We start from the raw sequence: 57,671 nt of genomic DNA on the forward strand, positions 1-57,671 counted from the left end.
CCTTCAAGGGCGCGGCGCGGCGCTTGGAGCTGGTGCAGCAGGGCGCTACCTCGGTGGTGTACAAAGACTTTGCCCACGCGCCCAGCAAGCTGCGCGCCACGGCCACGGCTTTCAAGCGGCAGTTTCCCCAGCGCAAGCTGGTGGCATGCCTGGAGTTGCACACATTCAGCTCGCTCAACCCGGCCTTTTTGCCACAGTATGCGCACTGCTTCGACGCGCCCGACGTGGCGGTGGTGTACTTCAACCCCCACGTGCTGGAGCACAAGCGCTTGCCCCCGCTGGCCGCCGAAGCCGTAGCCACCGCGTTTGCCCGGCCCGACCTAAAAGTGTTCACCGATAGCCGGGCGCTGGCCGAGTTTCTGCACGCCCAACAGTGGGCCGATACGAATCTGCTGCTGATGACCTCGGGCACGTTTGATGGCTTAGATTTGAGCGAGTTAGCTGCCGAAGTCACGGCCTAGCTCAAGGCGCTCGGCCAAGCGGCTTGCGTGGTGGCCAAATACTTTTCTACTTCTGCCAAGCCATGCCGCCCCACACGCTCACCCAATTCGTCAAAACCGGCCTGCTACTGCTCGCCATTGTAGCGGCGGCAGTGGTGGCGGCGGCGCGCTACCGCCACCTGCCGCCCAACCTGCGGGCGCTGGCGTGGCTCACGTGGTTTGAGCTACCGCTGGAAGTGGTGGCCACCGGCCTGGGCTGGCTGCATTATAACAACTTGTTTATCATGCCCTTCTACACGGTGGGCGAACTGTGGCTGCTCAGTCTGGTGTATGGCCGCACGGTGCAGGCCACCACGCTTAGCCGGGCCATGCCGTGGCTGGTGGCGGCCTTTGCAACTTACGTGCTGGTTGATAACGTACTAGCGCCCGACCTGACGTGGTTTAAGCCCGTGCAGCAGGTCACGCAAAGCCTGCTGATACTGAGCATGGTGGGGCTTTATTTTCGTGAGCTGCTGCACGAGCTGCGCGTGCCACACCTGGAGCGGGAGCCCCTGTTTTGGGTGTCGGTGGGGCTGGCGCTGTATTTTTTGGGCTACATCCTCATTGCCCTCTTCAGCAACTACATGCTGCAACACTACTCCCTGCAATTCAACAAGAATATCTGGAGCATTCACTTCGTGCTGAGCCTGGTGCTGCATAGCTCCTACGCGTGGGCGCTGCGCTTGCAGCCCGCCAGGGCCACCGCGGGCCAGCCGGCCGCGTGGGTTTCGCGCACCGGCGACTACTTTAAGCGCTTGGTTGAACGGATTTCGGCGCGCTCAGCACCTAAAAATTTCTGAAAAAAAGCCCGCTATTCAACGGGCTTTTTTACGGACTTAGGGCGGCCGCTGTCGTTGGCGAGCAGCACGGCCAAGGCGGTGAGGGTTAGGCGCAGGGCCCACTTGGCGGCGCGGCTCATTTGGTGGGTTTGAGGGTGGGCACGTCGGGCAGGGCGGTGGCAAATACCTCGTTGGCGGGCAGGATTTTCATGGTGCAGCTGCTGCCGCCCGAGTTATCGTCGCAGGTGGTACCGATGATGTGGCCATCCTCAAAATCGAAGTAGCAGCTGGGGCAGCCCACGCCCGAAATAACGTAGCGACTGGCGCTGGGCGTGAGGTAGTAGGTGCTGTCGTCGGTGGCGCGCAGGGGCAGCGCAATAGCCCGGTAGCTGCCGTTGTTGTGGCCCAGGCCGATGAGGTAATACACGGGGCTAACCGCGTCGCTACCAGGCGCTTTGCGCACCTGAATGCGGTCGATAACGGTGCCGTCGTGAAACTGCCGGATGAGGGCCGCCGCCATCACCGACTGCGCCAGCTTGTACTTCACCGTACCGTTGCCATCGAGATGCATTACCTGGTGGCTGGCCGCCGAGCCCGACAGCGCCGCACCGGGTACATCGCTCATGCGCTGGGCGCGGTTGGCCGGGTTGCTGTCTTCCTTCGTGCGGATGGTTTCGCACGAGCTGAGCAGCAGCAAGCCGCTAAGCACGCCCAGCAAAAGCAAGCCAAATAAGCGAGGCAATGTACGCATAGTATTGATTAGTAGTTAATTATCAAATAAGCGAACTAGAAATGGAGCGTCGTAATTTTTTCTTTCCTCGCAGCCTGGCTAAATACGTTGCTGACGAGCAGAAGGATTACCGCGCTCCACTTGGCACAGAATGGGCGGCGGGGCTAGCGCGGCTTGTAGTACTTGAGGGCCTCTGGCAGCTGCGCCTGAATATCGGCAATGCGGGTGGCGTCGGCGGGGTGGTCGGACAGAAATTCGGGGGTATTGCTCTGGCTTTGGGCGGCCATGCGCTCCCAGAACGGCACGGCACCGCTGGGGTTGTAGCCCGCCATGGCCATAAAAATCAGGCCTAGATGGTCGGCCTCGCTTTCCTGGCGGCGGCTGAATTTGAGCAGGCCCACCTGCGTGCCCATGCCCACGGCCTGCTGAAACAGGTTTTTAGTGGCGGTCGGGTTTTGCGAGAGCGCCGTAGACAGCGCCGCGCCGCCCACCTGGGCCGCCAGCTGGTCGCTCATGCGCTCGGCCCCGTGCTTGGCCACGGCGTGCGAAATTTCGTGGGCCATTACCACGGCCAGGCCGGTTTCGTCCTTGGTAAGGGGCAAGATGCCCGAGTACACGGCCACCTTGCCGCCGGGCATGCACCAGGCGTTCACCGTTTTGGGGTCGTCGATGAGGTTAAATTCCCACTGGTAGCCCTCTAGCTGTGCCGACTGGCCCTGCTGCTTGAAATACAGCTCCACGGCCTGCGAAATGCGCTGGCCCACGCGCCGCACCTCGGCCACCTCGGCGGCATTGGTCGAGAGCTTGGCTTCGCCCAGGGTTTGCTTGTACTGGGTGATAGCCAGCGTGTTCATCTCGCTATCCGACACCAGGCTGAGTTGGCGGCGGCCCGTGATGGGCACCGTGGTGCAGCCGGCGGCGAGCAGGCAGCTGGCCAGGACGATTTTTTTAAACATGAGAAAGTAGTAGTAAGGGTTGGAGGTAGAGTAGGATAAGCCAGCTGGCGAGTAGCCAAAAGCAAGCCATTCTGGGCACTGGCCGGCAGGGGCTATACGCAACCGGGCGGGGGGAATGTTTACTTTGTGGAGGCAGGGGCCGCGCCGCGGGCCAGCCGCCGGCCCCGCCCCTGCCCTCCTCCCCCGTTTTTAGCTATCCCCGTCCACATGAAAATTATCTGCATCGGCCGCAACTACGCCGACCACATTGCCGAGCTGCAAAACGAAACGCCCAGCGCCCCCGTCATTTTTCTGAAGCCCGAAACCGCGCTGGTGCAGCGCGGCCAGCCGTTTTTCGTGCCTGATTTCTCCAAAGACGTGCACCACGAGCTGGAGTTGGTGCTGCGCATCTGTAAAAACGGCCGCCACGTGGAGGAGCAGTTTGCCCATACCTATTTCGACGCCATTGGCCTGGGCATCGACTTCACGGCCCGCGACCTGCAAAGCGAGCTCAAGAAAAAAGGCCTGCCCTGGGAGCTGGCCAAGGCCTTCGACGGCTCGGCCCCGGTGTCGCCCACGTTCAAGCCCGTGGCCGATTTCCCCGATTTTGCCAACATCAACTTCAAGCTGGAAGTGAACGGCGAGGTGCGCCAGCAGGGCAACTCGGGCCTCATGCTGCACCCGTTTGCCAAGATTATCGCCTTCGCATCGCAGTACTTCACCCTCAAGCAGGGCGACCTTATTTTCACGGGCACGCCCGCCGGCGTGGGCCCCGTGCAGCCCGGCGACGAGCTGATAGGCTACCTGGAGGGCGAAAAAATTCTGGCAGTACCCGTGCGCTAGCATGTGTAGCGTGGACTCTGCGAGTCCGCGCGTTGAACGACCTACGCGCGGACTCGCAGAGTCCACGCTACCTCCCAGCCCTGCTATCCAATTTACGTTATTTTGTTGATTATCAATTTAGTGCGCCGGCTATCCTTGCCGGCGCTCGGTGGCTTGCTGTTGCTGGCTACCGCCGGCCACGGCCAGGACGATGGCCAGGACGACACCACCGCCCGCCGGGCCAGCGGCCCCATCAGGCCGGCCGCGGCGGCCGGCCAGGTGGCAGTGCCACCCGGCTACTTCCTGTTTCCGATTGCGCCGGGGCAGCCGGGCTTTTTGGCGGCCAGCATGGGCGAGTTGCGGCCCAACCACTTCCACGGCGGCCTCGACATCAAGACGGGCAGCGTGGTGAACCGGCCCGTGTTCGCGGCGGCCGACGGCTACATCTCGCGCCTCAAGCAGTCGTCGTTTGGCTACGGCAACGTGCTGTATATCACCCATCCCAACGGCCTGACCACCGTGTACGGCCACCTCAACAAGTTTGAGGGGGCCGTGGGGGCCGAGCTGCTGCGCCAGCAATACGAAAAGCAGACCTACGAGCTGGAGCTGTTTTTCGACAAAGGCCAGTTTCCGGTGCGGCGCGGCGAGGAGGTGGCGCTGTCGGGCAACACCGGCGGCTCGGCCGGTCCGCACGTGCACTGGGAAGTGCGCGATGCCCAGGACCGCCAGCTGAACCCCTTGCAGTGGGGCGGCTTCGCGGAAATTCAGGACCACACCGGGCCTACGCTGCAAGCGCTGGCCGTGGAGCCGCTGGCCATTGGCTCGCGGGTGCGCGGGCGCTTCGAGCGGGCACTGCTAGTGCCCAAGTTGCAGCCCGTGCCCGGCGCGGCCACCACCTGGCCCGATACCGTGGCCTGCTTCGGGCCAGTGGGTTTGCTGTTGCAGGGCTTCGATAGGTTTGACGGGGCCTGGAACAAGAACGGCATCCAGCGCGTGACGGTGCGCGTGAATGGCCAGCCGCACTACCAGCACGTCATCGACGCGGTGCCGTTTCCGAGCGGCACCCGGCAGGTGAATAACTTCGTGGACTTTGCCTACGCCCGCACCGCTGGCCGCACCCTGCAAAAGCTGTGGGTGGATGAGGGCAACGACCTGCCCTTCTACACCCCGCCCGGCATCGGCCAGGGCAAGCTCGACGTGGAAGCCGGCAAGGTGTACAGCATTGATTTTGAGCTGGCTGACGCCTACAATAATAAGGCCACGGCTCACCTCGTGCTGAAGGGCGAAAAGCCCCTCGACTACGCTAAACTGCCCGGCGCGGCGGCCGCCCCCGCCGCCCGGCCCAAGCTCAGCTACGACATCACCCGCAACCTGCTGCGCGCCACGGCCCTCCACGCCCCCACCGACACGGCTGGGCTGCCCGCGCAGTTGCTGCTGCGGCGCGGCGGCCGCCAAATGGCGCTGCGCCCCAGCTACTCGGTGGGCGCGGCCACTACCTACCTCTATGACCTGCGCGCCGGCCTGCCCGATTCGCTGCTGCTGGGCGGCACCCGCGTGGCCTTCGACCGGCAGGTAATGATTCCGGCCAACCAGGAAACGAGCTACGCCACGCCCTACGCCAACCTGGTTTTTGGTTCGCAAACACTCTTTTCGCCCCTCTACCTCAGCACCTTGCACCGGGCCAATGCCGGCCCCACCGCTCCCGAAAGCTGGATTATCGGCACGGCGCTGGTGCCGCTCTACCTGCCCCTGCGCCTCACCCTCAAGCCCACCACCCTACCCGCCGACCGCCGCCGCACCGCCATCTACAGCGTGTCGGCCAACGGCGGCCGTGCCTACGTGGGCGGCTCCTGGAACGCCGACAGCACCCAGCTCTCGGCCAACCTCAAGCAGTTTGGCCAGTTCCGCCTCTACACCGATACCAAAGCGCCCGAGGGCCGGCTGCTGGGCCGCGCTGGGGGGCAGCTCACCTTCCGGGTGGGCGACGACATGTCGGGGCTGGCCTCGTATAAATTGCTCATCGGCGGACGCTTTCGGCTGCTGCGCTACGAGTACAAGAATGCCACGCTCTTCACCGTGGCCGGCGATACGCTAGGGCCCGCCCTGCGCGGCCCCGCCGAGCTGCGCCTCACCGACCAGGCTGGTAATGAGCGAGTTATTCCGCTGACGTTGTAAAACCCGTTTGTCATTGCGAGCGCAACGCAGTGGAGCGTGGCAATGACCTGATTTCTAACTCATACCCCATCACCTTATGCTTCCCGAACCCGGCACCCCCGCCCCCGACTTTACCGCGCCCGACCAGCACGGCAACCCCTTTACCCTGAGTAGCTTGCGCGGCAAGCGCGTGGCACTGTACTTCTACCCCAAGGACGATACGCCCGGCTGCACCGCCCAGGCCTGCAACCTGCGCGACAACGAGAGTATGCTCGCCGCTCAAGGCATTAAAGTGGTGGGGGTGAGCACCGACGATGCCGCCTCACACGGCAAGTTTGCGGCGAAATACGACCTCAATTTCCCGCTCGTGGCCGATGCCGACAAGGCCATCGTAACCGCCTACGGCGTGTGGCAGGAAAAGAAAAACTACGGCAAAACCTACTGGGGTACCGTGCGCACCACGTTTCTCATTGATGCTAATGGCCTGATTGAGAAGGTTATCAAGCGGCCTGACACCAAGGAGCACGCGGCGCAAGTGCTGAAGTAGCCATTTGAGTAAACAAAACAGAACGTCATGCTGAGCTTGCCGAAGCATCTCTACCACGCCAGTAGGTTTGTAACCCTAACGGCGTGGTAGAGATGCTTCGGCAAGCTCAGCATGACGTTCTATTTTGCGTTAATTACCCTTCATTCACCAGCAAAATCTTCCCAATGTGCGTGCTACTCACCATCAACTCCTGCGCTTTAGCGGCCTCGGCCAGCGGGAACGTTTTGTAAATCACCGGCTTGAATTGCCCACTAGCGGCCAGCGGCCACACGCGCTGCTCCACTTCAGCCGCCAGCGCGGCCTTGAAATCAGCGGAGCGCGGGCGCAGCATGCTGCCGCTCACGCGCAGGCGCTTGGTCATAATATCAAGCAGGTTGATTTCGACCTTGCTGCCCTGCATGGCGTTGATGTATTGCAGGCGGCCGTCGGGCGCGAGCAGGCGCAGGTTTTTGGCGGTGTAGTCGCCGCCCACCATGTCGAGGATAACGTCGATTTTCTCCTCTTTAAAGGCCTCCTCAAAATCCTCTTCCTTGTAGTTGACGCAGCGGGCGGCCCCAAACTTCTCGCAGTCGCGGCACTTATCGGCCGAGCCGGCAGTGGCCAGCACCCGGCTCCCCAGTGCTTTGGCTAGTTGAATGAGCGTGAGGCCGATACCGCTGCTGCCGCCGTGCACCAGCACCGTTTCGCCGGGCAGCAGGGCGGCCGTTTGAAATACGTTGGCCCACACCGTGAACACGGTTTCGGGCAGGCTCGCGGCTTCTTCGAGCGACCAGCCGGCGGGTACCGGCAGGCAGTGCCGGGCATCCACGGCCACATACTCGGCGTAGGCGCCTTCGCTCACGAGGGCGCACACGGTGTCGCCCACGCGCCAGCGCGGGGCGGCGGCCCCCACCTCCGCTACCTCGCCGGCTACTTCAAGGCCGGGTATGGTGCCGGCCACGGGCGCACCGCCGTACTTGCCCTCGCGCAGGGCAATATCGGAGCGGTTGAGGCCGGTGGCGCGCACTTTTAGCAGCACTTCGTGGGCGGCGGGCACGGGCCGGGGGCGCTCTTGCAGCTGCAATACTTCGGGGCCGCCGGGGCGGGTAATGACGATGGCTTTCATGAGGAGAAGGGATACTAAACGGTAAGTAGCTTGACTACTAACGGATTGGCTTGGCCAGCCGGAAAAGATGGGGCAGCCCGCCCCCACCCGATACGCGAACAACCCGTTCGGGTGGGCTGTTCAGGGACGATTGTTTGGGACGCTTCCCCGTAAAGACCACCACTCACCAGCACCCAAGACCCCTTTTATCATGGAAAAACTAACCGGAAAAGTCGCCCTCGTAACGGGCGCAGGCAAGGGCATCGGCAAGGCAATAGCCGTTGCGCTGGCCCACGAAGGCGTACACGTGGGCCTGCTCGCTCGCTCGGCCGACCAGCTCGCCGAAGTAGCCGCTGAGCTGCAAAAGCTGGGCGTGAAAACCAGCGTGGCCACCGCCGACGTGGCCGACGAAGCCGCCGTGAACGCCGCCGTGGCCCACATCACCGGCGAGCTGGGCCCGCTCGACATCCTGATTAACAACGCCGGCATCGGCACGTTTGCCAAGTTTCTGGACATGCCAACGGCCGACTGGGAGCACATTATCCGGGTGAACCTGCTGGGCGTGTACTACGTGACCCGCGCCGCACTGCCCGCCATGATTGAGCGGCAGTCGGGCGACATCATCAACATTTCCTCGACCTCGGGCCTGCGCGCAGCGGCGGGCAGCAGCGCCTACAGCGCCTCCAAGTTTGCCGTGATGGGTTTGAGCGAGGCCCTGATGCAGGAAGTGCGCAAGCACAACATCCGCGTATCGGCCCTCACGCCCAGCACGGTAGCTACTGAGCTAGCTATCAGCAACAACCTCACCGATGGCAACCCCGACAAAGTGATGCAGCCCGAGGATATTGCTGAGTTTATCGTTAGTCAGCTGAAGCTGAACCGGCGCATTTTTGTGAAGGAAGCGGGGCTGTGGTCGACTAACCCGTAGCCCGAGAGGCCAGCAAAATAAGGGACTGTCATGCTGACGAAGGAAGCATCCTATCAGGCCAGAACATATCGTTCGGCGGGGATAAGGTGCTTCCTTCGTCAGCATGACAGTTTCTATTTAAAACCAAGCCCCCTGCAACAGCGCATGTGTGCAAAAAACTACATACCGGCATCAGGTAGCCAACCCCTACCCCGCCGCTTATGTATCAACTTGTACTCGCCCTGCTGCTGTGCTGGCTGGCGCTGCCCGTGCTGGCCCAGCAACAGCTGGCCAAAGCCCGCCAGAGTAGCTACCTCACCAAAGTTTTTCGGCTGACCGAAGACCAGGCGCGCCGCCTCTATGAGCGCGGCCTGCAAAGCGCCCGGCCCGACTTCTTCACGGTGCCCGTCGATTCTTTCCCCACCGACCAACTGGCATCACGGTGGCGGCCGCTGCCTCTGGGCTATTACCTGGTGGCCCACACCGAAGGCCCCCAGCTGGTGTACTGGCTGCGCGCCGAAACCAGCCGCACCGTGGAAGTCATTGACAACCAGCGCGACCTGAGCCTGACGGTGCGCGACTCGCTGGGCCGCCTGCTGCCCGATGCGCGGGTGGCTGTGGCCGGCCGGCCCCTCCCCTACGACCCCACCACCCACGCCTACCACCGCGCCCGCGGGGCCCGGCCCGGCCTGGTGGCCGTGACCGTGGGCGGGCGCACCACCTTTCACCCGCTGGCCCCGCCGGCTACCAACCCGCGCGGCAGCTGGGCGTTGCGCGCCGGGCGGCGGGTGGTATTTGGGCGGCCGCTGGGCTACCTCACGGTGCCTGTGTGGCGCACGGCGCAGGCGCTGCGGCACCCCGGCCAAGCCACTACCGGGCTGGTGGGGCTGCTGCGCTCGCCCTTTAGCGAGGACCTGCGCGGCCAGCGCCAAAGCCAGCGGCAATACGAGAACCGCGAGCGCTGGCTCAGCTACCTCCTCCTCAGCCAGCCGCGCTACCGGCCCACCGGCGACACCCTGCGCCTGAAGGCGCGCGTGCTGCGCCGCCGCAATGGTCGGCCCAGCACCCAGCCCCTCACGCTGTGGCTGAGCGGCGGCGGCCTGGGCCGCCGCAAGCGCCTGGCCGTGCTGCGGCCCGTGCGGCCCGGCTCGTACGAGTACAGCCTGCCACTGACCGACACGCTGGGCCTGCGCGTGGGCACCAGTGCCAACTTGTATCTGGAAGACAGCCAGGAACATACCGTGGCCGAGGGCAGCTTCCGCTTTGAAGACTACGAGCTCAAAAACGACCACTACGCCCTGCGCCTGCTGGCCGATAAACCCTGGCGCGGCCAGCCGCAGGCCGTGTTTTTGCGCGGCAGCGATGCTAACGAGCTCAACCTGCCCGATGCGCGGGTGCGGCTGGCGGTGCTGCCCGCCGCCGCGCCGGGGCTGCTGCCTACGCGCCGGCTTTTCGTGCCCGACACCCTCTGGACCCACGCCCAACTGCTTGACCCGCTGGGCGAAACGCGGGTGAACATTCCGGCGCGCATCTTCCCCGACCTGGACCTGAGCTACGCGGTGCAGGCCACGTTTCTGACTTCGGATAACGAGCGGCACGTCGAAACCATTGGCCTGCCCTACCGGCGCGACCCCGGCCGGCTGTACCTGGAGCTGGGCGCCGACTCGGTGCGCCTGCGCTTTGATTCGCTGGGCGTGAGCCAGCCCCACCGCGCCCGCCTCACCATCAACCTAGCCGACTACGCCCCTGGCACCAGCGGTGCGGTGAACATGGACGTGCGGCTGCCCCTGGCGCTGCCCCTCAACTTGCTGGCCACCAGCTACGAGCTGCGCGATGCGCTGGACCGGGTCGATTACCTGCACCTGGATGAGAACAACGCGGACCTAACCCTGCGCGCCGACCGCCGCGACTCGCTGCGCCTGGCCGTGACCAACCCGCACCGCCTGCCTTTTTGGTACTACGTGTACCAGGGCAACACCCTGCGCTATCAGGGCTATACTACTGATTATAAGCTGACTACCAAGGACCCGAGCCCGGCCGCCTGGCACGTGTCGCTGCACTACGACTGGGGCGGCGAGCGCCGCGCGGCCGAGTACACGGTGGGCGCGCCGCAGCCGCAGCTCACCATCACCACCACGCAGCCCGACGTGGCCTACCCCGGCCAGCGCCTGCGCCTGGGCATCGCCGTGACGGACGAGACCGGCCGGCCCGTGCCCAACGCCGACCTCACGGCCTACGCCTACACCAGCAAGTTTGGGCAAAGCGAGGTGCCCGCGCTGCCCCGCTTTGCGCCGCGGCCGGTGCCGGGCCGGGTGGCGCGCCAGCGCTTCACGCTCAGCGCGGGCTTTGGTGAAAGCGCGACCACGCGGCCGCTAGACTGGCCCACGTGGCGGCATCAGCTGGGGCTCGACTCGCTGCAATTCTACCATTTTTTGTACCCCGAAAGCGGGGCGTTTTACGAGTACCAGCCGGCCCCCGGCGGGCTCACGCAGGTGGCGGCGTTCGTGGTCGATTCGGGCCGGGTGCAGGCCCCCATTGCGGTGTACGTGGATGGCGAACCAGCTTACATTCACGACATTAACCTGAAACAGCCCTACACGGCCCTGGCCGATAGCGGCTTCCATACCCTCAGCATTCGCACGCGCAACCAATTCGTTACGCTGCGCGGCGTGTACCTGCGGCACTTGCACAAGCTCACGCTCAGCCTCGACGTGAACCACCCCTGCGCCGAGCTAACCGTGGAGGCCCGCCCCGCCACGCTGGGGGCCGACGAGCTGCTGACCCTGCGCCGCACGGTGCTGGCCGTGTCCAATACCAACAACGCCACCCTGCGGCAGGGCAACGCGTTGCGGCCGCTCGATTACAACGCGACCACGGGTGGGTTGCTGGTGGCAGGGCCTTTCCGGCCCGATTCCATTCTGCTGCGCTACCGCGAGGATGGGCAGCGGCGCAAGTTTTTGTTTGAGCCGCTCTACGACTACCAGTTCAGCCCCGGCGTGCTCAAGCTGACCTGCCTCGACCCCGGCCGCCTGGGGTCGCTCAGCGGCGCGGGCTTCCCACTGAAGCTGCCGCTCGGTGACTTTGCGTACACCGAAAGCGATTTTTCGCACGGCCCTTTTGCTCCTTATTCTACTGTGGAACAGCGGGTTATTCACCCCCGCGCCCGGCCCGTGCTCACCAACCCGGCTACCACGCCCGCCGGCCAGGGCCGCCTGGAGCTACGCCGCCCGCTGCCCCTGGCCCGGCAGCCCGATGCGCTGCCCGCCGTCCTCTACACCCTGCTCACCCGGCCCGACCAGCCCAAGTTTCGGCGCTTGCAGGCGGGCTTAGCGGTGCTGCACGCCCTACCGCCCGGCCGCTACCGCGCGGCCGTGCTGCTGGCCGACAGCACCTGCCTGGCCCCGAAGGAGTTGATTCTGGTGGAAGCTAACGGCCAGACTTACTACCAGTTGCAACTTACCGACCGTCAGCCGGCCGGCGCGCTCAGCCACCGCATCAACCAACTGCTGTGGCAGCTGGGGCAGCCCCTTACGGCCAAAGCTGCGGCCGCCGAGCGCCGCGAGATACGGGTGGAGCAGCCCACGCAGGCCCAGCCGGGCTGGCGCCTGCTGCGCGGCCGCGTGCTCGACCATGCCACCGAGGAGGGCCTACCCGGCGTAACGGTGCTGGCCAAGGGCACCACCGTGGGCACCTCCACGGCCGCCGATGGCAGCTTTTCGCTGCGGGTGCCGCTCACGGTGCAGGCCCTCACGTTTTCCTTCATCGGCTTCGTCACGCAGGAGCAGCCCATCGGCTACGATGGCCTTTTTGCGGTAAGTATGCTGACCGACGTGAAGCAACTGAATGAAGCAGTGGTAGTTGGCTACGCCACCATGAGGCGGTCCGACCTCACGGGCAGTGTCAGCACCGTACGCGGGCTAGAAGGCCGGGTGGCCGGCGTATTTATCACCGGGGCACCGGGTGCGAGTATTATGATTCGGGGCACGACCTCGCTGGCGCTGAATGCAGAGCCGCTGTATATTGTTAATGGCCTGCCCTTTAACGGTAATATGGCCGACATCGCCCCGGCTGATATTCTGGATATAAAGGTATTGAAAGGCCCCGCGGCGATGAGCCTCTACGGCGCGCGGGCCAGCAACGGGGTTATTCTACTCACGCTCCGCAAGGGCGCTACGCTGGCGGGCCAGGCCGTGGGCCCCGCCGCCGACCAGCTGCCCGGCCAGGATGCGCGCCTAGCGCTGCGCCGCCGCTTCCGCGATTATGCCTGGTGGCGGCCCACCCTGGTGACCGATGCCCAGGGCCACGCCCGCACCGACGTGGTGCTGCCCGACGACCTCACGAGCTGGGACACCTTCGTGGTGGGCTCCGACGGGCGCGGGCGCGTGGGCACCGCCACCAGCCGGCTACGCGCCTTCAAAGCGCTGCTGGCCACCCTAACCGTGCCACGCTTTCTGGTGGCCGGCGACCGCGCCCAGGTGCTGGGCAAAGCGCTTAATTATCAGTCGGATACGGCGCAGGTCACCACCACTTTCCGGGTGGGGGGGCAGGTAGTGCGTCGCCAGGCCCGCCGCGTGAGCAGCGCCGTTATCGACACGCTCACTGTAACCGCCCCGGCAGCGGCCGACTCGTTGCAGCTCACCTTCGGCCTGGAGCAAGCCAGCGGCTACGCCGATGGCGAGCAGCGCACCCTGCCGGTGCTGCCGGTGGGCACCCGCGAGCGGGTGGGCACCTACGCCGTACTCACCGCTGCCGACACCACCCTGGCCCTGCCCCTCGACCCGCGCCTGGGCCCCGCCACGCTGCGCCTCGAAAGCGACGCGCTCCCCACCCTGCTGGCCGAGATTCACCACCTGCAAGACTACGCCTACCTCTGCAACGAGCAGGCCGCCTCGCGCCTCCAGGGCCTGCTGCTGGAGCAGCGTATTCGCGCGGCGCAGGGCCAGCAGTTCAAGTACCAGAAAATTATCAACTTTCTCATTAAGAAGCTATTGTATGGCCGCGAGCAGGCCACCGGCATCTGGGGCACGTGGGCGGCGGCCACCGGCAGCCCTTGGGCTACCGTGCACGTAGTGGAGGCGCTGCTGGCCGCCGGACAGGCCGGCTACGCCGTCAAGCTCGACCGCAACCCCCTCATTGCCTACCTCTTGCGCGAGCTGGATGCCAGCCTGAGTACTCCCACCGCCACCCACCGCTACGCCGGCTATTTCCAAAATAACGACGACCAAATCCGGCTGCTGAAGCTGCTACACGACCTCGGGGCCGCGGCTCCCTACGCTACTTACCTGCGGCGCATCGAAACGCTCGCGCCCCTTGCGCCGCGCCGCCCGCCCCTCGACCGCTACCTGGCCCTCGCCGAATTGCGCCAGCAGCTGGGCCTGCCCTACCAGCTCGATAGCCTGCGCCACTACCGCCTGCACACCGCGCTGGGCGGCGTGTTCTACGCCGATACGCTGCACGCCAGCACGTATTACCGCTACCTGCTCACCGACCGGGTGGGCACCAGCCTGCTGGCCTACCGCGTGCTGCGCCAGCAGGGCGGCCACGCGGCCGAGCTGGCGCGCATCCGCACGTTTTTGCTGGGGCTGCGCGGCGGCGGCTACTGGCACAGCACCTACGAAACGGCCCAAATCCTGACCACCGTCGGCCCCGATTTGCTGGGGCCGGGGCCCGGCGGCGCTACGGCGCAGGTTCGGCTCAGCGGCAGCCCGGCGCTGCCGGCCGGGCCCGTTACGCAGTTTCCGCTGGCGCTCACGCTGCCCGCCGGCACCGGGCCGCTCGCGCTGCGCAAGCAGGGCGGCCTGCCCGTGTACGCCACTGCCTACCAAACCCGCTGGAACCCCGCCCCCGAGGCCGTGGCCGCCACGTTCACCGTCACGACCACGCTGGCTGGCCAGGCCGGCCGCCGCGTGGCGCTGCCCGCCGGCAAGCCCGCCGAGCTGCTCATCACGGTTGATGTGGCCGCCGAGGCGCGCTACGTGGTGCTGGAAGTGCCTATTCCGGCCGGCTGCTCTTACGGCGACCCGGCGCCCACCAACCGGCTGGAGGTGCACCGCGAATACCTTCAGCACCAGGCCGGTATCTTCATTGACTTGCTGCCGGTGGGCCGCCACACGTTCCGCATTGCCTTGCAGCCGCGCTACCGGGGCAGCTACACCCTCAACCCCGCCCGGGCCGAACTGCTTTACTTCCCCACCAAGTTTGGCCGCTCGGCCAGCAAGCGGGTGATTATCAAGTAAGTAGGGTGGACTCTGTGAGTCCGCGCGTGGGGACGTTGAACAATAGCATTGCGCAACGTTCCCACGCACGGACACACAGAGTCCACGCTACCTCCTTCCTACTCCACGTGAAAGAGCACCTTCACGGCCGTCACAAAAAAGTTGACGCCGATGGCCAGCGTGAGAAAGCCCATGATGCGGGCCAGCGCGGCCATGCCCGGCCGGCCCATCAGCCTGGTGAGGCGCAGCGAGGATACCAGAATGAGAAACGCCGCCGCCGCCACCAGCGCAAAGCCCAGCACCGTCATGGCCTTGTCGGCATACGTGGGCCGGATGAGGCCGATGCACAGCGCCATCGAGCCCGGCCCCGAGAGCATAGGCATGGCCAGCGGCGTAAAGCTGATATCATCTTTAAGCTTGCTTTCTTCCAGGGCATCGGGGCCCACGCGGTCGCGGCTGGCACCGGGCGTGAGCAGGTCGAAGGCCGAGCGCATGAGCAGGATGCCCCCCGCGATGCGCAGGTGCTGAATGTTGATACCGAAGAAGTTAAGAATGTACTGCCCCCCAAAAAAAGCCACCGACAATATCGCTACCATGTACACGCACGAGCGCAGGGCGGTGGCCGTGCGGTCTGAGTTGCTGTCGTCGGCGGTCAGGGTCAGGAACATCGGCATGGCCCCAAAGGGGTTGACGACCGAGAACAAGGTGGTGAAGGTGGCAATCAGAACTTCCATGCCGTAAAGGTATTAGCGGGGTAAGGTGGTTGCGGAGCTTGGCTTCCCGTATGACAGGCTTTTTTGGACTTTGGCGGCAGCCGCCCATCTTTGCGGCTACTTCCGCACCCCGCACTACTTTCACCCGTGCCCACTCTTTATTTTATCCTGCACGGCCTGGGGCTCGTGCTGGGCGGCGCTGGCCTGCTGGCTACGCTGCTCCCCCTGCTCCGCCAAACTGCCTGGTGGATTCGGGTGTGCGACTTTCCGCGCCTGCAAATAGTGGCCGGCCTGCTGCTCAGTTTGTTACTGCTCAGTCTGCCCGGCGATAGGCTGTGGCTGGCGCACTCGCCGCTGACCGTGGCGGCGCTGGGAGTGGCCGTGGGCTACCAGGCTTCGCGCATCTGGCCTTACACGCCCTGGCATGGCAAGCAGGTGCAGGACAGCCAGCGCCGGCCCGACGACCCCAACCACCTCAGCCTACTGGTTACCAACGTATTGATGGACAACCGCGATGCCTCGCGCTGCCTGGGCGTCATCCGTGAGTACCAGCCCGATATTGTGCTAGCCGTCGAAACCGACGAGTGGTGGCTGAGCCAATTGCAAGGCATTACCCACGAGTATCCGCACACCTGCCACGCCCCGCTGCCCAACACCTACGGCATGCTCGTGTTTTCGCGCTTACCCCTGCTAACCAAGGAGATGCAGTATATTCTCGACTCTGGCATTCCGTCGTTTCACGGGCGGGTGCGGCTGCCCAGCGGCGTGGAGGCCAACCTGCACTTTGTGCACCCCAAGCCCCCCGCCCCCAAAGAATCTAAAACCAGCACCCGGCGCGATGCCGAGTTGCTGCTGGTGGGCCGCGCCATTCAGGCGCACGACGGCCCCACCGTGGTAGCCGGCGACCTCAACGACGTGGCCTGGTCGCACACCTCCGAGCTGTTTCGGCGGCTGGCGCGGCTCCTCGACCCGCGCGTGGGCCGGGGCCTGCTGCCTACCTTTCACGCCGACCACAAGCTGCTGCGCTGGCCCCTCGACCACGTGTTTCACTCGGCCCACTTCCGGGTGCAGCGCATGGAGCGGCTGCCCCACATCGGCTCCGACCACTTCCCCATCTTCATTCGCCTCAGCTACGAGCCCCAGGGCTGGGAGGCGCAGGAGGCCGAACTGGAAGCCCCCGACGCCGAAGACCGCCTCGAAGCCCGCGAAAAAATCAACGACGCCCTCACCGAAGGCCCGGCCGACTAACCAGTACCCCGCCAAACGAAGTAACCCGCCCGGCTTTCCTCTCAAGGAATACCGGGCGGGTTACTTCGTTTTATAATTTCCTATCTGTAAGCCAGTTATAACTTCTGAGCAGCGGGCTTGGCGGGCTTCACCCGCGAGTCGGCCTGCACGGTGGGGCGGGCGGGCTTGGCAGTGGCCACGGGCACCGCCTGGCGGCGAATGAGCGAGCTGAGGCGGCCCCGGCTGTTGCGCGTAATGGGGCGCACGTTCAGCACTACGCGCTTGCGGTGCAGGTCGCCAAAGCCCAGGGCGAAGTTGCGCAGTGCGGGCAGCGCGTCGTTGCCCAGCAGCTTGTAGGTGTTCATCTCAAAGTCGAAAGGCACGCGTACCGAATCGCGGGGGGGTAGCTCCAGGGCCAGCGGCATGCGGCCGGCCCCCAGTTCCTTGCCATCGACCAGCACCGTGTAGTCGAGGCCCGTGATGGCGGTGGCTTCCAGGTTGGGGTTGTAGGCGTTGAGCTGCAAGCGCATTTTCAGCGGCAAGCTCTTATTCACGTAACCCTCAATAAGTTGGTTGCGGCGCGGCAAGTCTACGTCGGTGGGGGTGCGCAGCTTCAGCACGTCCAGGGTGCCGAGGCTGGCTTGCTCTACGACGCGTACTTTCACCTCGGGCTGCACGTTGGGGGCACCCTCCTGGCGGGTTTCGCGCAGCGTACAACTCGACGCCACTAGCAGCGCTACGGCGGGCAAAAGCAAGGTAAAACGACGAATAGATAGCATAACGGTAACTATTTTCATAACGCGACCTACGAAACAGGTCAGCTAATCGGTTGGCAAAGCACTGAAATAAAAATCATGCCGGGAACCTATTTTCGCCAAACTTCCTCTGCCGCCGGTTGCACCCACTGCGCAGGCAGCTTAAAGGAAACTGCCTAGCTCGGAAATGTTACCTCTTCAACTGCCAAGCAAACCCGGTTTTGCCTCTACAAACAGAGGCGGTGACTTGCCAGTTAAAATGCTACTTAGATTAGAAGTTGCCGCAAATAATTTCCGGTTGGTAATTACCAGGCAAGTTAGAGTATCTCAAGGGCTCTCACAAATAGCCACCTTCAAATTATACAAACCTATTTTTACTCTCTATTTTATACAAAGTACTACTGACAAGTTTTTTACGAATTACCAACGGTCATTTTTTCTTTATAAAATTCTACTAAATCTTAGTTACTGCCCAGGTAAAAAAATTGTTTTTTTCGCCGATTTCTACTTAATTATTAGTAAGACTTTGGGCGACCCGCACGCTGACTACCACTAGCAGCATTATAATAGCCAGCACCAGGATACGCAGCCCATGCACCCGGTCGGTGGCGCTGTAGGCATATACGCGCCGGCCGTCGGGCAGCTGCCTGCGGTGGAAGTACAGCTGCCAGCCAATGAGCAGCCCAAAGAACCCACCTAGCAACGCCGATAGGTAGCCGCCTAGTATCCAGATTTTGTGGTTCTTATCGGGCTGGGCCAGATCGGCCACGCGGTGCTGGCGCAACAGCCGCAGGGTGTCGGGCGATACGTCACGGCCGCGCTGCCGCAGCAGCTGGCCCGCCAGCGCCACGTCAAAGCTGCTCCACTCGTCGGGCTTCACCAGCAGGTCAAACAGCTCCTCGTCGGAAAAGCTGAACAGGTAGTGGTTGGGGTCGGCCTGGCTAATGGCGTGCTGGTTCAGGTCGGCCAGCAGCTGGCTGGCTGGCTCAAAATCGGCCAGCTGGAGCTTCACGATAAACTTGCTGGTCAACTGGTTATTGGCAAACGACGGGTCGAAGGCCACCTGGCCATTATCGGCGGCCGTGCGGGCCAGAATGCCTTGCCGGGCCAGCAGGGCCAGCAGTGGCTGCGCCGCGTCGGCGGAGGCGAAGGTCTGGAAATCCCGAAAGTCCGTGCTGGCCTCGAAAATAGTATCGGCGTGGATGTCCTGGGCGTAGGCCGGCGTGTCGTCGAAGTACTCGCCATCATCGCCCTGCACCCGAGCCCCAAACGCCCGCGCCACGGCCAACATCTTCCCCAAAATCTCCTCGTCGGGGTTCTTCACTGTCACGTGGTCTTCCTCGTGGCTAAACCACGCGTAGTTACCCGCGCGCCCATTTTTGGAGTAGGCCAGCCACACGCATAGTCCCGCTGACTTGGGGTGCAGCGTCGTATCGGGGCCGTCTAACGGGGCCGGGGCTTCGGCACGGTTATCCAGCTTCATTTCGGGGTCAGCAGCAACGTACTCTAGCCACTCATTCAGCGAGATAGCCGCGTCATCGTCCTCATCAGCCCAGCTTGCCGCTTTGCGGGTAATGTGTACATCGTAGCCCATGCGTATTCAAAACAATAAAAGTGTGCTGCGAATAAACGCCAAAAGGCCGGGAGCGTACGCTCCCGGCCTTTTCAAGCAAGCTAATTAAAGCTGCGTCAGCAACTCAATCAGCGAAAATCAGCGATTATTTGCCGTCTACTTCTTCGTAGTCTACGTCAGTTACGTGGTCACCGGCGGGCTGGCCCTGGGCACCGCCCTGGCCACCATCAGCGCCGGGGAAGCCCTGGCCGCCGTCCTGGCCACCTTGGGCACCAGCGGCCGCGTACATCTCCTGCGAAGCAGCTTCCCAGGCCTTGTTCAGCGCGGCTACGCCGGCTTCGATGGCAGGCAGGTCCTTGCTTTCGTGGGCTTTCTTGAGGTCAGCCAGTGCGCCTTCCACGGCGGTTTTGTTGCCGCCGCTCAGCTTGTCGCCAAACTCCTTCAACTGCTTCTCAGTCTGGAAGATGAGCGAGTCGGCGTCGTTGGTTTTCTTGATGCGGTCGGCTTCGGCTTTGTCCGATTCGGCGTTGGCCGTGGCCTCGGTGCGCATGCGCTCGATGTCGGCGTCGGACAAACCGCTGCTGGCTTCGATGCGGATTTTCTGCTCTTTGCCGGTGCCTTTGTCCTTGGCCGTTACGTTGAGGATACCGTTGGCATCGATGTCGAAGATTACCTCAATCTGCGGTACGCCGCGGGGGGCGGGCGGAATGCTGTCGAGGTGAAACTTGCCGATGGTGCGGTTCTGGCTGGCCAATGGGCGCTCGCCTTGCAGCACGTGGATTTCCACCGAAGGCTGCGAATCCGAAGCCGTCGAGAAAGTCTCCGATTTCTTGGTCGGGATAGTGGTGTTCGACTCGATGAGCTTGGTCATTACGCCGCCCATCGTCTCAATGCCCAGCGAGAGCGGGGTCACGTCGAGCAGAAGCACGTCCTTCACCTCGCCGGTGAGCACACCGCCCTGGATGGCGGCGCCAATGGCCACTACTTCGTCGGGGTTCACGCCTTTCGAAGGCTTCTTGCCGAAAAACTTCTCCACTTCCTCCTGGATGCGGGGAATGCGGGTCGAGCCACCCACGAGGATAACCTCATCGACTTGCGAGGCCGACAGGCCGGCGTCTTGCAGCGCTTTTTTGCAGGGCTCCATCGAGCGGCGCACGAGGTCGTCGCTGAGCTGCTCAAACTTGGCGCGGCTCAGCTTGACCACCAGGTGCTTGGGGCCGCTGGCGGTTGCCGTGATGTAGGGCAGGTTGATTTCGGTTTCGTTGGAGCTCGACAGCTCGATTTTGGCTTTCTCAGCGGCTTCTTTCAAGCGCTGGAGGGCCATGGCATCGTTGCGGAGGTCGAGGCCTTCGTTTTCGCTCTTGAACTGGTCGGCCAAAAAGTCGATAATAACCTGGTCGAAGTCGTCGCCGCCGAGGTGGGTGTCCCCGTTGGTGCTCAGTACTTCAAACACACCATCGCCCAGCTCCAGGATAGAAATATCGAACGTGCCACCACCGAGGTCGTACACGGCGATTTTCTGGTCTTTGTGCTTCTTGTCCAAGCCGTAGGCCAGCGCAGCGGCCGTAGGCTCGTTGATAATACGCTTTACATCGAGGCCTGCAATGGCCCCAGCTTCCTTGGTAGCTTGGCGCTGGGCATCGTTGAAGTAAGCCGGCACCGTAATAACGGCTTCGGTAACGGGCTGACCCAGATAGTCTTCGGCAGTCTGCTTCATTTTCTGAAGCACCATGGCCGAGATTTCCTGGGGCGTGTAGTTGCGGTCACCGATTTTAACGGCAATGGTGCTGTTGGCGCCGGGCGTCAGGTCGTAGGCTACGTACTTGCTCTCGGCCGAAACCTCCGAAAACTGACGGCCCATGAAGCGCTTGATGCTGGCGATGGTGTTCTTGGGGTTGGTAACGGCCTGGCGCTTAGCGGGGTCGCCTACCTTGCGCTCACCCTTGCCATTGTCGAGAAACGCGACAATCGACGGGGTGGTGCGGCGGCCTTCGGAGTTTGGAATAACGACCGGCTCGTTGCCTTCCATTACGGCGACGCACGAGTTGGTGGTGCCCAAGTCAATACCGATGATTTTGCCCATGATGGTGGGGTGCTGAGGTTTAAAAGTGAGGTGGTGTCGGGGTTGGAGGTAGGGCCGTGGGGCCGCTGCGTGCTCACTTACAAGCCGCGTACCAGCCGCGTTTTTCTGCCACTTTGGCGCACTAAACAGCCGCGGCGGCGGGGCGGCTGCCAGGGCGGCGGCCCCGCCGGGCGGCTGGCGCGGCGACACTGCCGAAGTTGCCGCCAGCGCTTTACTAGCAAGGCCCCCCGTTTTACCGGCTATTTTGGGCCGTTGGGCTAAAGAGTTCTTATCCTTTTTTAAGTTGGCGCTAGCTTAGCCGGAGTTTTTACTAAGCGCTCTTTTGTAACGAGCACCAACATACTACCACTCATTTTTCAACCATATATGAAGAACCTTTTCTTCGCTGCACTCGCTACCCTTGCCTTGGCTTCTGCCTGCAAAAAAGACGACAACTCTACGCCGGCCATGAAGCAGGTATCGGCGACGCTGTCGCCGGCCAATGAAATACCGGCCGTTAAGACGGCCCCGGCGGCGGCGGGTACTATGACCGGCACCTACGACCCCACTACCAAGGTGTTAACGTACGCAGTTACTTTCTCAGGGCTCACGGGTAATGCGACAGCTGCCCACCTTCACTTTGGCGACACCAAGCATACGACGGCTGCCCCAACGGTACCGTTTGCAGGTGTGCCGGCCGCTACCAGCGGCACGTTTAACGGCACGGCTACGCTGACTCCGGCGCAGGCCGACTCGCTGGTGGTGGGTAAGCTATACGCCAACGTCCACACGCCTAATAACAGTGGCGGCGAAATTCGCGCTAACCTAGTAGTCAAGTAAGTTCTATTACCTTTTAGCTGCTAATAGTAGGCCAACTGATACAACAGTGGCTGACTTATTATTAGTATCGGTAACTACCCAGTAGTTTACTAACCAGAAGAGCCAGCTAAATAAATATTAGCTGGCTCTTCTGGTTAGTAAACTATCGAAAAATTTAAGGAATTTCGTTTTCGGTCGGTATTAAGCTAACTGGTTCGACACTTAGGGATACAAATCCTGCTGAGCCACCCATTGCTAGGTCATAAATATTATATGCCCCATAGTAAAGGCCATTGTTATCCATAAACTCACTACCATAAGACGAGTTTACACTAAGAACAATTGGGTCGTAAAAATAAGAGGTTTGCTCGCCTAAATCTGTAGAGCCAGTTGTGTATTGAACAGTCACTACCTTCTGGTCTGTTGTAGAAGCACTCGCGCCAAATTTAGCGCCAGACTTTATTACTGCACCAAACGAAGCATTATATTCAAAATTAGCTGCATAAGTAGTTGAAGTAGTCTCTTGTTTTGTAGTATTAACTACTTGATTTTCCTCAAAAACATGATAAGTCCATGCAGTACCAAAATTTTGCAAATCCCAGGCGGCTATAGTAATGTTTGGATTGAAATCAGTTCTGGGTGTAACTGATGTAACTGTATAGTAAAAACCCGACTTGCTGTAGCTAATATTGTACAAAGTTGTAGGACTCGCACCAAAACGGAAAGTTTTCTGAGGAAGAGTACCATCCTTTGGGTTACAAAGAATTGATATCATAAACTCGAACTGTCCATCCGTCCAAATAACAGGACCTGCAAATGAATAACTTCCTACCTGCGGAGTCGTTGGGTCATCTGGGTCACCAGACATACGCATAATCCCACTATTGCTAAGACGAAAATTACGCATCGTTTCTCTAAAATGGTCGTTAAATCTGCCTTTAGGATTATTAGGTTTAATTCCATAATAAACATAGTCTCGCTGCCACTGTGTATTAGGATTGTTCATATCAATATGATATCCATTAAGCACTTTCTGTGCCACACCGCTAGTATTACTATCGTAACCTACCGAAATTCCAAGACGGTTGGTAGCTACAGGCGGGTTATCCTTAGTTGTACTACCGTGACCAACAACATTATTCCCTGTGCTATGATGAATACCGTCAAAGGCAGACGCAGTGAAGCTAAAAGAAAATTTCTGATTTTGGTAGAATGGACTTAGCGAAAACTCCCCAGCGTTTTTGGTATTTGAATTTACCCTTACACGCTCATTTTGCTTTACTACTACTACGGGAAAACCAGGAATATTACCTGGCTGAATTATTGTTTCCTGCCCGCTCTCATCGTAGAGAGGCACTTTGTTATTACCCAACCGGCGTACAGCTACTTTAGGGACTTCTTGGTCAGCCTGCCAAGTTTCCGGCGAGAAGCCACTTGGCAATGTGGGAACAAGAATAGTCAACAAAGGCATTTTATCTTCAATAGCAACGAGTTCATCGGCAGTTAAATAATGTGCAACTCTATCGTGTAGCGTTTCACCTTTGCCAATTGGCATGTCCTTTACCATCTGGTATAGAACATCGTTGTCTAAATCAAACATCTTCAAGCTTTCGGCCTGAAGATGTTTGCGAATCTCTGGGTCGGCTGCCAGAGCTTTACTCAAAGCCTTACCGAATGTTACTTGAAGTTGATTAGTGATTTCAGGTGTCATTGCTACATTAGGAGAAGCTGGCAACTACTCCTTGTTGCAGGATTGTAAGCAACTCATCAGAGCAGCTAAAGAGGCGAGTGTAATGACTTTTTTGTTCATACACGAACGTTGATTTAGGTAAATATTTGGGGAAAAGGAAATAACGATGCTAATGTACTAAGTTATAAACTAAATTTTTGCGTTACGTTCTATTATAAAAAATTCATTTACGAAGTAAAAAACAGTAATAAAGTTTTGATTATCAAAACTTTATATTAGTAAAGCTCAAAAACATGCATTAGATTTTTATTTAAAAAATCATAATTTATATTAAATATTTTTTATTATCTTATTGTTTCTTAATAAATTACACCTGATTATGTTTTAAAGCTAGTCGTTACCCAGTGGCCGACTTATTGTGCGTCGGAGTAAGTCGTAGCGCGCAACTTTACAAGGCTAGCGCCCATCTTTGGCGCTATAATCCTGCTACCCCTCCCCCTCCTCACCCCATGAAACTTCTTTCCGCCGCCTTGCTGCCGGTCTGCCTGCTGCTGGCCGTAGTGGCCCAGGCCCAGGCGCCCACCACACCCACGGCCGCGCCCAACGCCCCGTACCAACCCTCGGCTACCAAAACCAACGACTTAGTGCACACTAAGTTGGCCGTGCGCTTCGACTACGCCAAGCGCTACCTCTACGGGCAGGAATGGGTGACGCTGAAACCCCACGCCATAGCCACCGACACGCTGCGCCTCGATGCCCAGGGCATGGACATTAAGACGGTAGCCCTGATGAACGGCACCGCCCAGAAGCCGCTCAAGTTTGACTATTCGGATAAGAACAACCTGCACATCAACCTGGGCCGCTTGTTTAAGCCGGGCGAGGAATACGTGGTGTACATCGAGTACACAGCCAAGCCCGATGAGTTGCAAGTGCAAGGTTCCCAGGCTATTACCGATGCCAAGGGCCTGTACTTCATCAACCCCGACAGCGCAGTGAAGGGCAAGCCGGTGCAAATCTGGACGCAGGGCGAGACGCAAAGCTCGTCGGCCTGGTTTCCGACCATCGACCGGCCCAACCAGAAGACGACCGAGGAAATTGCCATGACCGTGCCGGCCAAGTACGTGACGCTCAGCAACGGCAAGCTGGTGAGCCAGGTGCCCGCCGGCCCCGGCCTGCGCACCGACACCTGGAAAATGGATTTGCCCCACGCGCCCTACCTGTTTATGATGGCGGTGGGCGACTTCAAAATATACAAGGACACCTGGCGCGGCAAGGAAGTCAACTACTACCTCGAACCCAAGTACGCGCCCTTTGCCAAGCAGATTTTTGGCAATACGCCCGACATGCTGGAGTTTTTCAGCGAGCGCCTGGGCGTGGAGTATCCGTGGAACAAGTACGCCCAGATTGTGGCCCGCGACTACGTGAGTGGCGCCATGGAAAACACCAGCGCCACCCTGCACGGCGAGCAAGTGCAGATGGACGGCCGCGAGTTGCTCGACCGCGAGTACAGCAGCGAGTCGGTGATTGCGCACGAGCTGTTTCACCAGTGGTTTGGCGACTACGTCACGGCCGAGTCGTGGTCCAACATCACGGTAAACGAGTCGATGGCTGACTTTTCGGAGGCCCTCTACGCCCAGCACAAGTACGGCCAGGACGCCGCCGACGCGCACAATTACCGCTACCTGAAGTCGTACTTGGGCAGCGCCCGCGACGCCAGCAAGGACCTGGTGCGCTTCCACTACAACAACCGCGAGGACGTGTTTGACCTCGTGAGCTACCAGAAGGGCGGAGCCATTGTGCAGATGCTGCGCACCTACCTGGGCGACGACGTATTCTTTGCTGGCCTCAAGAAGTACCTGACCGACAATAAGTTCGGCAACGGCGAAGCGCACCAGATGCGCCTGGCCATGGAAGCCGTGTCGGGCCAGGACCTGAACTGGTTCTACAACCAGTGGTACTTCGGTAGCGGCCAGCCGGTGGTGACCATTGATTACGCCTGGGACGCGGCCACCAAGACCCAGAACGTGACCATCAAGCAGACCCAAGCCGACAAGGTATTCCGGTTGCCGCTGGCCATCGACTACTACATAAATGGTAAAGCCCAGCGCCAGAACATCACGATGACGCAGGCCACCCAGACGTTTAGCATGGCGCTGGCCGCCAAGCCCGAGCTGGTAAACGTGGACGCCGAGAAATTCACGCTCTGGCAGAAAACCGACAACAAGCCCGTCACCGAGTCGCTGTATCAGTACGGCCACGCGCCGCTGTACGTAGACCGCCGCGAGGCCCTCGACGCCGCCCTGGCCGTGCAAACCACCAACCCCGCCGCCCGCGCCGTAGTGCTGGCCGCCCTCAAAGACAAGTTCTACGGCCTGCGCATTGCCGCCATTAATGGCCTGAAGCTCGACAACGCCGCCATGGCCAAAGCCGCTGCCCCCGAGCTGCGCAAGCTGGCCGCGTCCGACACCGAAACCCGCGTGCGCGCCGCGGCCCTGGTGGCCCTGGGCCAGCTGAAAGACAAGAAAGACAGCAAGTTGCTGACGGCCGCGCTCGGCAGCCAGTCGTACGGTATCCAGAGCGCGGGCCTGCAAGCCCTGGGCGAGATTGATGCGCCGATGGCGTTAACCCGGGCCAAAGCCCTAGAAACCGACGAGCACCTGGCTGGCGCCGTTACCACCGTGTATGCCATGCACGGTGGGCAGGAGCAGTGGAACTACATCCGCACGAGCTACGATGCCGCCTCGGGCCGCGGCCGCTACAACTACATTCAGCCCATGACCCAGATGCTGGGCCGCCTCGACGACCCCACCGCGTTTGCCGAGGATGTGGACCGCCTGCAAAAGCTGGCCATGGTACCGCAGCTGCGCGCCTACGGCCTGGATAAGCGCCTGGCCGATGCCATTCAGAAAGGTGCCGCCGCCCAGGCAGGCAAGCCCAACGCCGCTAAGAACCAGGCTACGGCCGCCGCGGCCGTGCAAGCTATTCAGGCCGCTAAATAAGCATGAAGGTTAGCTGAAGCGCTGGTAATTAAGCACTAGTAGTGAAGGGGTAAAAGCAGCGGCCGCTGCTTTTACCCCTTTATTATTCAGGCCCTAGCTGCAAAAGGCAACGCCCTACGGTGAACTATCCCCGCGGGTTACGTGTCGGGTAGGCTATGCGCAAGACCACTCCGCTGGTGCTGGCTGCCCTGCTCGCAGGCCGCCTCACCCCCGCCCTGGCCCAAAACACGCCGGAAGAAAGCAACCCTAATGGCGACACACCTTTTGTGCAGCACGTGCGGCCCGACCGCCCCGGCCAGACCATTACGGCGGGCGTACTACGAGCGGGTGAGTTTCAGCTCGAAACTGGTATTCAGCGCTTTACGCCCCGCTCGGGCGTGGGCGTGAGCAGCAACGTCAACACGTTACGCATCGGCTTTTGGAACAGCATGGAGTTACGCGTGACCCAACCCTACGTGTTTGGCACGCCCACCCCCACGCAGCCCGGCAGCGAAATACCCACCCTGCGCACCGACTCGGTAGGCTGGGCCCCACTCACCGTGGGCGTGAAGCTGATGCTGACACCCGACCGGGCCAGCCGCTTCCAAGCCTCACTGCTGGCCGAGGCCAGCTTACCCAACACCGGCCAGAATGGCCTACGCCGCACCACCTGGGCCCCCGCCGGCCGCCTGCTGCTGAGCCAGCAACTGGGCCGCCGCGCCGCCCTGGAGGGCAACTTCGGCTTTGTGCAGTCGGGTCTCACCATGACCGACTTGTTTAACGGCCAGATTGGCGGGCAGTACATCGGCTCGCTGGCCCTCACGGCCCCTATTGGCAACAAGGCCGGCTACTTTGTGGAAGGCTACGGCCGCGGCCGCGACGGCCTGACCACCGGTGCCACCGCCGGCCTCTACTACCGGCCCTGGACCGGCCTGCGCTTTGATGCCACGGCCGGCCGCATCCTGGGCGGCCTGAACGCGGGCGCCAATACCGTGGGCGTGGGCATGGCCTTGCGCCTGGGTGGCAACCAGCACTAACCGTTGCGGTTAGCGTGGCAGCGGCAGCCCCTGGCTCCGCCCGCGCACAATGCATGCATGTACCTCTAGCCAGCCCGCCACGTATATTGGCGAGCTGGCCTTTTTTTTGGCTTCCTGACCCACCTTCCGCTATGCGCTTCCAAGCTTTTTTTCTGCCCTGCCTTCTCGTACTTGGCGCTGCCTGCCAGCGCACCGACCGCGGCAATTCCAGCCCGTTGGGCAGTTCCACATCCACCATCACCACCGCCGATGCCCCGCTGCGCGAAACCCGCTGGGTGCTGCGCCAAGTGGCCGGGCAGCCCATTGCGGCCGTGCCGGCCAATGGGCAGGAGCCATTTTTGCGCATCACGGCCGCAGGCACAGCCGAGGGCCAGGGCAGCTGCAACACCTTCCGGGGCGGCATGGAGCCGGCCACCAACGACGGGGAGCTGAAGTTTGCGCCCCTCCTGAGCACCCGCATGGCCTGCCCGGCCCTCGCTACCGAGCAGCAATTTTCCCAGGCCCTCAATACCACGCGCGCCTACCGCATCAGCGGCGATACGCTAATGCTGTATGCTAACGCTGAGCGCAGTGGCCAGCCACTGGCCCGGCTGGAGGCCGTGTACCTGCGCTAGGCAGCTAGTCTTTTTCGGGGGCAATGCGGGTCGGCGTTTGCTGGCCCGCCACAATGCCGCGGGCGCTGCGCGCAATGGCCGAGATTACAGCCGTCATGTTGGCCACATCCAGGCTGCTCACTTCGTCATCCACGCTGTGGTATAGCTTATCGGTCGGAATTTGGTCGGTGCTGATGGTGTGGGCCGGCACGCCCAGCCGGGCCAGCGTGGCATTGTCGGAGCGGTAAAACAGGTTTTGCTCGGGGTATGGGTCGGGCTCAAACTTGAAGCCCGTGCCCTTGAGGTTGGCTTGCAGCAGCTTACCAAAGTCTGAGCGGTCGTAGCCGGTAATAAACGCGGTTTTCGGCCCAAACTTGGCAGGCTTGCCAATCATCTCGATGTTGAACATGGCCGCTAAGTCCTTTGGGTCAAGCTGCTTGGAGAAATAGGTAGCCCCGTAGCCCCCAATTTCTTCGCCCGTGAAGGCCACAAAAATCAGCGGCCGGGCATTGTCGTCGCGCTTTTTGAAATATTCGGCCAGGGCTACCACGGCCGTAGTGCCGCTAGCATCGTCGTCAGCCCCGTTGGCGATGGAGTCGCCGGCCGTGGGCTTGATGATGCCCAGGTGGTCGTAGTGGCCCGAAAAAATAACGTCTTCTTTAGCCCGCGCTGCGCTGTGGCCGGGCAGGTAGCCCACCACGTTGCGCAGCGTCAGGGTTCTGGCGGCGGTAGTGGCTGCCACCCGGTAAGTGGCTGGGGCCGCCGACACTGCCGCCAGCGCTACCACGCACGAATACGCGTTGGTAGCTGCCTCCTTGTGCAGCTGCGGGCCGGCGAACCTCCCCGCCAGGCGCTTAAACAGGTCGGCTTGGGCGGGGTCTACCAGCACTAGTAGGTTTTTGGTAGGATTGAAAATCTCCTGAAAGTGCGGTTGCAGCTTGTCGGTGGGCCCTAGTACCAGCACCTCCACGGCGTCCTTCTCCGTCCAGCTCAGCTGTGGCTGCGTGGTGATGGCCAGCGCATTGCCGGCCGGCAGCGCCTGGCCGCCCAGCGTCACTTGCACGCCCGCCGTAGTCGTTTCATAAGCCGGAAATTCCTGCATGAAGCCCGTCAAACCCGGCAGCGGCTGCAAGCCAATGCGGGTAAACTCGGCGGTCAAAAACTCGGCAGCTTTCCTATTGCCAGGGCCGGCAGTGGGGCGGCCCCCCATATCATCGGCGGCCAGCGCAGTCAGTACCCGCTCCACCGTGGCGGCCGATACTGCTTTCTTGGTTTGGGCCGCGGCCGTCAGGGAACTCACTGCCAGGCAGCTCAGTAGCAACGTGGTACGCATATTCTGCAAGTATTTTATTATCAGTTATTTAGGCTCGAAAATTTATGCCGGAGCTTGTTGCGGAAGCCGCTGCTCTAGCGCCCAGGGGCCGCCACCAGCGGCTCCAGTTCGGCCACGGCCTGCACCATCTCAGCCTCGGAGTTGAGGCCACCTTTGCGCACTTTGAGCGCCGCCAGGGCGGGGCCATAGGCGGCCAGCGCCCGCTCTAGGCTGGCGCGCTTCAGGCGCAGGGGCGAGAAGCGGCTGTCGCTGGGCCAGCGCAGGAAGTACTGCGCCTCTTCCACCAGCGCCCCGGGCGTGTGGGCCGTGTACGAGTCGTTGCCGGTGGAGGGCTTGGTCATTTCCTTATGCAAGTACTTGACCAGTTGCACGTTTTTGCCTTCCACCAGCACTTCGGCGCAGGTGCCGGCCACGTCGGGCGGCGCAATGGGAAAGTTGATGAAGTGCCGGGCCGGCTCCAGCAACCGGAACTCGCGCACCTGATTCATGGGCAGCAGCACCGAGTCGCCCTGCGGGCGGCGCACCCGCAGCTCCTGCCGGTACAGGTCGTACTTGAGCGGCACCGTAGTAGCGTGCTGGTTGCCGGCCAGCAGCAGCTCGCCGGGCCGCCAGCCCGCATACAGCATGGGCGAACCCAGCAGGCCCTCGTCGCGGTTGGAGAAAGCAATGTCGGTACGATTGCCCAGCACGTTAGACATGTTTTGGGTTGTCTGCATTGTTTCCTTCACAACGCCTTGGGCACCGGCAGTCAGCGACAAAAGAGACAGGGGTAAAAGCAAGTTTCTGTACATATCCTCTGGACTAATTCATTGGCTTAAATTTTCCGATAAAAATATACTAACCAGGCTCCTACTCCACCGTCAGCACCAGGTCATCGGCCTGCACGCGGGCACCTTCGCCCAACGCGAGGCTGCCCACGGTGAGGTCGGCGGGCGCGGTGATGGTGGTTTCCATTTTCATGGCTTCGATAACGAACAGCGGCGTGTTCTTGATTACCTGCTGGCCGGCGGCTATCAGCACCTTGCTCAGCATGCCTTGCAGGGGCGCGCCAATTTGCTTGGCGTTGGCCTTGTCGGCCTTTTGGTTGTGCACGGTTTTAACCTCCACGTGCTGGTCACGCACTTCAAGGTTGCGCGTTTGGCCGTTGAGGGCGAAGAAAACGGTGCGCATCCCCTCCTCATTGACCGGGCCGATGGACTGGAGCCGGATGATAATGGTTTTGCCCCGCGCAATGGTGATGATGGTTTCTTCACCCTCCTTCAGGCCGAAGAAGAACACCGGCGTCGAGATGCGGCTCACGTCGCCGTAGTCCTGCCGAAACTTCCAGTAATCGGCAAATACCTTGGGATAGAGCAAGCTAGAGAGCAGGTCGGTAAACTGCGCGTAGGGGTGCTCCTTCTCAAAGGCGGCCCATTCCTGGTCGAAATCAATGGGCGCGAGGTGGTCGTTGGGCCGGTCGGTGAAGGGCTTCTCCTCGCGCAGCACGGCGTGCTGAATGTCGGCGGGCCACCCGCCTAGCGGCTGGCCAATGTCGCCGCGCAGCAGCTCGCGCACCGACTCCGGAAAGCTCAGGCTTTCGCCCTTGCTTATCACTTCCTCGGGCGTTAAGTTGTTGGAAACCATGAACAACGCCAGGTCGCCCACTACCTTCGACGAGGGCGTCACTTTCGGAATATCGCCCAGCAGCTGGTTGGCATCGTGAAAGCGCTGCTTCACTTCCTCAAATTTGTCGAGCAAACCCAGCGCCGCCGCCTGGGGCCGCAGGTTGGAGTACTGCCCGCCCGGAATCTCGTGCTCAAACACCTCCGCCGTGCTGGCAAGCAGGCCCGACTCGAAGGGGTAATACTGCTCGCGCAGGGCCTCCCAATAGTCGCTAAACTCGTTAAGGCTGTGCTGGTTGAATTCGCGGTGGCGCGGCGTGTGCCGAAACATCTCCACCGCCGAGTTGAAGTTGGGCTGCGAAGTGAGGCCCGAGAGGCCACCCAGCGCCACGTCAATCACGTTCACGCCCGCCTCCACCGCCTTGAGATAAGTAGCTGCCTGCAAGCCACTTGTATCGTGGGTATGCAAATGAATGGGCAGCTTCACGGTTTCGCGCAGCGCCGTAATCAGCTCCTGCGCCGCGTAGGGCTTCAGCAGGCCCGCCATGTCTTTGATGCAGAGGATATGCGCGCCCGCGTCTTCCAGCTGCTTGGCCAACGTGGTGTAATACTGCAAGTTATACTTGGGCCGGCTGGCGTCCATAATGTCGCCAGTGTAGCAGATGCTGCCCTCGGCCAGGCCGGTGGTTTGCTGGCGCACAAACTGAATGCAGGCCTCCATGCCCTTCATCCAGTTCAATGAGTCGAAAATGCGGAATACGTCTACGCCCTTCGCGCCAGCCTCGGCCACGAAGCGCTCGGTCAGGTTGTCCGGGTACGCCTTGTAGCCCACGCCGTTGGCGCCGCGAATCAGCATTTGGAGCAGAATATTGGGCACCGCCTCGCGCAGCCGGGTGAGGCGCGCCCAGGGGTCTTCGTGCAAAAAGCGCAACGCCACGTCGAACGTGGCCCCGCCCCACACCTCCAGCGAGAAGGTTTGGGGGTGCTGGCGGGCGTAGCGGTCGGCCACCTTCAGCATGTCGATGGTGCGCATGCGGGTGGCCAGCAGGCTCTGGTGGGCGTCGCGCAGCGTGGTATCGGTGTAGTGAATGAGCGGCTCGGCACGCAGCCACTCACCTAATTTCTCGGGGCCCAGTTCCTGCAGTTTCTGGCGGGTGCCGGGCGCGGGCGGTTGGCTAAGGTCGGCGGCGGGCAGCGGTACGCGGCGCACCTGGCGGCGCTCGTCCACGCGGCCGGCCACGTCGGGGTTGCCATTTATCACCACCTCGCCGATGTAGTGCAGCAGGCGCGTGGCCCGGTCGAGCCGGGTCTTGAATTGCAGCAGCTCGGGGTTATCCTTGATAAAATCAACCGTGGCATGCCCGGCCTGAAACTCGGGGTTGCGCACGATATTCTGCAAGAACTGCATGTTCGTCTTCACCCCGCGCACCCGAAACTCGTCCAGGGTACGCAGCATTTTTTGGGCCGCGCCGGCCAGCGTGGGCGCGTGCGCCGACACCTTCACCAGCAGCGAATCGAAAAACGGCGAAATAATAGCACCTTGGTACACAGACCCTTGGTCAAGGCGAATACCGAAGCCGCCCGCCGAGCGGTAGGCCACAATGGTGCCGTAGTCGGGCTTAAAATCGTTGGTGGCATCTTCCGTCGTGATGCGGCACTGCACGGCCACGCCCATGCGCGGCACCACCACGTCGGGCCCCAGCCCAATTTCGGGCGACTCCAGCGGGTAGCCGCAGGCAATGTAAATCTGGGTTTTCACGATGTCTACGCCCGTTATCATCTCGGTCACCGTGTGCTCGACCTGGATGCGGGGATTGACTTCAATAAAATAAATGCGGTCCAGCTCGGGGTTTACCAGAAATTCCACGGTGCCCACGTTGTCGTAGCCCACCGCCTTGCCAATCTTCAACGCGTACTCGTACAGGCGGTTACGTAGCGAATCGGTAAGGTCCACGGCGGGCGCTACTTCCACCACTTTCTGGAAGCGGCGCTGCACCGAGCAGTCGCGCTCGTAGAGGTGCGTGAGGTGGCCGTGCTGGTCGCCCACCAGCTGCACCTCGATGTGCTTGGGCCGCTCCACAAACTTTTCGAGGAACACTGTGTCGTCGCCAAAAGCGTTCAGCGCCTCATTTCGGGCCTCAAAGAAGCCTTTTTGGAGCTGCTCATCATCGCGAATCACGCGCATGCCGCGCCCGCCGCCGCCGCTGGCCGCCTTCAGCATCGCGGGGTAGCCGATGCGGTGCGCCTCGGTCAGCGCCACGTCGATGTCCACTAGGTCGGCCTCGCTGCTCTCGATGAGCGGCACCTCACATTTCAGGGCCACCGCCTTGGCGGCCACCTTGTCGCCGAGCGCCTCCATCACTTCAGGGCGCGGGCCCACGAAGATGATGTTCTCCTCGCGGCAGCGCCGGGCCAGGTTGGCATTCTCGCTCAAAAACCCGTAGCCGGGGTGAATGGCCTCCACCCCGTTCTCCTTCGCCACCGCGATAATCGCCTCAATATCAAGGTACGGGCGCAGCGGCTCGTCGTCGCCACCAATCTGGTAGGCCTCGTCGGCCTTGTAACGGTGCAGCGAGTTACGGTCCTCATAGGTGTAGATGCCAACCGTGGAAATGCCCAGCTCAGTGGCGGCGCGGAACACGCGGATGGCTATTTCGCCACGGTTGGCGACGAGCAGCTTCGTGATTTTCATACGGGTTTTGGGAGAAAGTAGCAGCGGTTTGGCGGCTAAGCTACGCCGGGGCCTGCCAGCTTCCTACCCCTACTCTTCCGAAGCGCCGCCCACCCAGGGCAGCCGCGCCCGCACCTGCTGCACGCGGGCGCTCAGTTCGGCCAGGCCCGGCCGGTGCACGCTGCCCAGGTGCGTGGTGGCAAATTTCTTGTGCGGCACGTAGGTACCCGCGTCCACGGCCTGCCCCACCTGCTTATAGGCATCCCGAAACGGCACCCCGCGCTGAATGAGCTGGTTGATATTCTCGACCGAGAAAATGGCGTCGTACTTCGGCTGGTCAATCACGCCCGGCACCACTTCCAGCACCGGCACCGCAAAGAGCAGAATATCCAGAATATTGGCAAACTGCGTCATCGGCCGAAATAATATCTCCTTCAAAATCTGAAAATCGCGGTGGTAGCCACTGGGCAGATTATTGATGGTGAGAATAATGTCGTTCGGCAACGCTTGCAGCCGGTTGCAATGCGCCCGCACCAGCTCAAACACGTCGGGGTTTTTCTTGTGCGGCATAATGCTGGAGCCGGTTGTAAACTCCTTGGGCAGCTTCACAAAACCCAAATCCTGGCTGTTGTACAGCACCAGGTCATAAGCCAATTTACTCAGCGTGCCCGCCACGCCCGCAATCGCAAAAGCCAGCGTTTTCTCGGTTTTGCCGCGCAGCATTTGCGCGCCCACCGCGCTGATGGCCAGGTTGCCAAAACCCATTTCCCGCGTCGTCTGCTCGCGGTCAATGCCGAAGCTGCTGCCGAAACCCGCGCCCGAGCCCAGCGGATTGTGGTCGGCCACGGTGTGCGCCGCTTCCAACAAACTCATATCCAGAACTAAATGCTCAGCATACGCCCCAAACCATAGACCAAAGCTGCTCGGCATCGCCGCCTGAAAATGCGTGTAGCCGGGCAATAAAGCGTCCTTGTATTTCTCACCCTGCCGAATTAATAAATCGGCTAATTCCAGGATTTTCGTGCCGATTTTCTCGGTGTAATCCTTAATAAATAATTGAATCGCCGTCAATACCTGGTCGTTGCGCGAGCGTGCCGTATGGATTTTTTTGCCCGCGTCGCCAAATTTATCGGTCAGGTAATATTCAATTTTGGAATGAACGTCTTCAAACTCCGGCTCGATAACAAATGTGCCGTTTTCGACCTGCGCCAATAGCTCGTCCAGACCGGTAATTAATTGCCCTTCCTCCTCCTTGGAAATCAAGCCGATGCTGGCCAGCATTTTCGCTTGCGCCTTGGATGCTTGCATATCAAACTGCGCCAAATACATGTCCAGCTCACGGTCCTGCCCTACCGTGAACTGCTCAATTTTATCGTTGACGGAGAAGCCTTTTTCCCAGATTTTCATAACGCGAGGTTTCGCAAGGTTAAAAGAGGTTTCACAAGGTTTCGCTAAAGCTTAGATAAGGCATTGCAATTGCGAAACCTTGCGCTTAAAAATCAGTCAGCAGCTCGATATAATCTGCAATACCGGCGCGAATTTCACTGAGCAGAATATACTCGTCCGGCGCGTGCGAGCGGGCGCTATCGCCGGGGCCCATTTTCAGGGTATCGAAGCTCATTAATGCCTGGTCGGAGAGCGTAGGCGAGCCGTAGGTATGCTTGCCCATGGCCACCGCCCGGCGCACAATCGGGTGTTCTAGGCTTAATCCGGAAGACTGCAAATGCGTGGAGCGCGGCGTGATATCGGCCTGCACGTGGGCCCGCACCGTGGCCAGGATTTCCTCATTCGAGTAGCACTCGTTGGTGCGAATATCTACCACGTAGCGGCACTCATCGGGCACCACGTTGTGCTGCGTGCCCGCGCTGATTTGCGTCACCGTCATTTTCACGGGGCCAAGCAAATTCGACACCTGCGAAAACTGGTACGTGCGCAGCCAATGAATATCGTCCAGCGCTTTGTAGAGCGCATTGTCGCCTTCGTCGCGGGCGGCGTGGCCGGTGCGGCCGTGCGCCACGCCATCGAGCACCAGCAAGCCTTTTTCGGCCACGGCGGCGTGCATGCCGGTCGGCTCACCCACAATACCGAGGTCAATTTTACCTAATTCGGGCAGAATACTTTTGATGCCATTGGCCCCCGATATTTCCTCCTCCGCCGTGATGGCGCAGATTAAATTAAACGCCGTGTTTTGGTCGTAGAAATACCGGAATACCGCCAGCAAGCTTACTGCTGAGGCGCCCGCGTCGTTACTGCCCAGGCCCGTCAATTTATCGCCTTCCAGCACCGCGCCGAAGGGCGGGTACGTCCAGGCCACACCCGGCTTCACGGTGTCGTGGTGCGAGTTTAATAAAATGGTGGGTTTTTGCGCGTCAAACTGGCGGCTCACTGCCCACACGTTATTACCCTGCCTCTGAACCGGGATACCGTGTTGCGCCAGAGAACTCACCAAAATACCGGCTGTGCCAGCTTCTTCGCGCGAAAACGAGGGTGTTTGAATTAATTGCTTTAGCAATTCAATCGCGTCGTTGCTCAGCTGCGCAATTACTTCAGGCATAGCACCGTGCGTAAATCAGAATTAATATGTAGGGCATGGCCGATAATTACCTGCGATACACCCTGGTTAAGCGCCGCAAAGGCATTTTCGAGTTTCGGCAGCATGCCATCGGCAATAATTCCTTGGTGTTTTAATTCGGCGTACGTAGCCGAATTAATTTCGGGAATTACCGAATTATCATCGGCTACATCGCGTAGTACGCCGTTTTTCTCGAAGCAGTAATGCAGCGTTACGTCGTACTCCAGAGCCAGCGCCACGGCCACGGCCGAAGCAATAGTATCGGCATTGGTATTTAATAATTGGCCCTGTCCATCGTGGATAATGGGGCACAGCACGGGCGTCATACCGGCTTCTAACAAGCTTTTTAGCAGGGTATTATCGACGCTTGCCGGCGTGAGGTCGCCCACGAAGCCGTAGTCAATATCCTTTACTTGGCGCTTGTGACCCTGAATGACGTTGCCATCGGCCCCGCTCAGGCCGAGCGCGTTCACGCCCAGCTTTTGCAATTCGGCCACTACCTGCTTGTTGGTTTTACCGGCGTAAAACATCGTCACAATATCGAGCGTGGCGGCGTCGGTGATGCGGCGGCCGTTCACGAGCTGCGGCTCTATGCCCAGCTCGCGCATCATGGTACTGGCGCCTTTGCCACCGCCGTGCACTAGGATGCGGGGGCCGTCGGCCTGGGCCAACAGCGCCAGAAATTTGGTCAGCTCAATGGCATCGTCAATAATGCCGCCCCCAATTTTATAAATAGTTACCTGCGGCTTGTTCATAATTTGTTCATCGCCAGGCCCTGCGCTGCTGGCGAAAAAAAACGCTTTTTCTATTGCGGGCAAAAGTAGGAACTTTTACCTTTGTGGCTCCATTATGGCCCCTGGTTTGCTAGCTCATTGGCTGGCCCCCTGGCTGTTTTACTGCAATGACTTACTTGGTTCGCGCCACTCTTCAGCTTTCTGCCCCGGCCCTTTTGGGTGGCGAAAGCGTGCGCCCACTAGTTAGTGCTTTGCTGCGACGACCCTAGCCGGCTTCAACCGCCGGGTGCTGGCTGCGAGCTAGCCATGCTGAGCCACCGCTAACGCGCTCAGCTACTTACCGATAGATTTCGGGTTTTCTGCCCTAACTCGCGTGGTGCGAGGGCCGGTAAACTGCGTCTCTTTCCTAAGTCTTTCTTCCTTACTAATGACAATACGGGTTGCGACAGCAGCAGACGCGCAGTACGCGGACTTGCTGTGTCAATGGTACATCGAATCGGCGAAGCAGCGCGGCACCGGCATCGCCAAGCGGGAGCCGGAGTACGTGAAATCTAAAATGCTGCAAGGCAACGCCGTAATCGCGTTCGTGGACGACGAGCTGGCGGGTTTTTGCTACATCGAAACCTTCGAGAGCGGCAAGTTCGTGGCCAATTCGGGCCTCGTGGTGAACACCGAATTGCGCAAGCACGGCTTGGGCCGCGCCATTAAGCGGGCGGTCTTCAACCTTTCGCGCACCAAGTACCCGGACGCCAAGATTTTCGGCATCACCACCAGCCTGGCGGTGATGAAAATCAACAGCGACTTGGGCTATAAGCCGGTGACGTTCTCGGAGTTAACTACCAGCGAAGACTTCTGGAAAGGCTGCAAGAGCTGCAAAAACTTCGGCATTCTGATGGAAAACGAGCGCAAAATGTGCCTCTGTACCGGTATGGTGTTCGACGACATTACCGCGCCGCTGCCCGAGCCGGAAACCAACGCTGAAACTCCTTCTTCGACTTCTACTATTTCTGAATAATGAAAAAAAAGGCAATTGTAGCGTACAGCGGCGGCCTCGATACGTCGTACTGCGTGGTGAACCTCTCGCGAGAGCATGACCTCGAAATCCACACCGTTATCGTGAACTCGGGCGGTTTTTCGGCCGAGGAGTTGGCAGCCATCGAAAAGCGCGCTTACGAGCTGGGCTCGGTGAAGCACGAGGTAATTGACATTACCGAACGCTTTTACCACGATTGCCTGCGCTACCTGCTGTTTGGCAACGTGTTGAAAAACGACACGTATCCGCTGAGCGTGAGCGCCGAGCGCATGTTTCAGGCGCTCGCCATTGCCGAGTATGCCAAGCGCGAAAACGCCGAGTACATCGTGCACGGCAGCACCGGGGCCGGCAACGACCAAGTACGATTCGACGTGGCCTTCGCCGTTATTTCGCCTGATACCGAGATTATTACACCCATCCGCGACCAGAAGCTATCGCGCCAGGCCGAGATTCAATATTTGCAGGACCAGGGCTTTGAAATGAGCTGGGAGAAGGCCAAATACTCCATCAACCGGGGCATTTGGGGCACCAGCGTGGGCGGCGTCGAAACGCTGACTTCGCGCCAGGCGCTGCCCGAAAGCGCCTACCCCACCCAGCTCTCCAAAACCGAGCCCAGCCAGCTGGAAATTACCTTCGAGAAAGGCGAGCCCGTGGCCCTCAACGGCCAGCGCATGGACGCCGTGTCGCTCATTCAGCAGATTAACGATATCGCCGGGGCCTACGCCATCGGCCGTGATACGCACGTGGGCGATACCATTCTGGGCATCAAGGGCCGCGTGGGTTTCGAGGCCCCGGCGGCGCTACTGCTCATCAAGGCGCACCACTTGCTGGAAAAGCACACGCTTTCGCGCTGGCAGCAGCTGCACAAGGAACCGGTGGCCACTTGGTACGGCACGCTGCTGCACGAGGCGCAGTACCTCGACCCGGCCATGCGCGACTTTGAAGCCTTCCTGGTGTCGTCGCAGGAGCGCGTGACGGGCACGGTGTTCGTCGAGCTGCGTCCCTATCACTTTGAGCTGCTGGGCATTGAGTCGAAATACGACATGATGCAATCGAAGGTGGCGACTTATGGCGAGGAGAACAATGCGTGGGATTCGCGCGACGCGCGGGGCTTTATTAAGATTTTTGGCAACCAGTTGAAAATTCACGCTAGCCTGAGTGATGAGCAAGTATAAAGCCGGCATCGTGGGTGGTGCTGGCTACACAGCTGGCGAACTTGTGCGACTGCTATTGCACCATCCGGAGGTAGAAATATCGGCTGTAGTCAGTTCAACTCAAGCAGGCTTGCCTCTTCACACAGTGCATGACGACCTGCTGGGAGATACTGATTTAGTATTCGAAAGTGAACTAACAGGCGGTGAAGATGTAGTTTTTCTTTGCTTGGGTCATGGCAATTCCCGCAAGTTTCTAGAAGAAGCTGCCATCCCATACGGCACAAAGGTTGTCGACCTGAGTAATGATTTCAGACTAGCAGCGGATAGTCATACACTGGGCCGACGCTTTGTCTATGGACTACCGGAGGTAAATCGTGAGGAAATTCGCCAAGCGGGCAGCATTGCAAATCCAGGCTGCTTTGCTTCGGCCATCCAACTAGCCCTATTGCCGCTGGCGGCGGCCGGGCACTTGCAGGCGGCCGTGCACGTGTCGGCCATCACGGGCAGCACGGGCGCGGGCCGGGGCCTGGCCGAAACGACCGGCTACACCTGGCGCACGGGCAACGTATCGGTTTATAAAGCCTTCACGCACCAGCACTTAGGCGAGATTGGCGAAACGCTGACGCACTTGCAGCCGGGCTTCGAGCAGCCGATTAATTTTATCCCCTACCGCGGCAATTTTACCCGCGGCATCTTCGCTTCGGTTTATACCACCTGCGAACTTTTAATACCAGAGGTACAAAAACTGTACTCCGATTATTATCAGGATGCGCCATTCACGGTGGTTTCGGACAAGGAAATCCATCTGAAACAGGTAGTTAACACCAACAAGTGTCTGCTGCACCTGGAGAAGCACGGCAACCAGCTCCTGATTACCGCTGCTCTGGACAACTTGCTAAAAGGCGCATCGGGCCAGGCAGTACAGAATATGAACCTGCTGTTTGGGCTGGAGGAAACGATGGGTTTGGGGATTAAGGCTTCGTATTTTTAAGCTATCAGAATGTCAATAATAAGACTGTCATGCTGAGCTTGCCGAAGCATCTCTACCGCCCTACCTAATGGTAGTAGTATTACGAATTTTAAACATCTTGTAATTTTTGTTTTTCAGACATTTTCTTATTGCTCGACTAATGAAAAAGTGCCCTTTCTGCTCCGAGATGATTCAAGACGATGCTATTAAGTGCCGCCATTGCAACGAGTGGCTTGACAAGAAGCCAACTGGTGGATTTATGCAAGCCGTGGCCTCTACTGAAAAGTTTTTCTCAGGGAAGATTAAGGAATATCAGGAGAAGCAACAGGCTCACTTGTATTGGCCCACACAGGACAAGCCTTTGAAGGTAAAAAACGTCAGTTTCTTTCCAGATAGATTAACGTTTGATGATAATGAATACATATACTCAACTATTGAAGCTGTTTATTATTTACCAACAATTTCGACTTCGATGCTAGGAAGTGACAGGGGTGCAACGTTTATGATTGGCGGTGTAAATACTAAAGACGGTCAGACAAAAATAATTGTCTTAACATCTAGTATGACAGGGGTCATAAAAGGTTCACTCAACAAAAAGGAATACGAGCAACTTAATATTGCTCACGAAATTATCGCAAAAAGCTCTTTGACAAACAGAATTAATAAAGAGTTGCGAGAACTTGAGGAGAAGGGATATTTCACTTATAATGAAAATAAATTTTATGCAAATGGCGACCTTTTCAATAAGAAAGGAAAGCTTATTGCAAATTTAAAAACTGCGTTTAAAGAAGGTAATGTTTCTCTAGGAACTGTCTGGTCTAGTGCCAAACGCACTTCGACAAATCCCTACGAGTTTTCAATAAATTCTGGAGCACCTAAAATAAAGTTTTTAGGTATGGAATCCGGCAGTAAAATCAGTTTTGAAGCGGTTTCCAATCATGACGTTTTCAAATACCTACTATCGTACTTTCAAGACAATGGACAATATCCTAGTAGCTACGAAATAGACAACTAACTAAACCATGAACCTCTTCGACGTTTATCCCCTCGTCAACATCACGCCCGTGAAGGCGCTCGGCGCCAAGCTGTGGGACGATAAAGGCCAGGAATACCTGGATTTCTACGGCGGGCACGCCGTTATTTCCATTGGCCATAGCCACCCGCACTACGTGCAGCGCCTCACCGAGCAGCTGCAAAACATCGGCTTCTACTCCAACTCGGTGCAGATTCCGATTCAGCGCGAGCTGGCCACGAAGCTGGGCGAGGTGTCGGGCTACCCCGACTACGCGCTGTTTTTGTGCAACTCGGGGGCCGAGGCCAACGAGAATGCGCTGAAGCTGGCCTCTTTCCACACGGGCAAAAAGCGGGTTATCGCGTTTAAGGGCGGGTTTCACGGCCGCACGTCGGGCGCGGTGGCAGCCACCGACAACCCCAAAATCATTGCCCCCTTCAACGCCGACCACCTCGTTTCCTTCCTGGAATACGACTTGCAGGCGGTTATTGAGGTGCTGCGCGGCGGCGACGTGTGCGCCGTCATCGTGGAGCCCATTCAGGGGGTAGGCGGCATCATCATGCCGCCCGATGAGTTTCTGGTGGGCCTCTCGCTGGTATGCGGCGCGCACGGCGCACTACTCATCGCCGATGAGGTGCAGTGCGGCTACGGCCGCAGCGGCAAGTTTTTTGCCCACCAGTGGGCCGGCATCCGGCCCGATATCATCTCGGTGGCCAAGGGCATGGGCAACGGCTTCCCCATCGGCGGCATCCTCATTGCGCCGCAGTACAAGGCCTCCTATGGCCTGCTGGGCACCACGTTTGGCGGCAACCACCTGGCCTGCGCGGCTGCCCTGGCCGTGCTCGAAGTAATGCAAGACGAGCACCTGCTGGCCCACGCCGCCGCCATGGGCGACCACCTGCGCCGCGAGCTGCTGGCCCACGCAGGCGCCCAGGAAATCCGGGGCCGCGGCCTGATGGTGGGCATCAAGTACGACTTCCCCATCAAGGAAATCCGCGACAAGCTATTGGCCGACTTCCACATTTTTGTGGGCAACGCCTCCGACCCCACGGTGCTGCGGCTGCTGCCGCCGCTGAATATCACGAAGGCCGAGGTTGACCGATTTTTGGAAGCGCTGTTTGCGCTGACGGAGAAGTCGATAGAAGTCATTCACCAAGCTTCGGCATTGGATTAATAGGATATAGAGACGCAATATATTGCGTCTCTTTGTTTGTCGGCCCGTACCAGAACGACGCATACTAACATGGTCTGCGACGAGGAAGGCTTAATAACTTTGCGTCTCTAAAACAGCAACAACTTAGATGTTCCAACCAGTAAAACTCATCCTCGAAGACGGCACCGAAATTCAGGGCGAATCCTTCGGTGCGTTCACCTCCGCCGCGGGCGAAGTGGTGTTCAGCACGGCCATGACCGGCTACCCCGAAAACCTCACCGACCCGTCCTTCGCCGGCCAGATTCTGGTGCTCACCACCCCCATGGTGGGCAACTACGGCGTGCCCGGCGAGGAGCTATACGAGTCGATTTCCACCATTTTCGAGTCCGACAAAATCCACATTGCCGGGCTCGTGGTGAGCTACTACTCCGAGGAGCACAGCCACTGGCACGCCGCCAAAAGCCTCGGCGACTGGCTCAAGGAGTACAACATACCCGGCATTTTTGGCGTCGATACCCGCATGCTCACCAAGAAGCTGCGCGAGAAAGGCGCCATGCTGGGCAAAATCGTGGCCGAAACCGACGTGCCCCTGCACGACCCCAACCTCGACAACCTAGTAGCTCAGGTGAGCCCGGCCGGCGTGCAGCACTACGGCAGCGGCCAGCACAAAATCGTGCTCGTGGACTGCGGCACCAAAACCAACATCATCCGCTGCTTCCTAGAGCGCGACGTGGAGCTGATTCGGGTGCCCTGGGACTACGATTTCACCACGTTGGACTACGACGGCCTGTTCCTGAGCAACGGCCCCGGCGACCCCAAAATGTGCGAAGCCACCATCGCTCATCTGCAAAAAGCCCTGCAACAGGACAAGCCGATTTTCGGCATCTGCCTGGGCAGCCAGCTGATGGGCTTGGCCGCGGGCGGCGATACCTTCAAGCTGAAATACGGCCACCGCAGCCACAACCAGCCCGTGAAGCTCACCGGCACCCAGCACTGCTACATCACCAGCCAAAACCACGGCTTCGCGGTCGATACCGAAACACTACCGGCTGATTGGAACATGCTGTTCGAGAACCTGAACGACGGCACCTGCGAAGGCATCAAGCACAAAACCAAGCCGTTCTTCTCCACCCAGTTTCACCCCGAAGCCGCCGGCGGCCCGCAGGATACGGAGTTTCTGTTTGATGACTTTTTGAGAGCAGTGGTAGAGTATAAGGAGGGACAGGCGAAGTAGAAACGCTACAGACAGAGCAAAGTAGAATCACCTATTTACAGTTTGTATTAGCCGCAAGCTTGCTTAATTAAGCAAGTAGGCTACTTTATCTGAGCCGCTTCGAAAAAGCCTTGATAAAATCCTCGTAACTATTTGTTTCTACTAAACTCTTATGAAGTTTTCTGTGATAAGCGTTTGCTTTAATCTTATAACCAAGAAAGCTGCGAACCTCAAACATCATACGCATAACTATTCCAAAGAGCAACACCACAGCTGGTATCGTTATTATTAAAAATACAGCGGATAAGAACCCACTGTTTTTGGTAAAAGGCTCGAGCAGCGCTGACAGACCGCATACCACAGCTAAGCACAATGCCATTTTCAACTCCCACTTCATAAAGGACCAATCAGCAATCCCAAACAGCTTAGCATCGGGTTCAAATTGCAATGCTTCACGCAAGTGATTGTACAACTCCCTATCAATGACTAGCCCTTTGAAAGTGTGAGAAGTATACTGAACGTTAATGGCCATGAGTAAATCCAGATGAGTACGAGACTAAGTAGACGCCAAATTAAAGCCCAAATTTTGGAAGTATTTGCCTCGTCAAATTAGGCATTCGCTTCAGTAGAGAACTCATGCGTTCTGTACTTTGCTCAGCATGACGTTCAATATTAACTGACCCTTACAACGGTCTGTTACCCAACCCTTAGAATGAACAAACCCAACAAAGTTCTCATCCTTGGTTCCGGCGCCCTCAAAATTGGCGAGGCCGGGGAGTTCGATTATTCCGGCTCGCAGGCCCTCAAGGCGCTGAAGGAGGAAGGCATCCGCACCATCCTCATCAACCCCAACATTGCCACCGTACAGACGTCGGACAACATTGCCGACGACGTGTACTTCCTGCCCGTGACGCCCTACTTCGTGGAGGAAGTCATCAAAAAGGAGCAGCCCGATGGCATTCTGGTGGCCTTTGGCGGCCAAACGGCGCTGAACTGCGCCGTGGCCCTGTACCGCGCCGGCGTGTTTGAGAAGTACAACGTGCAGGTGCTGGGCACGCCCGTGCAGAGCATCATCGACACCGAGGACCGGGATATTTTCAAGGAGAAGCTGGAGCAGATTGGCGTGCTCTCGGCCCGCAGCGTGGCCGTGACGACGATGGACGATGCGCTGGCGGCGGGCGAGAAAATCGGGTTCCCCATCATCGTGCGGGCGGCGTTTGCGCTGGGCGGCCTGGGCAGCGGCTTCGCCAACAACATGGACGAGCTGCGCGAGCTGGCCCAAAAATCCTTCACCACTTCCGACCAGATTCTGGTGGAAGAGTCGCTGAAGGGCTGGAAGGAAGTGGAGTACGAAGTAGTGCGCGATGCCTATGATAACTGCATCACGGTCTGCAACATGGAGAACTTCGACCCCATCGGCATTCACACCGGCGAGAGCATCGTAGTGGCCCCGTCGCAGACGCTCAGCAACCGCGAGTACCACAAACTGCGCACCATCGGCATCCAGACCATCCGGCACCTGGGCATCGTGGGCGAGTGCAACATTCAGTACGCGCTGGACCCCGTTTCGGAAGATTACCGCGTGATTGAGGTGAACGCACGCCTGTCGCGCTCCTCGGCGCTGGCTTCCAAGGCTACGGGCTACCCGCTGGCCTTCGTGGCCGCCAAGTTGAGCCTGGGTTACTCGCTGGCCGAGCTGAAAAACAGCGTTACACAGACGACTTCGGCCTTTTTCGAGCCGGCGCTCGACTACGTGGTGGTGAAGCTGCCACGCTGGGATTTGGGCAAATTTGCGGGCGTTAACCGCCAGATTGGCAGCGCCATGAAGAGCGTGGGCGAGGTCATGGCCATCGGCAAATCCTTTGAGGAAGCCATTCAGAAAGGCCTGCGGATGCTGGATACCGGCAAGCGCGGCTTCGTGGCCAACCGCCCTGAGGACGAGCTAGACCACGCCGCCATCGACCAGCTCCTGAGCGAGCCCAACGAGGAGCGCATCTTCGCCATCAACAGCGCCTTTGAGGCCGGCTACACGCTGGAGCAAGTACACCAGCTGACCAAGATTGACCACTGGTTTTTGCAGCGTTTGTACACCATTTTCGAGCTGGGCAATCAACTAGCTGCCGGCCGCTCTGCGGGCCTCGATGGCTTGGAAACCAAGCTACTGCGCGACGTAAAAAAGGCTGGTTTCTCCGACCAGCAGATTGCCGTGAAGCTGCTGGGCGAGGGCGACGTGAAGGCCGATGAGTTGCTGGTGCGCGCCCGTCGCAAGGCCCTGGGCGTGCTGCCGGTGGTGAAGCAGATTGACACGTTGGCGGCCGAATTCCCGGCCAAAACCAACTACCTCTACACCACTTACCACGGCACCGAAAACGACCTGACGCGCGAGACCGCGCAGTCGGTGGTGGTGCTGGGCTCGGGCGTGTACCGCATCGGCTCGTCGGTGGAGTTTGACTGGTGCGGCGTGCAGGCCGTGCAAACGGCGGCGGCCGAGGGCTACAAAACCATCATTATCAACTACAACCCCGAAACCGTTTCGACCGACTACGACGTGTCGGACCGGCTGTATTTCGAGGAGCTGAGCTTCGAGCGGGTGATGGACATCCTGGATTTTGAGCAGCCCGGCGGCGTGATTCTGAGCACCGGCGGCCAGATTCCCAACAACCTCGCCACCCGCCTGGCCGACGCCCACGCGCCCATTCTGGGCACCGCGCCAGCGCGCATCGATGAGGCCGAAAACCGCCACAAGTTCTCCAGCATCATGGACGAGCTGGGCATTGCCCAGCCGCGCTGGAAGGAGCTGACCTCGCTGGAAGCCATGAATGCATTCGTGCGCGAAGTCGGCTTCCCGGTGCTCATCCGGCCGAGCTACGTGCTGTCGGGTGCCGCCATGAACGTGGTGTCCAACACCTTCGAGCTGGAAGCCTTTTTGCAAACCGCCGTGGAGGTGAGCGACGAGTACCCGGTGGTGGTGTCGGAATTCATCCAGGAAGCCAAGGAAATTGAGCTGGATGCCGTGGCCGACCACGGCGACATCGTGAGCTATGCCATCTCGGAACACGTGGAGTTTGCCGGCGTACACTCCGGCGACGCCACCATGTACTACCCACCCCAACGGGTGTACGTGGGCACCATCCGCAAGCTGAAAATCATCGCCGAAAAGATTGCCAAGCGCTACGAAATCAGCGGCCCGTTCAACATCCAGTTTCTGGAAAAAAACGGCGAAATTCGGGTGATTGAGTGCAACATCCGCGCCTCGCGCAGCTACCCCTTCGTGTCGAAAATATCGGGTAACAACCTCATCAAAAAAGCCACGCAAATCCTGCTGGGCAAACACGTAGAGCGCGACGAAAGCGAGCGGATTTACGACCTGCCCTTCGTGGGCGTGAAGGCCCCGCAGTTCTCTTTCACCCGCCTGCCCGGTGCCGACCCGGTGCTGCGCGTCGATATGGTGAGCACCGGCGAAGTCGGCTGCCTGGGCGACACCGCCGAGGAAGCGCTGCTGAAATCGATGCTGAGCGTGGGCTACAAAATCCCGCAGAAAACGGTGCTCATTTCCGGCGGCCCCATTATCTCCAAAGTGGCCCTGCTCGCGCCCGCCGCGCTGCTCATCAAAAAGGGCTACACCGTGTACGCCACCCAGGGCACGCACCGCTTCTTCGCCGAAAACGGCATTCCCAGCAGCCTGCTCTTCTGGCCCGATGAATTGCAGGAGCCCAACGTGCTGACGTATCTGAAGGAAAAGAAAATCGACCTGGTCATTAATATCCCCAAAAACCTCTCGAAAGGCGAGTTGGATAACGACTACAAAATCCGCCGCACGTCCGTGGATTTCGGCGTCGGTTTGCTGACGAATGCGCGGCTGGCGAAGGCGTTTATTCAGGCTTTCTGCTCACTGGAGATGAAGGACTTGAAGATTAAGAGCTGGAACGAGTATAAGGCGATGTAAATTGATAGCGCAGATTCTTTTGAGTCTGCGCTTTTTATATGGAACAGTTTCTTCACTTAAAGGCTATTTGGGAACAGAGAAAAATCCGGTCTGAATGGACAGCAAGCGAATCTGGTATTTTAAAATTCGAAACTGACCGCAACGTAAAATTTCCGGAAGATTTACGTAGCTACTTCAACCTTGTAAATGGTATGGACGGTGAAGTGGATGACGATTTCTATGAATTTTATTCACTGAATAAAATCAAAGACGTTGTCACTCAGCTCGGCGAATATCATGGAATTCCAAGGCACAGCGACATACTACATGAGATAGAGCATGCTGAGATGTGCTTTGTATTTGCTGATTATTCAATCAGTCTTATTGTCTACGCTATTCGGCTAAGCAATGTAAATACCGCTAAAAACGAAGTGTATGCAATATGCGGCGGTATTCATAAAGTCATAGCAGAGTCATTTTCAGATTTCATTTCTCTGTATCTAGCGAATTCTGATAATTTACTGATTTGACTTTACCAAAGATGTTATTTTAGTCAGCACCCGTCATAAAGTAGTTTAAGTACATTTGCCCTACCGCACGGTTTTTCCACCTCACCATACGGCTGCTCCTGAAAAGGTGAAGCCCCCGGTGCAGGAACACCGAAGGCTTCGAAGAAGAAGGTGGAATCTCACCTAACTTCTCGGTCCAATGAGTAAGAAGCGGGCGGCGAAGATATAGAAGCAGCTTTTCGGTTGCGCTCCGTTTATTACCTTTGAAACTAACCGACCAATTACTTGGTAATAGTAACGTCATGAAAACAACTGCATCACCCAACCCTCAAACGCCCCCGAAAGCCGCGCCCAAGCCCGGTTTTATCGGCACGGCGCTGCGGATGAAGCAGGAAGCCGATGCGGCCATCAAGCGCGGTGATGTGGCCCGCCTGAAAGAGCAAGGCTACAAGTTCCTGACGTTTGATGCCTGAGCCGTACCCGGTGACGGTGGCCGATGGCATCTTCCGCTTCACTACCGACCACGCTATCCCCTATTCGGCCCGCTTTCTGGAAATGCCTTTGCCGGCAGATGTCCAGTTGGCGGGCCTTGTTTTTGACTTTTCCTTTTTTCCGGATGGCCCGACTGTTGGCCCCGAGGATGCCCGCGTGGCGGCCACGCTATTTTACCTCATCTGGCGATTCTTCGAAACGCAACGCGCGTATATTCTGCTGTACATCTGCGAATCGAGCGATGAAAAGCATTTTGCCAGGCAGCGTCTTTTCACGCGTTGGCGGCTGGTGAACGACCGAGTCGGGCAGTTTCAGCAGTTGCCCATCGAGATAACTGCTAGTGAGCCGGCTATTGTGGGCGGCTTATTATTCCGACAAGACCACCCGTTGCGTACGGAAATCATCGCTTTTCTGCGAGCTGAGATTCAACTGTGCACTGAGGCGAAAGGCCAGTAATTTTGCGCTTTGCCTCATTATCCGCGGACTCTTCAGAATCTGCGCTACAATCCATGAAAAACTTCACTTCTTTCGCCGATGCGGGCGACTACAAAGCATTATTACAGAAGGCTTTGGAAATCAAAGCCAATCCCTACGGCTATCAGCACGTGGGCAAGAATAAAACCGTCGGGCTGATATTTTTCAATCCTAGCCTGCGCACCCGTCTCAGCAGCCTGAAGGCCGCCTACAACCTGGGCGCGCAAGCCTGGGTGCTGAACGCCGGGGCCGACTCGTGGACGCTGGAAATGGCCGACGGCGCGGTGATGAACGGCACCACGCAGGAGCACATCAAGGATGCCATCGCGGTGATGAGCGAGTATTGCGACGTGCTGGGCGTGCGCACTTTCCCCACGCTCAAGGACAAGGAGGCCGATTACAGCGAGGAGGTGCTGCGCAAGATTATGCAGTACGCCACGGTGCCGGTTATCAGCCTGGAAAGCGCCACACTGCACCCCTTGCAGTCGTTTGCTGACCTGATTACGGTGGCCGAAACCAAGCAGAAGGAGCGCGTGAAAGTGGTGCTCACCTGGGCCCCGCACGTGCGCGCCCTGCCGCAGTGCGTGCCCAACTCGTTCTGCGACTGGTTTGCGGAAATCGACTGGGTCGATTTTGTCATCACCCACCCGCACGGCTACGAGCTGGACCCAAAGTTCACGAAGGGCGCGACCATCGAGTACGACCAGCGCAAGGCTCTGGCAGGGGCCGACTACGTGCAGGCCAAAAACTGGAGCAGCTACCACGACTACGGTCAGGTGCTGAGCAACGACCCCAGCTGGATGCTCACGCCCGAGCACATGAACCTAACCGATAGCGGCAAATTTATCCACTGCCTGCCCGTGCGCCGCAACGTGGAAGTAGCTGATGCCGTGCTCGATGCGCCGGGCTCGCTCATCATTCAGGAAGCTGGCAACCGGACGTTCTCCATGCAGACGGTGCTGCACGAGCTGCTGAAGTAGGTTTGTAGAACGGAGTGGCACTCCGTTCCCATAAGGACAATGACTAACGAGAAACGGGGTGTCACCCCGTTCTACATTCGCTTTGGATTCCACGATTATCATCCGCCCCATCGCGCCTGGCGATAACGCAGCCCTGGCCAGCGCCATCCGCGATACGCTCGCCGAGTTTGGCGCGGCCAAGCCCGGCACCGCGTACTACGACGACGCCACAGACCACCTCGATGAGCTATTCAGCCAGACGCCCCGCAGCGCCTATTTCGTGGCCGAAGTGGCTGGCAAAGTCCTCGGTGGCGGCGGCATCTTCCCCACCACTGGCCTGCCCGCCGACACCGTGGAGCTGGTGAAGCTTTACCTGCGCCCCGCCGCCCGCGGCCGGGGCGTGGGCAAGGCCCTCATCGACTACTGCCTGCAAGCCGCCCGCGATGCCGGCTACGCCCGCGTGTACCTCGAAACTACTGATGAGCTGACCCAGGCCATCCCGCTCTACGAACGGTTGGGCTTCACCTATCTAACTGCACCACTGGGCGATAGCGGCCACTTCGGCTGCCAGATTTGGATGATTCGGGCGGTGTAGATTTTACTACCAGCTTAGCAAAACCCGTCTGTCATGCTCATCTAGCGTCCGCTTGCGAAGCATCTTATCGCGCCCGAACAACTTGTTCGGGCGCGATAGGATGCTTCGCAAGCGGACGCTAAATGAGCATGACAGACGGGTTTTTATTAAATACTTCGTGCATAGCCTCCTACCCCTCTTATTCGCCCTCGTAGTGGGCATGGGCCACGCCTTCGAGCCCGACCACCTGCTGGCGGTAAGCACCCTCGTGGCGCGCCACGACCGGCTGGGGCCGGCCCTGCGCGACGGGCTGTTCTGGGGCCTGGGGCACACCACCATGCTGGTGCTGTTTGGGTCGGTTATCATTTTCAGCCGGGCCACCTGGCTGCACTCGGGCTACTTTGAGGCGGCGGTGGGCGTGATGCTAATCGGCCTGGGCATCAGCCGCTTGCTGGATAAAAATTCGTACCAGTCGTTTCAAAAGCCGCCGCGGCAGGCGGGCTTTGCCTACACCGTGGGGCTGGTGCACGGGCTGGCCGGCAGCGGGGCGCTGGTGCTGGCCGTGCTCAGCGTCATTCCGCGCCCGGCGGGGGCGGTGGCCTACATTCTCTTATTTGGCCTGGGCTCGGTGCTGGGGATGCTGGCGGCGGTGAGCCTGATGCGCGTGCCCTTCACGCTGCGCATGCGGGCCGGGCGGCAGCTACGGGCCGGCGCGGTGGTGCTGTCGGCGGCACTGAGCGTGGGGTACGGGGGGTGGTTGGTGTGGGTGAATTGTTAGATGGGTGAATTGGTGGATGGTTAAATTGGCTGACGAACTACTTGATTGGCAGCTCTTACATTGAGCTGATTATGGAGCAACCTGATGAAAATCTGGCTCAGGAGCCGCCGAAGAAATACCTGCGGCTGGGCGACCTAGAGTGCTACCGCGTCAGCTTTGCGTTAAGCAATCGCGTGTGGGAAATAGTGGCCAAATGGCCGCCACTCGCCCAACGAACCGTCGGCGAGCAATTTATTCGCGCCGCTGACAGCATTTCGGCTAATATTGCGGAGGGCTTTGGGCGCTACAGCAAGAAAGACAAAATCAGGTTTTACCGAATTGCCAACGGCTCTTTATTCGAATGCCTCGACTGGAATGAGAAGGCCAAAGTCCGCCAGCTACTTTCACTTGAAGAGTATCAGCATCTTTTTACCGAATTTCAACGCCTCCCAAGATTGCTGAATTGGTTGATAAGCTATACTAACGAGAAACTGAAAAAGTAATGGTTGAATGGGTGGAATGCTAGATGGTTGAATTGGGTAGCTCGACTACTACCTAATCTGCTGAATAGTAGCCCAACAGCCAATTCAACCATCCGCCAGCTCACCCATTCAGCAGTCCATCAGCCAATTCAACAATCCAGCAGTCCACCCATTCAACCAAGATGCACCTCGCCCCCAAAGACCTCGACAAGCTGGTACTGCACCAGGCCGGCGTAGTGGCCCAGAAGCGCTACGCCCGCGGCCTGCGCCTCAACTACCCCGAGGCCGCCGCCCTGCTCGCCACCCAGCTGCTGGAGTTTATCCGCGACGGCGAGTCGGTGGCCGCGCTCATGGATAAGGGCAAGCAGCTGCTGGGCTTCAACGACGTGCTGGAGGGCGTGGCCCAGCTGCTGGCCGAGGTGCAGGTAGAGGGCACCTTCCCCGACGGCACCAAGCTCGTGACCGTGCACCAGCCCATTTGCCGCGAGCACGGCGCGCCCGAGCTGGCCCTCTACGGCAGTGGTCTCAGCCGCACGGCCCCGGCCGCTGCCCCCGCGCCCGCCGCCGTGCCGGGCGAGTACCTGCTGGCCGAGGGCGACATCATCCTGAACGAAAACCGCGCGGTAATTGAGCTGGAGGTGCTCAACCGGGGCGACCGGCCGGTGCAGGTGGGCTCGCACTACCCCTTCTTCGAAACCAACGCGGGACTGGACTTCGACCGGGCGGCGGCCTTCGGCTACCGCCTGCACATCCCGGCCGGCACGGCGGTGCGCTTCGAGCCGGGCGAGCGCAAGCGCGTGCAGCTGGTAGCGCTGGCCGGCGAGCGCCGCGTCTACGGCGGCAACGGCTGGATTGATGGCCCGCTCGATGAGGCCGGCAAGCAACAGGCGCTCGGGAAGCTGGGAGTTTAGTTATGAAAAGCTCCGAACTCTACCGTAAGCTGCTGAAAGACGGCTGGTATAAAATCGCCCAATCGGGCAGCCACATCAAGCTGGCGCACGCTACCAAGAAAGCCCTCACCCGCAGCGGCTACTTGGAGTTTCCGCTGCACGGCAGCGCCGAGGTCGGCAAGGGACTGGCCGCAATGCTGCTGAAACAGGCGGGCTTGAAATAGCATGAGAAACTTTCGATAGCCTTGCCCAGGTTTTACTTGCCAGGTAATATATTTACTACCTACACCTAGCCAGCCATGAAAAAGTACGAGATGATAGTGGAGCGCACTCCCACCGGCTATAGCGCTTACAACGAGGGCGAAGGTGCCTATACAATAGGAACGAGCTTCGAGGAGCTAAGGGCCAACATGGTAGAAGTACTCAACTTGGCCCTGAGCGACACCGGCCGCACCATCGGCATCGAGGACGTGAAAATTACCTACGACCTGAAATCGTTTTTCGACGCCTACAAGGTTATCAACGCCGCCGCGCTGGCCAAGCGCCTGGGCATGACCCAAAGCCTGCTCGGCCAGTATATTGCCGGCAACAAAAAACCCAGCCCCACCCAGACGCGCCGGATTCTGGAAGGTGTGCGCGCCGTGGGCCGCGAGCTGGCCGAAATGGACTTCGCCTTCTAATGCCGCAGCCGGGCGAGCGCAAGCGCGTGCAGCTGGTAGTGCTGGCCGGCGAGCGCCGCGTCTACGGCGGCAACGGCTGGATTGATGGCCCGCTCGATGAGGCCGGCAAGCAGCAGGCGCTCGGGAAGCTGGGGTAACTTTCTAATTATTCAGAGTATTTCGTCAAATAAAGTGGTTAATTATTACCAGGTTTTAGGCTTAACCCAAAACTGCACAACTGAAGATATTAAAAAAGCATACAAAACGCATGCTAAAAAGATACACCCAGATTTGCACCTAAATGATGTTTTCTTTAAAGAAAGATTTCAAGAAGTCTTATTAGCTTATGAAACATTAGTTGACAGCCAGAAGAGAAGCAGATACGACAGAGAGTTTTTCGATAATAAGTCGCATAGCAATAAAAAGTCCGATTCTTCAAAAACCGAACGTTTTATTAACGAGCAACTCAAAAAACAACTTACCGAAGAGCAAGACAAAGTTTTTAACCTAAGAAATTCACTTAATCAAGAGCGCGAGAAAATCGATTCTTTGCAAATTAAATATGAGGATTTTAAAAGAAAATATTCTATCTTAGAAAAAAGTCATTCGCTTTTAGAAAAAAGAGTCAAACGAAAAGATTACATCAAAGGCGCAGTTAAAAGTATCATTTTATTTTTTATAAATGTAATAAACTTTTTAAAGCGCAACAAAATACGATTTTATATCTCAGGCGCAACTATTCTAGTATTATACTTTTCCTACGAACTATTCAAGCCTAAACCTGCTGAGCTTGTCATAGGAACAGAATACCCTAAATTACGAGCTTTTGCGGCGCAAGGTCAGTGGACTAAGATTATACAACGGGTAGATTCTTCGCTGCACTCTGGTAGCGTTATTGATACTTCAAAATCTTACATTTATGGCACTACAAAAAATTACAAGACTCTTGAAAAGGCTGATTTAATATTTATGCGTGCTTACGCAAAGCATACAATTCAGAATGATACTGGTGCTACAAAAGATTACAATGAAGCAATTAGGATTAGGAAAAAGCCGGATAGCTGGGATTATACATATCGTGGGCAGTTAATGCTAAAACTTGACAACAGAGCAGAGGCTTATGAAGATTTTATCCAATCGTTAGCGATAAACCCAGCTGACACGCGAGCAAGAAATCTACGCTATCACATGCTAGTCGATGATAGAAGATTTGACGAAGCTTTATCCGACGCTAGGGTGCTGCAACGCACGTTTCCTAATGATACAACAGCACTTTTGATGCTTGGAAATTGCCTTGATGATACGTCAAGAAAGGATTCTGCTTGTATAGTATGGAGCAAAGCTGTGGAGCTAGGTTCACACTTGGCCTTATTTAACAAAAATCTACTTTGTAGATACAGGAATTATTAATCTTAATTAAAGTCCCATGTCCCTACCCCTTTCTCGGCAGGCGTATGCCGCTATGTATGGCCCGACCGTGGGCGACCGGGTGCGCCTGGGCGATACCGACCTGCTGCTGGAGGTCGAGCGCGACTACTGCGTGTACGGCGAGGAATGCAAGTTTGGCGGCGGCAAAACCCTGCGCGACGGCATGGGGCAGGCGGCCGGCATCGGGCCCGGAGGCGCGCTCGACTTGCTGATTACCAATGCGCTGGTACTCGACTACACCGGTGTGTACAAGGCCGATATCGGCATCAAGGGCGGGCGCATCGTGGGCATTGGCAAGGCGGGCAACCCGCACATCATGCCCGGCGTGACGGCCGGCATGGTGGTGGGCGTGACCACCGAAGTGGTGGCCGGCGAGGGGCACATCCTCACGGCGGGCGGCATCGACTGCCACATCCACTTCATTTGCCCGCAGCAGATAACCGAGGCGCTGGCCTCGGGCGTGACCACGATGGTGGGCGGCGGCACCGGTCCGGCCGCCGGCACCACGGCCACCACCTGCACGCCGGGCGCGTTTTATATCGAGCTGATGCTCAAGGCCACCGACGCTTTCCCCATGAATTTCGGGTTTTTGGGCAAGGGCAACTCTTCGAAGCCCGAGGGGCTGGCCGAGCAGGTAGAGGCCGGGGCGCTGGGCTTTAAGCTGCACGAGGACTGGGGCACCACCCCCGCCGCGATTGATAACTGCCTGACTATCGCCGATAAGTACGACGTGCAGGTGTGCATTCACACCGATACACTCAACGAGAGCGGCTTCGTGGAGAACTCGGTGGCGGCCTTCAAGGGCCGCACCATCCACTCGTACCACACGGAGGGCGCGGGCGGCGGGCACGCGCCCGACATCATCAAGATTTGCGGCGAGCCCAACGTCATTCCGTCGAGTACCAACCCCACGCGGCCGTTCACGGTGAACACCATCGACGAGCACCTCGACATGCTGCTCGTGTGCCACCACCTCGACAAGAACATCCCCGAGGACGTGGCCTTTGCCGAGAGCCGCATCCGCCCCGAAACCATTGCCGCCGAGGACATTCTGCACGACATGGGCGCGCTGAGCATCATTAGCTCCGACTCGCAGGCCATGGGCCGGGTGGGCGAGGTAATTACCCGCACCTGGCAAACGGCCCACAAGATGCGCCAGCAGCGCGGCCCCCTGCCCGAAGACGCCGACGCTAGCCGCCCGAACGACAACTTCCGCGCCCGCCGCTACGTGGCCAAGTACACCATCAACCCCGCCCGCGCCCACGGCATGGCCCACGAAATCGGCTCCGTCGAAATTGGTAAGCTGGCCGATTTGGTGCTCTGGAAGCCGGCCCTGTTCGGCTCGCGGCCGGAAATGATTCTCAAAGGCGGCGTGATAGTGCAGGCCCAGATGGGCGACCCCAACGCCTCCATTCCGACGCCGCAGCCCTCGTTTTCGCGGCCCATGTTCGGGGCGTATGGCGGAGGCGTAGGGTATTGCTCAGTGGCGTTCGTATCGGGCGCTTCGCTGGAAAAGGTTTCTTCGGAATATGGCCTCAGCAAGCGCGTGGTGGCGGTGAAAGGCTGCCGCACGGTGGCCAAGAAAGACATGGCGCTGAACGACTACCTACCCAACATTTCGGTGGACCCGGAGACGTACCGGGTGATGGTGGATGGCGTGCACCTGACGTGCGAGCCGGCGCAGACACTGCCGCTGGCGCAGCTGTATAATCTGTTTTAGAAGAGCATTGTAGGACGGTGTAACTTTTGCTTACACTTTTGTGTAAAGTAGTGTAATTTTGTACAACTAATAAGGGCACCGACCTACCGGCCGATGCCCTTACCGAAACTACCTGAGCAAATGAGAGAGCAACAAGAGGCCTGCGCCTTTTGCTATCCCTTTCAGAAGCTCAAAAACAAGCGGCACAAACCACTTATTTACCAGTTTCTTCGCGCTGTCCTTTTTCATCTCCTCAGAAGTAAAGGGTTTTGCATTAACCCCCACACTTCTCGAAGCCCTGACTGTTAGCGCAGCCGGGGCTTCTCTTTTTGCAGAGTAGCCGTAGGCTGGGGGACGTACCAAACGCGAGTGCGGCAAAGATAGACTCCTGCCCCACCAGCCGCTTGCTTTTCAGCGGCAGCGAGGGCAACTTCGCCAGCCCGCAGCCAGCTACCTGCCCGCCGCGGCCCTTACTACACCAACTACCTTATTGTGAGTATTTTATACCTCATACTTATGCCTCTTTATCCAGCAACACCTCGGGGGGGAGCTGGCGCTGAAAGTGCTGTTGCAACAGGGTATTGATTTTTTCGCGGGTGAGGGGCTTGGTGACGCAGTTGGCCACCGAAAGCTCGGCCAGGCGCGACTGGTCGCGGGGGTGCACCGAGGTGGTAAGCACCACGATGACAGGCGGCGGCGTGGCGGGCTGCACGTAGGCTTCCAGAAATTCTACCCCGCCCATCACGGGCATATGCACATCGAGCAGCACCAGGGCCGGCACCAGGGCCTCGTCGGCTTCGGCAAGCAGGGCCAGGGCCTCCTCCCCGTTTTCGGCCACCAGGCAGTGGTCGGTTACGCCCAGGCTGAGCAGCAGCTGCTCGTGCAGAAAATTGGTGGTGGGGTCGTCGTCGACCAACAAGATGCAGGGGAGTTTTTGCATAAATCTTAATGCAATAGTAAACAATGGGTTATCTATCTACGATAATTCTTCCGGCGGGGCTGGAAATGCGTGCGGCAACGCCACCACAAAGGTGGAGCCCACCCCCGGCTGGCTCTGCACCGTGACGGTGCCGCCCGCGTTTTCGACAATGCGCTTGACCATGTAGAGGCCCACGCCCGAGCCGGGCACGTGCGCGTGCAGGCGCTGAAACAGGCCGAAGAGCTTGCCCTGCTGCTTCTCGCTCAGGCCCAGGCCATTGTCCTGCACCTCCAGCAGCGTGCTGCTGCCGGTGCTGTAGCAGCGCAGCTTTACGTGGGGCGGCCGGCCGGGCTGGTGGT

At 59.1% G+C, this 57,671-nt stretch carries 49 protein-coding genes (2 of these 49 cut by a window edge); 32 read left to right on the forward strand and 17 right to left on the reverse strand.

Annotated elements, in window-relative coordinates; genetic code table 11:
- A protein-coding gene (locus tag ACYVGC_RS02995; protein WP_460582290.1) for a UDP-N-acetylmuramate--L-alanine ligase crosses the window boundary here: on the forward strand, nt 1-461 show its end. It extends 904 nt beyond the left edge of the window; the window shows 461 of its 1,365 coding nt (coding positions 905-1,365); its start codon lies off the left edge, out of view; it ends in the stop codon at nt 459-461.
- A 62-nt stretch (nt 462-523) separates the two neighbouring features.
- Entirely contained in the window at nt 524-1,279 is a 756-nt protein-coding gene (locus tag ACYVGC_RS03000) for a hypothetical protein (RefSeq protein WP_460582291.1), read from the forward strand.
- A gap of 115 nt (nt 1,280-1,394) precedes the next feature.
- Here the strand turns inward: ACYVGC_RS03000 and ACYVGC_RS03005 are convergent, their stop codons facing one another.
- Entirely contained in the window at nt 1,395-2,009 is a 615-nt protein-coding gene (locus ACYVGC_RS03005) for a hypothetical protein (RefSeq protein ID WP_460582292.1), read from the reverse strand.
- Nucleotides 2,010-2,152: 143 nt separating this feature from the next.
- A complete protein-coding gene (locus ACYVGC_RS03010; protein WP_460582293.1) occupies nt 2,153-2,944 on the reverse strand; it encodes a M48 family metallopeptidase in 792 nt (263 codons plus the stop codon).
- A gap of 195 nt (nt 2,945-3,139) precedes the next feature.
- Here ACYVGC_RS03010 and ACYVGC_RS03015 point away from each other — a divergent pair, with 195 nt between their 5' ends.
- The 3 genes from ACYVGC_RS03015 (at nt 3,140) to bcp (ending at nt 6,446) form a co-directional block, all read left to right on the forward strand.
- Nucleotides 3,140-3,766, forward strand: a complete 627-nt coding sequence (locus ACYVGC_RS03015; protein ID WP_460582415.1) for a fumarylacetoacetate hydrolase family protein — start codon at nt 3,140-3,142, stop codon at nt 3,764-3,766.
- A 105-nt stretch (nt 3,767-3,871) separates the two neighbouring features.
- Nucleotides 3,872-5,920 carry a M23 family metallopeptidase gene (locus ACYVGC_RS03020; RefSeq protein ID WP_460582294.1) on the forward strand — a complete coding sequence of 683 codons (2,049 nt, stop codon included), beginning with the start codon at nt 3,872-3,874 and terminating at the stop codon, nt 5,918-5,920.
- A 76-nt stretch (nt 5,921-5,996) separates the two neighbouring features.
- The gene (gene bcp, locus ACYVGC_RS03025; protein WP_460582295.1) at nt 5,997-6,446 is read left to right on the forward strand and encodes a peroxiredoxin; all 450 of its coding nucleotides are present in this window, start codon (nt 5,997-5,999) and stop codon (nt 6,444-6,446) included.
- Between the two features lie 133 nt (nt 6,447-6,579).
- Here bcp and ACYVGC_RS03030 read toward each other — a convergent pair whose 3' ends face one another.
- The gene (locus tag ACYVGC_RS03030; RefSeq protein WP_460582296.1) at nt 6,580-7,551 is read right to left on the reverse strand and encodes an NAD(P)H-quinone oxidoreductase; all 972 of its coding nucleotides are present in this window, start codon (nt 7,549-7,551) and stop codon (nt 6,580-6,582) included.
- A gap of 190 nt (nt 7,552-7,741) precedes the next feature.
- Between ACYVGC_RS03030 and ACYVGC_RS03035 the strand changes: the two genes are divergently transcribed.
- Together ACYVGC_RS03035 and ACYVGC_RS03040 are read left to right on the forward strand one after the other, a co-directional pair.
- On the forward strand, nt 7,742-8,458 hold the full coding sequence (locus ACYVGC_RS03035; protein WP_460582297.1) for an SDR family oxidoreductase: 717 nt from the start codon (nt 7,742-7,744) through the stop codon (nt 8,456-8,458).
- Between the two features lie 200 nt (nt 8,459-8,658).
- The gene (locus ACYVGC_RS03040; protein WP_460582298.1) at nt 8,659-14,673 is read left to right on the forward strand and encodes an alpha-2-macroglobulin family protein; all 6,015 of its coding nucleotides are present in this window, start codon (nt 8,659-8,661) and stop codon (nt 14,671-14,673) included.
- 98 nt (nt 14,674-14,771) lie between these two features.
- Here ACYVGC_RS03040 and ACYVGC_RS03045 read toward each other — a convergent pair whose 3' ends face one another.
- Entirely contained in the window at nt 14,772-15,386 is a 615-nt protein-coding gene (locus ACYVGC_RS03045; protein ID WP_460582299.1) for a MarC family protein, read from the reverse strand.
- A 126-nt stretch (nt 15,387-15,512) separates the two neighbouring features.
- Between ACYVGC_RS03045 and ACYVGC_RS03050 the strand changes: the two genes are divergently transcribed.
- Complete coding sequence (locus ACYVGC_RS03050) at nt 15,513-16,613, forward strand: endonuclease/exonuclease/phosphatase family protein (RefSeq protein WP_460582300.1); 1,101 nt, start codon at nt 15,513-15,515, stop codon at nt 16,611-16,613.
- Nucleotides 16,614-16,708: 95 nt separating this feature from the next.
- Here the strand turns inward: ACYVGC_RS03050 and ACYVGC_RS03055 are convergent, their stop codons facing one another.
- The 3 genes from ACYVGC_RS03055 to dnaK all read right to left on the reverse strand — a co-directional run bounded on the left by ACYVGC_RS03055 (nt 16,709) and on the right by dnaK (nt 21,003).
- Entirely contained in the window at nt 16,709-17,371 is a 663-nt protein-coding gene (locus tag ACYVGC_RS03055) for an LEA type 2 family protein (protein ID WP_460582301.1), read from the reverse strand.
- 484 nt (nt 17,372-17,855) lie between these two features.
- A complete protein-coding gene (locus ACYVGC_RS03060) occupies nt 17,856-18,941 on the reverse strand; it encodes a hypothetical protein (RefSeq protein ID WP_460582302.1) in 1,086 nt (361 codons plus the stop codon).
- A 124-nt stretch (nt 18,942-19,065) separates the two neighbouring features.
- A complete protein-coding gene (gene dnaK, locus ACYVGC_RS03065) occupies nt 19,066-21,003 on the reverse strand; it encodes an Hsp70 family protein (protein WP_460582416.1) in 1,938 nt (645 codons plus the stop codon).
- A 366-nt stretch (nt 21,004-21,369) separates the two neighbouring features.
- Here dnaK and ACYVGC_RS03070 point away from each other — a divergent pair, with 366 nt between their 5' ends.
- Nucleotides 21,370-21,822 carry a CHRD domain-containing protein gene (locus ACYVGC_RS03070; RefSeq protein ID WP_460582303.1) on the forward strand — a complete coding sequence of 151 codons (453 nt, stop codon included), beginning with the start codon at nt 21,370-21,372 and terminating at the stop codon, nt 21,820-21,822.
- 154 nt (nt 21,823-21,976) lie between these two features.
- On the opposite strand, the gene ACYVGC_RS03075 is transcribed toward ACYVGC_RS03070, so the two are convergent.
- The gene (locus ACYVGC_RS03075) at nt 21,977-23,512 is read right to left on the reverse strand and encodes a hypothetical protein (RefSeq protein ID WP_460582304.1); all 1,536 of its coding nucleotides are present in this window, start codon (nt 23,510-23,512) and stop codon (nt 21,977-21,979) included.
- Between the two features lie 488 nt (nt 23,513-24,000).
- Between ACYVGC_RS03075 and ACYVGC_RS03080 the strand changes: the two genes are divergently transcribed.
- From ACYVGC_RS03080 to ACYVGC_RS03090, 3 genes are all read left to right on the forward strand, one after another.
- Nucleotides 24,001-26,490, forward strand: a complete 2,490-nt coding sequence (locus ACYVGC_RS03080; protein WP_460582305.1) for a M1 family aminopeptidase — start codon at nt 24,001-24,003, stop codon at nt 26,488-26,490.
- 155 nt (nt 26,491-26,645) lie between these two features.
- On the forward strand, nt 26,646-27,506 hold the full coding sequence (locus ACYVGC_RS03085) for a transporter family protein (protein ID WP_460582306.1): 861 nt from the start codon (nt 26,646-26,648) through the stop codon (nt 27,504-27,506).
- A gap of 131 nt (nt 27,507-27,637) precedes the next feature.
- On the forward strand, nt 27,638-28,120 hold the full coding sequence (locus ACYVGC_RS03090) for an META domain-containing protein (protein WP_460582307.1): 483 nt from the start codon (nt 27,638-27,640) through the stop codon (nt 28,118-28,120).
- 4 nt (nt 28,121-28,124) lie between these two features.
- Here the strand turns inward: ACYVGC_RS03090 and ACYVGC_RS03095 are convergent, their stop codons facing one another.
- The 6 genes from ACYVGC_RS03095 to argB form a co-directional block, all read right to left on the reverse strand.
- Nucleotides 28,125-29,432, reverse strand: coding sequence for a M20/M25/M40 family metallo-hydrolase (locus tag ACYVGC_RS03095; protein WP_460582308.1), 1,308 nt, complete (start codon nt 29,430-29,432; stop codon nt 28,125-28,127).
- 74 nt (nt 29,433-29,506) lie between these two features.
- Nucleotides 29,507-30,190, reverse strand: a complete 684-nt coding sequence (locus ACYVGC_RS03100; protein WP_460582309.1) for a hypothetical protein — start codon at nt 30,188-30,190, stop codon at nt 29,507-29,509.
- Between the two features lie 91 nt (nt 30,191-30,281).
- Nucleotides 30,282-33,725, reverse strand: coding sequence for a pyruvate carboxylase (locus ACYVGC_RS03105; protein WP_460582310.1), 3,444 nt, complete (start codon nt 33,723-33,725; stop codon nt 30,282-30,284).
- 69 nt (nt 33,726-33,794) lie between these two features.
- Nucleotides 33,795-35,111: an argininosuccinate lyase gene (gene argH, locus ACYVGC_RS03110; protein WP_460582311.1), complete on the reverse strand. Its 1,317-nt coding sequence runs from the start codon at nt 35,109-35,111 to the stop codon at nt 33,795-33,797.
- Between the two features lie 85 nt (nt 35,112-35,196).
- Nucleotides 35,197-36,258, reverse strand: coding sequence for a M20 family metallo-hydrolase (locus ACYVGC_RS03115; protein WP_460582312.1), 1,062 nt, complete (start codon nt 36,256-36,258; stop codon nt 35,197-35,199).
- On the reverse strand, nt 36,246-37,031 hold the full coding sequence (gene argB, locus ACYVGC_RS03120) for an acetylglutamate kinase (protein ID WP_460582313.1): 786 nt from the start codon (nt 37,029-37,031) through the stop codon (nt 36,246-36,248). The genes ACYVGC_RS03115 and argB overlap by 13 nt, the downstream gene beginning before the upstream one ends.
- A 406-nt stretch (nt 37,032-37,437) precedes the next feature.
- Between argB and ACYVGC_RS03125 the strand changes: the two genes are divergently transcribed.
- The 6 genes from ACYVGC_RS03125 to carA all read left to right on the forward strand — a co-directional run bounded on the left by ACYVGC_RS03125 (nt 37,438) and on the right by carA (nt 43,566).
- Nucleotides 37,438-38,025 (forward strand): GNAT family N-acetyltransferase, encoded by a 588-nt coding sequence (locus ACYVGC_RS03125; RefSeq protein WP_460582314.1) that lies wholly within the window; start codon nt 37,438-37,440, stop codon nt 38,023-38,025.
- Nucleotides 38,025-39,218: an argininosuccinate synthase gene (gene argG, locus ACYVGC_RS03130; protein WP_460582315.1), complete on the forward strand. Its 1,194-nt coding sequence runs from the start codon at nt 38,025-38,027 to the stop codon at nt 39,216-39,218. Before ACYVGC_RS03125 ends, argG begins: the two co-directional genes overlap by 1 nt.
- Nucleotides 39,205-40,188, forward strand: a complete 984-nt coding sequence (gene argC, locus ACYVGC_RS03135; protein ID WP_460582316.1) for an N-acetyl-gamma-glutamyl-phosphate reductase — start codon at nt 39,205-39,207, stop codon at nt 40,186-40,188. Before argG ends, argC begins: the two co-directional genes overlap by 14 nt.
- Nucleotides 40,189-40,354: 166 nt before the next feature.
- On the forward strand, nt 40,355-41,182 hold the full coding sequence (locus ACYVGC_RS03140; RefSeq protein WP_460582317.1) for a hypothetical protein: 828 nt from the start codon (nt 40,355-40,357) through the stop codon (nt 41,180-41,182).
- Between the two features lie 7 nt (nt 41,183-41,189).
- Nucleotides 41,190-42,353 carry an aspartate aminotransferase family protein gene (locus tag ACYVGC_RS03145; RefSeq protein WP_460582318.1) on the forward strand — a complete coding sequence of 388 codons (1,164 nt, stop codon included), beginning with the start codon at nt 41,190-41,192 and terminating at the stop codon, nt 42,351-42,353.
- 127 nt (nt 42,354-42,480) lie between these two features.
- Nucleotides 42,481-43,566: a carbamoyl-phosphate synthase small subunit gene (gene carA, locus ACYVGC_RS03150; protein WP_460582319.1), complete on the forward strand. Its 1,086-nt coding sequence runs from the start codon at nt 42,481-42,483 to the stop codon at nt 43,564-43,566.
- 85 nt (nt 43,567-43,651) lie between these two features.
- On the opposite strand, the gene ACYVGC_RS03155 is transcribed toward carA, so the two are convergent.
- The gene (locus tag ACYVGC_RS03155; protein ID WP_460582320.1) at nt 43,652-44,077 is read right to left on the reverse strand and encodes a hypothetical protein; all 426 of its coding nucleotides are present in this window, start codon (nt 44,075-44,077) and stop codon (nt 43,652-43,654) included.
- Nucleotides 44,078-44,257: 180 nt separating this feature from the next.
- Between ACYVGC_RS03155 and carB the strand changes: the two genes are divergently transcribed.
- From carB to ureC, 14 genes are all read left to right on the forward strand, one after another.
- Nucleotides 44,258-47,491: a carbamoyl-phosphate synthase large subunit family protein gene (gene carB, locus ACYVGC_RS03160; protein WP_460582321.1), complete on the forward strand. Its 3,234-nt coding sequence runs from the start codon at nt 44,258-44,260 to the stop codon at nt 47,489-47,491.
- A 38-nt stretch (nt 47,492-47,529) separates the two neighbouring features.
- Complete coding sequence (locus ACYVGC_RS03165; RefSeq protein ID WP_460582322.1) at nt 47,530-48,000, forward strand: SMI1/KNR4 family protein; 471 nt, start codon at nt 47,530-47,532, stop codon at nt 47,998-48,000.
- A 281-nt stretch (nt 48,001-48,281) separates the two neighbouring features.
- A complete protein-coding gene (locus ACYVGC_RS03170) occupies nt 48,282-48,452 on the forward strand; it encodes a hypothetical protein (protein WP_460582323.1) in 171 nt (56 codons plus the stop codon).
- On the forward strand, nt 48,445-48,927 hold the full coding sequence (locus ACYVGC_RS03175; protein WP_460582324.1) for a DUF6169 family protein: 483 nt from the start codon (nt 48,445-48,447) through the stop codon (nt 48,925-48,927). Before ACYVGC_RS03170 ends, ACYVGC_RS03175 begins: the two co-directional genes overlap by 8 nt.
- Before the next feature lie 53 nt (nt 48,928-48,980).
- Complete coding sequence (locus ACYVGC_RS03180; protein WP_460582325.1) at nt 48,981-49,925, forward strand: Rossmann-fold NAD(P)-binding domain-containing protein; 945 nt, start codon at nt 48,981-48,983, stop codon at nt 49,923-49,925.
- An 82-nt stretch (nt 49,926-50,007) separates the two neighbouring features.
- The gene (locus ACYVGC_RS03185; protein WP_460582326.1) at nt 50,008-50,499 is read left to right on the forward strand and encodes a GNAT family N-acetyltransferase; all 492 of its coding nucleotides are present in this window, start codon (nt 50,008-50,010) and stop codon (nt 50,497-50,499) included.
- A 157-nt stretch (nt 50,500-50,656) separates the two neighbouring features.
- Nucleotides 50,657-51,256 carry an urease accessory protein gene (locus ACYVGC_RS03190; protein ID WP_460582327.1) on the forward strand — a complete coding sequence of 200 codons (600 nt, stop codon included), beginning with the start codon at nt 50,657-50,659 and terminating at the stop codon, nt 51,254-51,256.
- A 71-nt stretch (nt 51,257-51,327) separates the two neighbouring features.
- Entirely contained in the window at nt 51,328-51,738 is a 411-nt protein-coding gene (locus tag ACYVGC_RS03195) for a four helix bundle protein (RefSeq protein WP_460582328.1), read from the forward strand.
- Between the two features lie 161 nt (nt 51,739-51,899).
- The gene (locus ACYVGC_RS03200) at nt 51,900-52,628 is read left to right on the forward strand and encodes an urease subunit gamma/beta (RefSeq protein WP_460582329.1); all 729 of its coding nucleotides are present in this window, start codon (nt 51,900-51,902) and stop codon (nt 52,626-52,628) included.
- A 2-nt stretch (nt 52,629-52,630) separates the two neighbouring features.
- Nucleotides 52,631-52,831, forward strand: coding sequence for a type II toxin-antitoxin system HicA family toxin (locus ACYVGC_RS03205; RefSeq protein ID WP_460582330.1), 201 nt, complete (start codon nt 52,631-52,633; stop codon nt 52,829-52,831).
- 75 nt (nt 52,832-52,906) lie between these two features.
- Complete coding sequence (locus ACYVGC_RS03210) at nt 52,907-53,287, forward strand: hypothetical protein (RefSeq protein ID WP_460582331.1); 381 nt, start codon at nt 52,907-52,909, stop codon at nt 53,285-53,287.
- The gene (locus ACYVGC_RS03215; RefSeq protein ID WP_460582332.1) at nt 53,287-53,424 is read left to right on the forward strand and encodes a hypothetical protein; all 138 of its coding nucleotides are present in this window, start codon (nt 53,287-53,289) and stop codon (nt 53,422-53,424) included. Before ACYVGC_RS03210 ends, ACYVGC_RS03215 begins: the two co-directional genes overlap by 1 nt.
- Before the next feature lie 34 nt (nt 53,425-53,458).
- Entirely contained in the window at nt 53,459-54,676 is a 1,218-nt protein-coding gene (locus tag ACYVGC_RS03220; protein WP_460582333.1) for a J domain-containing protein, read from the forward strand.
- A gap of 16 nt (nt 54,677-54,692) precedes the next feature.
- Nucleotides 54,693-56,414, forward strand: a complete 1,722-nt coding sequence (gene ureC / locus ACYVGC_RS03225) for an urease subunit alpha (RefSeq protein ID WP_460582334.1) — start codon at nt 54,693-54,695, stop codon at nt 56,412-56,414.
- Between the two features lie 493 nt (nt 56,415-56,907).
- On the opposite strand, the gene ACYVGC_RS03230 is transcribed toward ureC, so the two are convergent.
- Together ACYVGC_RS03230 and ACYVGC_RS03235 are read right to left on the reverse strand one after the other, a co-directional pair.
- Nucleotides 56,908-57,333: a response regulator gene (locus ACYVGC_RS03230; protein WP_460582335.1), complete on the reverse strand. Its 426-nt coding sequence runs from the start codon at nt 57,331-57,333 to the stop codon at nt 56,908-56,910.
- Nucleotides 57,334-57,369: 36 nt separating this feature from the next.
- Nucleotides 57,370-57,671: the final stretch of a PAS domain-containing protein gene (locus tag ACYVGC_RS03235; protein WP_460582336.1), read on the reverse strand. Its footprint extends 3,451 nt past the window's final position; only the last 302 of its 3,753 coding nucleotides appear in the window; the start codon falls outside the window, past its right edge — the gene reads right to left on this strand; it ends in the stop codon at nt 57,370-57,372.

The organism is Hymenobacter arcticus, from assembly GCF_054779975.1.

What these genes read in the sequence shown, in the direction of transcription:
- argB (WP_460582313.1), bottom strand. Translation starts at nt 37,031, where the DNA reads ATGAACAAGCCGCAGGTAACTATTTATAAAATTGGGGGCGGCATTATT.
- ACYVGC_RS03145 (WP_460582318.1), top strand. Translation starts at nt 41,190, where the DNA reads ATGAACCTCTTCGACGTTTATCCCCTCGTCAACATCACGCCCGTGAAG.
- argC (WP_460582316.1), top strand. Translation starts at nt 39,205, where the DNA reads ATGAGCAAGTATAAAGCCGGCATCGTGGGTGGTGCTGGCTACACAGCT.
- ACYVGC_RS03175 (WP_460582324.1), top strand. Translation starts at nt 48,445, where the DNA reads ATGCCTGAGCCGTACCCGGTGACGGTGGCCGATGGCATCTTCCGCTTC.
- ACYVGC_RS03230 (WP_460582335.1), bottom strand. Translation starts at nt 57,333, where the DNA reads ATGCAAAAACTCCCCTGCATCTTGTTGGTCGACGACGACCCCACCACC.
- ACYVGC_RS03125 (WP_460582314.1), top strand. Translation starts at nt 37,438, where the DNA reads ATGACAATACGGGTTGCGACAGCAGCAGACGCGCAGTACGCGGACTTG.
- ACYVGC_RS03205 (WP_460582330.1), top strand. Translation starts at nt 52,631, where the DNA reads ATGAAAAGCTCCGAACTCTACCGTAAGCTGCTGAAAGACGGCTGGTAT.
- ACYVGC_RS03180 (WP_460582325.1), top strand. Translation starts at nt 48,981, where the DNA reads ATGAAAAACTTCACTTCTTTCGCCGATGCGGGCGACTACAAAGCATTA.
- ACYVGC_RS03045 (WP_460582299.1), bottom strand. Translation starts at nt 15,386, where the DNA reads ATGGAAGTTCTGATTGCCACCTTCACCACCTTGTTCTCGGTCGTCAAC.
- carB (WP_460582321.1), top strand. Translation starts at nt 44,258, where the DNA reads ATGAACAAACCCAACAAAGTTCTCATCCTTGGTTCCGGCGCCCTCAAA.
- ACYVGC_RS03165 (WP_460582322.1), top strand. Translation starts at nt 47,530, where the DNA reads ATGGAACAGTTTCTTCACTTAAAGGCTATTTGGGAACAGAGAAAAATC.
- ACYVGC_RS03085 (WP_460582306.1), top strand. Translation starts at nt 26,646, where the DNA reads ATGCGCAAGACCACTCCGCTGGTGCTGGCTGCCCTGCTCGCAGGCCGC.
- ACYVGC_RS03095 (WP_460582308.1), bottom strand. Translation starts at nt 29,432, where the DNA reads ATGCGTACCACGTTGCTACTGAGCTGCCTGGCAGTGAGTTCCCTGACG.
- ACYVGC_RS03075 (WP_460582304.1), bottom strand. Translation starts at nt 23,512, where the DNA reads ATGACACCTGAAATCACTAATCAACTTCAAGTAACATTCGGTAAGGCT.
- ACYVGC_RS03055 (WP_460582301.1), bottom strand. Translation starts at nt 17,371, where the DNA reads ATGCTATCTATTCGTCGTTTTACCTTGCTTTTGCCCGCCGTAGCGCTG.
- ACYVGC_RS03010 (WP_460582293.1), bottom strand. Translation starts at nt 2,944, where the DNA reads ATGTTTAAAAAAATCGTCCTGGCCAGCTGCCTGCTCGCCGCCGGCTGC.
- ACYVGC_RS03170 (WP_460582323.1), top strand. Translation starts at nt 48,282, where the DNA reads ATGAAAACAACTGCATCACCCAACCCTCAAACGCCCCCGAAAGCCGCG.
- carA (WP_460582319.1), top strand. Translation starts at nt 42,481, where the DNA reads ATGTTCCAACCAGTAAAACTCATCCTCGAAGACGGCACCGAAATTCAG.
- argG (WP_460582315.1), top strand. Translation starts at nt 38,025, where the DNA reads ATGAAAAAAAAGGCAATTGTAGCGTACAGCGGCGGCCTCGATACGTCG.
- ACYVGC_RS03200 (WP_460582329.1), top strand. Translation starts at nt 51,900, where the DNA reads ATGCACCTCGCCCCCAAAGACCTCGACAAGCTGGTACTGCACCAGGCC.
- ACYVGC_RS03070 (WP_460582303.1), top strand. Translation starts at nt 21,370, where the DNA reads ATGAAGAACCTTTTCTTCGCTGCACTCGCTACCCTTGCCTTGGCTTCT.
- ACYVGC_RS03105 (WP_460582310.1), bottom strand. Translation starts at nt 33,725, where the DNA reads ATGAAAATCACGAAGCTGCTCGTCGCCAACCGTGGCGAAATAGCCATC.
- ACYVGC_RS03030 (WP_460582296.1), bottom strand. Translation starts at nt 7,551, where the DNA reads ATGAAAGCCATCGTCATTACCCGCCCCGGCGGCCCCGAAGTATTGCAG.
- ACYVGC_RS03005 (WP_460582292.1), bottom strand. Translation starts at nt 2,009, where the DNA reads ATGCGTACATTGCCTCGCTTATTTGGCTTGCTTTTGCTGGGCGTGCTT.
- argH (WP_460582311.1), bottom strand. Translation starts at nt 35,111, where the DNA reads ATGAAAATCTGGGAAAAAGGCTTCTCCGTCAACGATAAAATTGAGCAG.
- ACYVGC_RS03090 (WP_460582307.1), top strand. Translation starts at nt 27,638, where the DNA reads ATGCGCTTCCAAGCTTTTTTTCTGCCCTGCCTTCTCGTACTTGGCGCT.
- ACYVGC_RS03000 (WP_460582291.1), top strand. Translation starts at nt 524, where the DNA reads ATGCCGCCCCACACGCTCACCCAATTCGTCAAAACCGGCCTGCTACTG.
- bcp (WP_460582295.1), top strand. Translation starts at nt 5,997, where the DNA reads ATGCTTCCCGAACCCGGCACCCCCGCCCCCGACTTTACCGCGCCCGAC.
- ACYVGC_RS03210 (WP_460582331.1), top strand. Translation starts at nt 52,907, where the DNA reads ATGAAAAAGTACGAGATGATAGTGGAGCGCACTCCCACCGGCTATAGC.
- ACYVGC_RS03060 (WP_460582302.1), bottom strand. Translation starts at nt 18,941, where the DNA reads ATGGGCTACGATGTACACATTACCCGCAAAGCGGCAAGCTGGGCTGAT.
- ACYVGC_RS03195 (WP_460582328.1), top strand. Translation starts at nt 51,328, where the DNA reads ATGGAGCAACCTGATGAAAATCTGGCTCAGGAGCCGCCGAAGAAATAC.
- ureC (WP_460582334.1), top strand. Translation starts at nt 54,693, where the DNA reads ATGTCCCTACCCCTTTCTCGGCAGGCGTATGCCGCTATGTATGGCCCG.
- ACYVGC_RS03040 (WP_460582298.1), top strand. Translation starts at nt 8,659, where the DNA reads ATGTATCAACTTGTACTCGCCCTGCTGCTGTGCTGGCTGGCGCTGCCC.
- ACYVGC_RS03035 (WP_460582297.1), top strand. Translation starts at nt 7,742, where the DNA reads ATGGAAAAACTAACCGGAAAAGTCGCCCTCGTAACGGGCGCAGGCAAG.
- ACYVGC_RS03215 (WP_460582332.1), top strand. Translation starts at nt 53,287, where the DNA reads ATGCCGCAGCCGGGCGAGCGCAAGCGCGTGCAGCTGGTAGTGCTGGCC.
- ACYVGC_RS03080 (WP_460582305.1), top strand. Translation starts at nt 24,001, where the DNA reads ATGAAACTTCTTTCCGCCGCCTTGCTGCCGGTCTGCCTGCTGCTGGCC.
- ACYVGC_RS03115 (WP_460582312.1), bottom strand. Translation starts at nt 36,258, where the DNA reads ATGCCTGAAGTAATTGCGCAGCTGAGCAACGACGCGATTGAATTGCTA.
- ACYVGC_RS03155 (WP_460582320.1), bottom strand. Translation starts at nt 44,077, where the DNA reads ATGGCCATTAACGTTCAGTATACTTCTCACACTTTCAAAGGGCTAGTC.
- dnaK (WP_460582416.1), bottom strand. Translation starts at nt 21,003, where the DNA reads ATGGGCAAAATCATCGGTATTGACTTGGGCACCACCAACTCGTGCGTC.
- ACYVGC_RS03140 (WP_460582317.1), top strand. Translation starts at nt 40,355, where the DNA reads ATGATTCAAGACGATGCTATTAAGTGCCGCCATTGCAACGAGTGGCTT.